At 72.8% G+C, this 52,483-nt stretch carries 45 protein-coding genes; 30 read left to right on the top strand and 15 right to left on the bottom strand.

The window, feature by feature from the left end; genetic code table 11:
* Positions 1–269, bottom strand: a 269-nt coding sequence (locus ABD331_RS49120; RefSeq protein ID WP_344492062.1) for a hypothetical protein, incomplete at its 3' end; no start/stop codon positions are given.
* On the opposite strand from ABD331_RS49120, the gene ABD331_RS49115 reads away from it, so the two are divergent.
* The gene (locus ABD331_RS49115) at positions 268–1,284 is read left to right on the top strand and encodes a MerR family transcriptional regulator (protein WP_344492059.1); all 1,017 of its coding nucleotides are present in this window, start codon (positions 268–270) and stop codon (positions 1,282–1,284) included. The genes ABD331_RS49120 and ABD331_RS49115 overlap by 2 nt on opposite strands.
* Before the next feature lie 170 nt (positions 1,285–1,454).
* Here the strand turns inward: ABD331_RS49115 and ABD331_RS49110 are convergent, their stop codons facing one another.
* Entirely contained in the window at positions 1,455–2,216 is a 762-nt protein-coding gene (locus ABD331_RS49110; protein ID WP_344492056.1) for a DUF7910 domain-containing protein, read from the bottom strand.
* A 188-nt stretch (positions 2,217–2,404) separates the two neighbouring features.
* On the opposite strand from ABD331_RS49110, the gene ABD331_RS49105 reads away from it, so the two are divergent.
* The 11 genes from ABD331_RS49105 (at position 2,405) to ABD331_RS49055 (ending at position 18,780) form a co-directional block, all read left to right on the top strand.
* Positions 2,405–3,910: an ROK family protein gene (locus ABD331_RS49105; RefSeq protein ID WP_344492053.1), complete on the top strand. Its 1,506-nt coding sequence runs from the start codon at positions 2,405–2,407 to the stop codon at positions 3,908–3,910.
* Between the two features lie 85 nt (positions 3,911–3,995).
* A complete protein-coding gene (locus tag ABD331_RS49100) occupies positions 3,996–4,937 on the top strand; it encodes a carbohydrate ABC transporter permease (protein WP_344492050.1) in 942 nt (313 codons plus the stop codon).
* Positions 4,930–5,736 carry a carbohydrate ABC transporter permease gene (locus tag ABD331_RS49095; protein WP_344492048.1) on the top strand — a complete coding sequence of 269 codons (807 nt, stop codon included), beginning with the start codon at positions 4,930–4,932 and terminating at the stop codon, positions 5,734–5,736. The genes ABD331_RS49100 and ABD331_RS49095 overlap by 8 nt, the downstream gene beginning before the upstream one ends.
* A 13-nt stretch (positions 5,737–5,749) precedes the next feature.
* Positions 5,750–7,015, top strand: coding sequence for an ABC transporter substrate-binding protein (locus ABD331_RS49090; RefSeq protein ID WP_344492045.1), 1,266 nt, complete (start codon positions 5,750–5,752; stop codon positions 7,013–7,015).
* Between the two features lie 35 nt (positions 7,016–7,050).
* A complete protein-coding gene (locus tag ABD331_RS49085; protein WP_344492042.1) occupies positions 7,051–8,238 on the top strand; it encodes a glycoside hydrolase family 15 protein in 1,188 nt (395 codons plus the stop codon).
* Entirely contained in the window at positions 8,235–10,556 is a 2,322-nt protein-coding gene (locus ABD331_RS49080) for a glycoside hydrolase family 31 protein (protein WP_344492039.1), read from the top strand. Before ABD331_RS49085 ends, ABD331_RS49080 begins: the two co-directional genes overlap by 4 nt.
* A 32-nt stretch (positions 10,557–10,588) precedes the next feature.
* Positions 10,589–13,861, top strand: coding sequence for a TIM-barrel domain-containing protein (locus ABD331_RS49075; RefSeq protein WP_344492036.1), 3,273 nt, complete (start codon positions 10,589–10,591; stop codon positions 13,859–13,861).
* On the top strand, positions 13,858–16,689 hold the full coding sequence (locus ABD331_RS49070) for a TIM-barrel domain-containing protein (RefSeq protein WP_344492033.1): 2,832 nt from the start codon (positions 13,858–13,860) through the stop codon (positions 16,687–16,689). The genes ABD331_RS49075 and ABD331_RS49070 overlap by 4 nt, the downstream gene beginning before the upstream one ends.
* Positions 16,690–16,780: 91 nt before the next feature.
* On the top strand, positions 16,781–17,179 hold the full coding sequence (locus ABD331_RS49065) for a hypothetical protein (protein WP_344492030.1): 399 nt from the start codon (positions 16,781–16,783) through the stop codon (positions 17,177–17,179).
* Positions 17,180–17,265: 86 nt separating this feature from the next.
* Positions 17,266–17,916, top strand: coding sequence for a GNAT family N-acetyltransferase (locus tag ABD331_RS49060; RefSeq protein WP_344492027.1), 651 nt, complete (start codon positions 17,266–17,268; stop codon positions 17,914–17,916).
* Between the two features lie 18 nt (positions 17,917–17,934).
* Positions 17,935–18,780 (top strand): hypothetical protein, encoded by an 846-nt coding sequence (locus tag ABD331_RS49055; protein ID WP_344492024.1) that lies wholly within the window; start codon positions 17,935–17,937, stop codon positions 18,778–18,780.
* On the opposite strand, the gene ABD331_RS49050 is transcribed toward ABD331_RS49055, so the two are convergent.
* Positions 18,749–19,921: an MFS transporter gene (locus tag ABD331_RS49050; RefSeq protein ID WP_344492021.1), complete on the bottom strand. Its 1,173-nt coding sequence runs from the start codon at positions 19,919–19,921 to the stop codon at positions 18,749–18,751. The two genes, ABD331_RS49055 and ABD331_RS49050, sit on opposite strands and share 32 nt — an antisense overlap.
* 91 nt (positions 19,922–20,012) lie before the next feature.
* Between ABD331_RS49050 and ABD331_RS49045 the strand changes: the two genes are divergently transcribed.
* Complete coding sequence (locus tag ABD331_RS49045; RefSeq protein WP_344492018.1) at positions 20,013–20,471, top strand: winged helix-turn-helix transcriptional regulator; 459 nt, start codon at positions 20,013–20,015, stop codon at positions 20,469–20,471.
* On the opposite strand, the gene ABD331_RS49040 is transcribed toward ABD331_RS49045, so the two are convergent.
* Complete coding sequence (locus tag ABD331_RS49040; RefSeq protein ID WP_344492015.1) at positions 20,445–21,455, bottom strand: helix-turn-helix domain-containing protein; 1,011 nt, start codon at positions 21,453–21,455, stop codon at positions 20,445–20,447. The two genes, ABD331_RS49045 and ABD331_RS49040, sit on opposite strands and share 27 nt — an antisense overlap.
* A 117-nt stretch (positions 21,456–21,572) precedes the next feature.
* Here ABD331_RS49040 and ABD331_RS49035 point away from each other — a divergent pair, with 117 nt between their 5' ends.
* Positions 21,573–22,007 carry a nuclear transport factor 2 family protein gene (locus tag ABD331_RS49035; protein WP_344492011.1) on the top strand — a complete coding sequence of 145 codons (435 nt, stop codon included), beginning with the start codon at positions 21,573–21,575 and terminating at the stop codon, positions 22,005–22,007.
* Between the two features lie 27 nt (positions 22,008–22,034).
* Positions 22,035–22,670 carry a LysE family translocator gene (locus ABD331_RS49030; RefSeq protein WP_344492267.1) on the top strand — a complete coding sequence of 212 codons (636 nt, stop codon included), beginning with the start codon at positions 22,035–22,037 and terminating at the stop codon, positions 22,668–22,670.
* On the opposite strand, the gene ABD331_RS49025 is transcribed toward ABD331_RS49030, so the two are convergent.
* Complete coding sequence (locus tag ABD331_RS49025) at positions 22,671–23,213, bottom strand: SMI1/KNR4 family protein (RefSeq protein ID WP_344492008.1); 543 nt, start codon at positions 23,211–23,213, stop codon at positions 22,671–22,673. It abuts the gene before it with no gap.
* Positions 23,214–23,332: 119 nt separating this feature from the next.
* Between ABD331_RS49025 and ABD331_RS49020 the strand changes: the two genes are divergently transcribed.
* From ABD331_RS49020 to ABD331_RS49010, 3 genes are all read left to right on the top strand, one after another.
* Complete coding sequence (locus ABD331_RS49020) at positions 23,333–24,157, top strand: alpha/beta fold hydrolase (RefSeq protein ID WP_344492005.1); 825 nt, start codon at positions 23,333–23,335, stop codon at positions 24,155–24,157.
* Positions 24,158–24,185: 28 nt separating this feature from the next.
* Complete coding sequence (locus ABD331_RS49015) at positions 24,186–24,743, top strand: TetR/AcrR family transcriptional regulator (RefSeq protein WP_344492002.1); 558 nt, start codon at positions 24,186–24,188, stop codon at positions 24,741–24,743.
* Between the two features lie 69 nt (positions 24,744–24,812).
* The gene (locus ABD331_RS49010) at positions 24,813–25,886 is read left to right on the top strand and encodes a serine hydrolase domain-containing protein (protein WP_344491999.1); all 1,074 of its coding nucleotides are present in this window, start codon (positions 24,813–24,815) and stop codon (positions 25,884–25,886) included.
* Here the strand turns inward: ABD331_RS49010 and ABD331_RS49005 are convergent.
* A complete protein-coding gene (locus tag ABD331_RS49005; protein WP_344491996.1) occupies positions 25,883–26,848 on the bottom strand; it encodes a threonine ammonia-lyase in 966 nt (321 codons plus the stop codon). The genes ABD331_RS49010 and ABD331_RS49005 overlap by 4 nt on opposite strands.
* A gap of 94 nt (positions 26,849–26,942) precedes the next feature.
* Positions 26,943–28,151 (bottom strand): cytochrome P450, encoded by a 1,209-nt coding sequence (locus ABD331_RS49000; RefSeq protein WP_344491993.1) that lies wholly within the window; start codon positions 28,149–28,151, stop codon positions 26,943–26,945.
* Between the two features lie 187 nt (positions 28,152–28,338).
* Between ABD331_RS49000 and ABD331_RS48995 the strand changes: the two genes are divergently transcribed.
* Entirely contained in the window at positions 28,339–28,698 is a 360-nt protein-coding gene (locus ABD331_RS48995; RefSeq protein ID WP_344491990.1) for a YybH family protein, read from the top strand.
* Between the two features lie 32 nt (positions 28,699–28,730).
* On the opposite strand, the gene ABD331_RS48990 is transcribed toward ABD331_RS48995, so the two are convergent.
* On the bottom strand, positions 28,731–31,877 hold the full coding sequence (locus ABD331_RS48990) for an AfsR/SARP family transcriptional regulator (RefSeq protein ID WP_344491987.1): 3,147 nt from the start codon (positions 31,875–31,877) through the stop codon (positions 28,731–28,733).
* Between the two features lie 259 nt (positions 31,878–32,136).
* Here ABD331_RS48990 and ABD331_RS48985 point away from each other — a divergent pair, with 259 nt between their 5' ends.
* Together ABD331_RS48985 and ABD331_RS48980 are read left to right on the top strand one after the other, a co-directional pair.
* A complete protein-coding gene (locus ABD331_RS48985; protein ID WP_344491984.1) occupies positions 32,137–33,099 on the top strand; it encodes a hypothetical protein in 963 nt (320 codons plus the stop codon).
* A gap of 91 nt (positions 33,100–33,190) precedes the next feature.
* The gene (locus ABD331_RS48980) at positions 33,191–33,649 is read left to right on the top strand and encodes a hypothetical protein (RefSeq protein ID WP_344491981.1); all 459 of its coding nucleotides are present in this window, start codon (positions 33,191–33,193) and stop codon (positions 33,647–33,649) included.
* Position 33,650: 1 nt separating this feature from the next.
* Here the strand turns inward: ABD331_RS48980 and ABD331_RS48975 are convergent, their stop codons facing one another.
* Both ABD331_RS48975 and ABD331_RS48970 read right to left on the bottom strand, forming a co-directional pair.
* Positions 33,651–34,007 (bottom strand): ArsR/SmtB family transcription factor, encoded by a 357-nt coding sequence (locus ABD331_RS48975; RefSeq protein WP_344491978.1) that lies wholly within the window; start codon positions 34,005–34,007, stop codon positions 33,651–33,653.
* A 65-nt stretch (positions 34,008–34,072) separates the two neighbouring features.
* Positions 34,073–34,993 carry a S66 peptidase family protein gene (locus ABD331_RS48970; protein WP_344491974.1) on the bottom strand — a complete coding sequence of 307 codons (921 nt, stop codon included), beginning with the start codon at positions 34,991–34,993 and terminating at the stop codon, positions 34,073–34,075.
* Positions 34,994–35,142: 149 nt separating this feature from the next.
* On the opposite strand from ABD331_RS48970, the gene ABD331_RS48965 reads away from it, so the two are divergent.
* Complete coding sequence (locus ABD331_RS48965; protein ID WP_344491971.1) at positions 35,143–37,125, top strand: hypothetical protein; 1,983 nt, start codon at positions 35,143–35,145, stop codon at positions 37,123–37,125.
* 6 nt (positions 37,126–37,131) lie between these two features.
* On the opposite strand, the gene ABD331_RS48960 is transcribed toward ABD331_RS48965, so the two are convergent.
* On the bottom strand, positions 37,132–38,520 hold the full coding sequence (locus ABD331_RS48960; RefSeq protein ID WP_344491968.1) for a cytochrome P450: 1,389 nt from the start codon (positions 38,518–38,520) through the stop codon (positions 37,132–37,134).
* Positions 38,521–38,685: 165 nt separating this feature from the next.
* On the opposite strand from ABD331_RS48960, the gene ABD331_RS48955 reads away from it, so the two are divergent.
* Together ABD331_RS48955 and ABD331_RS48950 are read left to right on the top strand one after the other, a co-directional pair.
* Complete coding sequence (locus ABD331_RS48955; protein WP_344491965.1) at positions 38,686–40,575, top strand: S9 family peptidase; 1,890 nt, start codon at positions 38,686–38,688, stop codon at positions 40,573–40,575.
* A 22-nt stretch (positions 40,576–40,597) separates the two neighbouring features.
* A complete protein-coding gene (locus ABD331_RS48950) occupies positions 40,598–41,137 on the top strand; it encodes an LOG family protein (RefSeq protein ID WP_344491962.1) in 540 nt (179 codons plus the stop codon).
* On the opposite strand, the gene ABD331_RS48945 is transcribed toward ABD331_RS48950, so the two are convergent.
* The 3 genes from ABD331_RS48945 to ABD331_RS48935 all read right to left on the bottom strand — a co-directional run bounded on the left by ABD331_RS48945 (position 41,107) and on the right by ABD331_RS48935 (position 43,809).
* Positions 41,107–42,045, bottom strand: a complete 939-nt coding sequence (locus ABD331_RS48945; protein WP_344491959.1) for an LLM class flavin-dependent oxidoreductase — start codon at positions 42,043–42,045, stop codon at positions 41,107–41,109. The two genes, ABD331_RS48950 and ABD331_RS48945, sit on opposite strands and share 31 nt — an antisense overlap.
* Before the next feature lie 71 nt (positions 42,046–42,116).
* Positions 42,117–42,569 carry a MarR family winged helix-turn-helix transcriptional regulator gene (locus ABD331_RS48940; RefSeq protein WP_344491956.1) on the bottom strand — a complete coding sequence of 151 codons (453 nt, stop codon included), beginning with the start codon at positions 42,567–42,569 and terminating at the stop codon, positions 42,117–42,119.
* A 31-nt stretch (positions 42,570–42,600) separates the two neighbouring features.
* Complete coding sequence (locus ABD331_RS48935) at positions 42,601–43,809, bottom strand: erythromycin esterase family protein (RefSeq protein ID WP_344491952.1); 1,209 nt, start codon at positions 43,807–43,809, stop codon at positions 42,601–42,603.
* A gap of 368 nt (positions 43,810–44,177) precedes the next feature.
* On the opposite strand from ABD331_RS48935, the gene ABD331_RS48930 reads away from it, so the two are divergent.
* Positions 44,178–44,885: a hypothetical protein gene (locus tag ABD331_RS48930; protein ID WP_344491949.1), complete on the top strand. Its 708-nt coding sequence runs from the start codon at positions 44,178–44,180 to the stop codon at positions 44,883–44,885.
* Positions 44,886–44,906: 21 nt separating this feature from the next.
* Here ABD331_RS48930 and ABD331_RS48925 read toward each other — a convergent pair whose 3' ends face one another.
* On the bottom strand, positions 44,907–45,695 hold the full coding sequence (locus ABD331_RS48925) for an IclR family transcriptional regulator (RefSeq protein WP_344491946.1): 789 nt from the start codon (positions 45,693–45,695) through the stop codon (positions 44,907–44,909).
* A gap of 106 nt (positions 45,696–45,801) precedes the next feature.
* On the opposite strand from ABD331_RS48925, the gene ABD331_RS48920 reads away from it, so the two are divergent.
* From ABD331_RS48920 to ABD331_RS48900, 5 genes are read left to right on the top strand one after another with little or no spacing between them, the layout of a single operon-like run.
* Positions 45,802–47,043: a flavin reductase gene (locus tag ABD331_RS48920; RefSeq protein WP_344491943.1), complete on the top strand. Its 1,242-nt coding sequence runs from the start codon at positions 45,802–45,804 to the stop codon at positions 47,041–47,043.
* Positions 47,044–47,063: 20 nt separating this feature from the next.
* Positions 47,064–48,341, top strand: coding sequence for an acyl-CoA dehydrogenase family protein (locus ABD331_RS48915; protein ID WP_344491940.1), 1,278 nt, complete (start codon positions 47,064–47,066; stop codon positions 48,339–48,341).
* Positions 48,338–49,717 carry an aldehyde dehydrogenase family protein gene (locus ABD331_RS48910; protein WP_344491937.1) on the top strand — a complete coding sequence of 460 codons (1,380 nt, stop codon included), beginning with the start codon at positions 48,338–48,340 and terminating at the stop codon, positions 49,715–49,717. The genes ABD331_RS48915 and ABD331_RS48910 overlap by 4 nt, the downstream gene beginning before the upstream one ends.
* A gap of 49 nt (positions 49,718–49,766) precedes the next feature.
* A complete protein-coding gene (locus ABD331_RS48905) occupies positions 49,767–51,002 on the top strand; it encodes an FAD-dependent oxidoreductase (protein WP_344491934.1) in 1,236 nt (411 codons plus the stop codon).
* Positions 50,999–52,405 carry an aldehyde dehydrogenase family protein gene (locus tag ABD331_RS48900; RefSeq protein WP_344491931.1) on the top strand — a complete coding sequence of 469 codons (1,407 nt, stop codon included), beginning with the start codon at positions 50,999–51,001 and terminating at the stop codon, positions 52,403–52,405. Before ABD331_RS48905 ends, ABD331_RS48900 begins: the two co-directional genes overlap by 4 nt.
* The last annotated feature ends 78 nt before the right edge of the window (positions 52,406–52,483 follow it).

Genomic DNA, 52,483 nt, shown 5'->3' with positions numbered 1-52,483 from the left:
GACAGCGCGGACAGCGCGGACAGCGCGGACAGCGCGGACAGCGCGGACAGCGCGGACAGCGCGGACAGCGCGGACAGCGCGGACAGCGCGGACAGCGCGGACAGCGCGGACAGCGCGGACAGCGCGGACAGCGCGGGCGGCGCGGGCGGCGCGGGCGGCGCGGGCGGCGGATTTAGGAACGCCGGTCGAGGTACTGGACCGGCGATCGAGTCGCCGGAACGCCGATCGGCTTGCGTCTCAAGCGGCTTGAGGTACAAAGGTGGCGCCATGACCGACGACGAGCTGTACCCCATCGGTGACGCGGCCCGCCGCAGCGGCCTGAGCGTGAGCGCCGTCCGCTTCTACGCCGACATCGGCCTGGTCGCGCCCACGGCGCTGAACGAGGCCGGTCACCGCCTGTACGACATTCACGCCATCGCCCGGCTGGAGCTCGTCCGGACCCTGCGCGAGCTGGACGCCGACCTGGACGAGATCCGCCGCCTGCTCGACGGCGGCACCACCCTGCACGACCTGCTCACCACCCATCTGCGGGTCGTCGAACGCCAGGAGCGCACCCTGCGGGCCAGGCGCGCGGTGCTGACCGCCCTGATCAGGCAGGGCGGCACGGCCGCGCAGGCCGGCCTGATGCACAGGCTCGTCTCGATGACGGACGAGGAACGCGAGCGGATCATCGACGACTTCTGGAACGACGTCGGCGCGAACCTGGACGTCCCCGAGGGCTTCGTCGACCGGTTGCGGACGATGCGTCCGGTCCTGCCCGCCGACCCCACGGCCGCGCAACTCGAGGCCTGGATCGACCTGGCCGACCTGGTGTCGGACCCGGCGTTCCGCGACGCGGTCCGCACCTACCTGCGCGACACCTACGCCCCGCCGGAGACCAGGCCGCTGGCGACGGCGCCGTTCCAGGAGTTCATCCACGTGAGCGGGGCGCCGCTCATGGAGGAGCTGCTGGCCGCCTGCCGCGCCGGGGAGTCGCCCAGGTCGCCGCGCGCGCAGCGGGCCGTCACCCGCTTCATGGAGGCGGCCACCGCGCTGTCCGGCACGCCGCTCACCGACGAGGTGCGCGACCGGATGGCGGACGGGTACCGGCAGATTCCCGACATCGTCCGACGGATGGCCGAGGAGGACGCCTCCTCTGGGAGCTTGGTGTACGACGACACCCACGGCCGGTACGTGTCGCTGGTGGCGCGGATCAACGGGGTCGCGGTCGAGGAGGGCCCCGATTCCGTCCCCTATGCCTGGATCGCTGAGGCGATGCGCGCCGAGGAGCCGCCGTCGCCGTAGCGGACGGGCCGGGACGTCGTCGTCCCGGCCCGCGATGACCGGTCAGGCATCGGCGACAGGCGACCGGTCAGGCTCCGGTGTCAGGCGATGACCCCGGGAAGCGGCACCGCGTCAGGGGTTCGCCCAGGGGTGGCCCTTGGTCGAGGGTTCACCCAGGGGCGGCCCTTCGGTCAGGGGATCACGCAGGGGCGGCCTTGGCCGTCCACCCCGCTGGACTCCCTGAGGTTCACCGCCGACCCCAGCGGCACCGTCGTGCCGGCGCTGGGGGTCGAGAACAGCACGGTGCCGAACACGTCCTTGCAGGTGTTGTCGAACGTGACCGCGCCGACCGTCAGGCCGGCCGCCACGATCGCCTGCTGGGCGCTGGCGTCGTCGAAGCTCTGGACGTTCGGCACGGTCGTGAGGCCGCACTGGACGCGGAAGATCTCCCACGCCTGGACCAGGGTCGCGTCGCTGTGGATGACGTCGGTGATCCGGCCGCCGCCGCCGACAGCGGTGAGGAAGCGGCCGTTGACGGTCTGGATGGCGAACCCGTCCCCGCCCTGCCGGATCAGCGCGAACTTCTCCCACGCCTGCAGCACGGTCGCGTTGGTGTGGACGACGTCGGTGGTGCGCCCGCCGCCGCCGACGGCGGTGAGGAAGTGCCCGGTCACCGTCTTGATGCCGAAGTGCACGCCGTCGCCCGCATCTACCAGCGTGAACCGCTCCCAGGACCGGGCCACGGTGGCGTCGGAGTGGATGACGTCGGTGGTACGGCCGCCGCCGCCCACCGCCGTCAGGAAGTTGCCGGTGTTGAACGTCTTGAAGGTGCAGGTGGTCGGCGTCGCGAACGGCAGCGCCATGGCCGCCGAGGCGGGCTGCGTCAGCCCCGCAAGGCCGGCGGCGGCGAGCACCGTGGCCGCGATGACGCCGAACACGCGTCTGAGATTCATCGTTGTTGTCTCCTGCCCTCGGCTCCTCTGGTGGGAGTCCTTGTCTGCAGGGCGTTCCACGGGCGTTCCGGCTGATGGAACGGGTCAGCGCGCCGCGGGTTTCAGGAAGGTTTCGGACCCTTGACAGGACGATGGCCGCGCCTCAGTATCTTCACCACTAACTTTATTCCTAAAGAAAGTCCTCTCACATGGCAGGCACGGACCGCGGCGACCTCACCAGGACGGCGATCCTCGCCCTCCTGGGCACGGTCGGCCCGCTGAGCCGCAGCGAGATAGCCCGCGAGCTCGACCTCAGCCCCGCCACCGTCACGCAGCTCACCAAGGAGCTCATCGGGCACGGGATGCTGGAGGAGCTGGACCTCAAGCCGTCGCGCGGCGGCCGCCCCGCCCAGCGGCTCGGGCTGGTCGGCAGCGCCGGGCGGGCGCTCGGCGTGAAGGTGACGGCCGACCACCTGGTGCTGGTGGACGTACGGCTCGACGGTGAGGTCCTCGGCTCCTGGGAACGGCCCCACGACCCGGCGGCGCCCGACGCGCTGGAGCAACTCGCGGACGCGGTCGAGTCCGTGGTCCGCGAGATCTCCGGGGTGCCGCCGCTGCTCGGCGTCGGGGTGGGGGTGCCGGGCAGCGTGGACGACCAGGCCGTCGGCACCGTCAACGCGCCGACGCTCGGCTGGCAGGCCATGCCGGTAGGCGAACGGCTGCGCCGCCGGCTCAACCTGCCCGTCCTGGTCGAGAACGACGTCAACGCGCTGGCGGCGGCCGAGCGGTTGTACGGGCGGGGGCGTACGCACAGCGACTTCCTCGTGGTGACGATCGGGCGCGGTGTCGGTGCGGCGATCGTCGCCGACGGGCGGGTGTATCGGGGGGCTCGGGGTGGTGCGGGCGAGTTCGGGCACCTTCCGGTGGATCCCGCGGGGCCTGCCTGCGGGTGCGGTGCCAGGGGGTGCCTGGAGGCGTTCGTCGGCTCGGCGGGGCTGCTCGCCGCCGCCCACGCGAGGCGAAGCGCGGCCCAGGGCGACTGCCGTACGGACGCGAGCCGGTCGGACGCGAGTTGGTCGGACGCGAGCCGGGCGGACGCGAGCCAGGTGGAGGAGGAGCGGGCGCACGTGGACGCGCGTGACTCCGGCGCACGTGACTCCGGCGGGCGCGGCTCGGACGGGCGCGATCTCGACGCGCGCAGCTCGAGCGCACGCGACACGGGCGGGCGCGGCTCGAACGGGCGCGATCTCGACGCACGTGACATGGGTGCGCGTGACACGGGGGCGCGTGACACGGGGGCGCGTGACACGGGAGCACGTGATTTCGACGGGCGTGACCCGCTCGGCGCGGTGGCTGCGCTTGGCCGGGCCGCCGCCGGGGGCGAGGTGGCCGCGCGGGAGGTGTTCGCCGAGGCAGGGGCGATCCTGGGCCGCGCCACCGCAGGCCTGATCAACGTGGTGGACCCCGAGGTCGTGGTGGTGCTGGGCGAGGGGACGGCCGACTGGCCGCTGTGGCGGGCGGGCTTCGAGCCGGCCCTGCGCGCCCAGCTCTACCCGGGCCGGCGAGACATCTCGGTAGAGGTGGAGAGCTGGGACGACACGAGCTGGGCGCAGGGGGCGGCGGCTCTCGTGCTGGCCACCCCGTTCGACTCCGCCGGCGCGGCGGGCGAGCAGGGCCGCCTGGTCCGCGCCCGCCTGATCGGAGCCTCCTCATGAACGCCCCGCCCGACCGGAGCCGCAGCATGAGCACCGGCCTGCTCCACGCGCCGCCGCTCGCGGCGCCGCCGAAAGGAGCGGCGGCATGAGCGTCCGTCAGGCCTTGCCCGAGGCACCACCGAAGCCACCCCTCGCCCACGCCCGCCCGAAAAAGCGAGGACGCTGGCGTTACGCGGGCACGGTGGCGTTGTTCCTGCTGCCCAGCCTGATCCCCCTGACCCTCTACACGCTGATCCCGATGGTCGGCTCGTTCTGGACCAGCCTCCACGAGTGGGACCTCATCACCGACATGCGCTGGGTGGGCCTCGGCAACTACGCCGAGCTGATCGCCGACCCCGACACCCGCGCCGCGTTCGGCCACACCCTGTACTTCATTGCCGGCTACCTCCCCCTGGTCTACCTGGGCGGGCTCGGCCTGGCGGTGCTGCTGAACCGGGTGATGCCCGCGCGCGGCCTGCTGCGCGGCATCTACTTCCTGCCGGTGATCACGAGCTGGGTGGTCGTGGCGCTGATGTGGAAGTGGCTGCTCAACCCGGCCAGCGGCATCGTCAACTGGGCGCTGGGCCTGGTGGGCGTGAGCGGTCCTGGCTGGTGGACGGATCCGGACTGGGCGATGCCGTCGATCATCCTCGCCTCGGCCTGGAAGGACCTGGGCTTCGTGATGATCATCCTGCTGGCGGGGCTGCAGGCGATCCCCCGGGAGTACCAGGAGGCCGCGATGGTGGACGGGGCGACGGCCTGGCGCAGGTTCCGGCACATCACGCTGCCGCTGCTGTCCCCCTCGACGTTCTTCGTGGTGGTGATCTCGCTGATCAACGGCTTCCAGGTGTTCGACCAGGTGCAGATCATGACGGGCGGCGGGCCGGGCGGCGCGACGCAGGTGGTGGTCTCGCAGATCTACGACCTGACCTTCCGCTACGGCCGGGCCGGCGCCGCCTCGGCGTTGTCGTGGCTGCTGTTCGCGCTCGTGCTGCTGGTCACGATCGTGCAGATCCGCGGCCAGAGGAGGTGGGTGACCTATGGCTAAGGCCCTGAGATATCTGCTGGTGGGGCTGGGCGCGCTGGTCATGTTGTTCCCGTTCGCCTGGGCGGTGATCACCTCGATCACGCCGAGCGACGCCGTGCTGGCCGTGCCGCCCGACTTCACCCCTGAGGGCGCGAGCCTGGACGCGTACGGGCGGCTGCTGGAGACGCTGCCGTTCTGGCGGATCGTGCTGAACAGTGCCTGGATCGGCGCGGCCTCCACCACGTTGCAACTGGTCACCAGCGCGATGGCGGCCTACGCGTTCGCCAGGCTGCCCTTCCCCGGCCGGGGCGCGCTGTTCGCGGTGTACCTGGCGACGCTGATGATGCCGCTGCCGGTGCTGGTCGTGCCGCTGTTCATCGAGATGCGCGCGTTCAACCTGGTGGACACCTACTTCGCGCTGCTGGCGCCGACGATCGCCTCGGCGTTCGGCGTGTTCCTGCTGCGGCAGGCCGTCAATCAGGTGCCCAGGGAGTTCGACGAGGCGGCGGTGCTCGACGGCGCCGGACATTTCCGCATCTTTCTGTACGTGGTGCTGCCGCTGATCCGCCCGGCCCTGGCCACGTTCGCCATCTTCGGCTTCATGGCGAGCTGGAACAGCTACCTCTGGCCGCTGATCATCATCAAGTCGCCGGAGTTCATGACCCTGCCGCTGGGTCTGGCGACCCTGCACGGCCAGTTCACCACGCAGTGGGACGTGGTGATGGCGGGCTCGGTCGTCAGCGTCGTCCCGATCCTCATCCTGTACGTCTTCGCGCAGAAGCACGTCATCGCCAGCGTCGCGCAGAGCGGGCTCAAGTAGAAGGAATCCCCCCATGTCACGACACATCAAGATCGTCGGTGCCATCGCAGCCGCCGCGCTGCTCGCCACCGCCTGCTCGCAGGGATCGGCCACCCGCGGCACCACCGCCGAGGCGGGCGGCAAGGTGACGCTGCGGTACTTCACCTTCTCCGCCGCGCCCGACCACGTGAAGGACCTCGACACGATCGAGAAGGCCTTCGAGAAGGAGAACCCGAACGTGGACGTGGTCGTCGAGACCGCCCCGTTCGACCAGTACTTCACCAAGCTGCAGACCAGCATCGCCGGCGGCACCGCGCCCGACACCTTCGAGCTCAACTACGAGAACTTCGTCACCTACGCCAGCGCGGGCTCCCTGCTCGACCTCGGCACGGTGGCGGGCGACGTGGACACCTCGGTGTACGCGCAGTCCTCGCTCGACGCCTTCAAGCGGGACGGCAAGCAGTACGCCCTGCCCGCCTCCTTCTCCACGGTCGTGCTCTTCTACAACAAGGACCTGTTCGACAAGGCCGGGGTGCCCGCGCCGACGGCCGACTGGACGTGGCAGGACGAGCAGGCCGCCGCCGAGAAGCTGACCGACAAGAAGAAGGGCGTCTACGGCGACTTCCAGCCGGTGCAGTTCTTCGAGTTCTACAAGACGCTGGAGCAGGCGGGCGGCGAGTTCCTGTCGGCCGACGGCAAGAAGTCGGCGTTCAACAGCCCGCAGGGCGTCAAGGCGGCCACCTGGCTGGTGTCCAAGGTGGGCAAGACGATGCCGACCGAGGCCGAGATCGGCGGCACGGCCGACTACGACACCAACCTGTTCAAGTCCGGCAAGCTCGCCATGTGGCACAACGGCATCTGGCAGTTCGCCGGGCTGAAGGACGTGCCGTTCGAGTGGGACGTCGTCGTCGAGCCCGGCGACTCGGCCAAGGCCAGCGCGGTCTTCCACAACGCGGTGGCGGCCTCATCGGGCACCAAGCACGGCAAGGAGGCCTGGGCGTGGGCCCGGTTCCTGTCGGCGTCCGACACCGCGGCGACCACCCGCATCCAGTCGTCGTGGGAGCTGCCGCCGGTCTCCGACCAGCAGGTGCTGTCCGGCTACCTCAAGGACCCGGAGCCGGCCAACCGGCAGGCGGTCTTCGACTCGCTCAAGTCGATCGCGCTGCCTCCGGTGATCAAGCGCCAGCAGGAGATGCAGGACGCGGTGACCAAGGAGCTCAGTGAGGCCGCGGCCGGGCGCAAGAGCGTGCAGGACGCGCTCACGGCCGCCGCCGCCGAGGTCGACGCGCTGCTCGGCTAGCCGTTCCCCGTTTCTACGTACTCAGGAGAGATTCGTTGTCCCTCGTCGCGCACAGCCTCGACGTGATCAAGAGTTTGCAGGCGCCGTCAGGGGCCTACCCGGCCTCGCCCACCTTCTCCGCCTACCGCGGCTACTCCTGGCTGCGGGACGGCGCGTTCATCGCCGAGGGGGTGAGCAGGCACGGCGACGTGGCCGGCGCGGACGCCTTCCACGCCTGGTGCGCCCGGGTGGTCGGCGACCGCGCCGGGCAGGTGGACCTGCTGGTGTCCCGCGCGGGGCGCGGCGAGGTGGTCACGGCGGCCGAGATGTTGCCGACCCGGTTCACGCTGGACGGGGTGGACGGCGACGACGACTGGTGGGACTTCCAGCTCGACGGGTACGGCACGTGGCTGTGGGCGCTGCGCGAGCACGTCGCCCGGCACGGCAGGGCGGTGCCCGGCGTGGAGAAGGGCGTCAGGACGGCGGCCCGGTACCTGACCGCGTTCTGGCACGTGCCCTGCTACGACTGGTGGGAGGAGCACGTCGAGCACCGGCACGTGGCGACGCTCGGCTCGATCCACGCGGGCCTGCGGGCCGCCGTCGCGCTCGGCGTGCTGAGCGCCACGGAGTCGGCGGCGGCGGCCGAGGCGGCCGAAGGCATCGCCGCGCTCGTCGCGAGGGAAGGCGTCAGAAAGCCGGGCGCGAGCGGACCGGGCGGCACGAACGCACCGGGCGCGAGCGGGCCGGGCGCAGGCGAGCCGGGCGCAGGCGAGCCGGGCGGGCCGGGCGCGGGCGGGCCGGGGTATCTGCGGAAGTGGCTCGGCAGTGACGCGGTGGACGGCAGCCTGCTGGCCTGCGTCGAGCCGTTCGGCCTGTACCCCGCCGGCCACCCGGTCGGGGAGGCGACGGTCGCCGAGGTGGAGCGGCAACTGGCCCGCGACGGCGGCGTCCACCGCTACCTCGCCGACACCTTCTACGGCGGCGGCCGGTGGCTGCTGCTGGCCGGTTTCCTCGGCTGGAACCACGCCCGCGCCGGACGGCGGGAGGAGGCCGCACGCTACCTGGAGTGGATGGCGGCGCAGGCGACCCCCGACGGCGACCTGCCCGAGCAGGTGTCGGACCTGCTGCTGGCCCCTGACCGGCGGCAGGAGTGGCTGGATCGCTGGGGCCCGGTGGCCACGCCGCTGTTGTGGTCGCACGGCATGTACCTGATCCTCGCCGACGAGCTGGGGGTGACCGCGTGATCCGGCACAGGCCCCACGGCTCGGGGCATCCCTACGCGGACACGGAGGACCAGCGCGTCCCGGCCAGGCCGCTCGACGGTGAGAGCGTGGAGCTGCGGGTGCGCGCCTCGGCGGAGGTCGTCTCCGTCGTGTGCGACTGGTCAGCGGACGGCGCCGCCCCCATCGAGCTGCCCCTGACCAGACAGGGCGGGCAGGACGAGCAGGGCGAGCAGCACGCGCAGGGCGAGCAGCACGAGCAGGGCGAGCAGCACGGGCAGGGCGAGCAGCACGGGCAGGGCGAGCAGCACGGGCAGGGCGGGCAGAGCGCGGGATCGGTGGACGGCGGGCACCTGGCCGCCGCCCAGGCGCGGGCCGCCCGAGCCGCCGCCGGTTCCTGGGCCGTCCGCACCCCGGCCCTCCAGGCGGGTGCCCGCTACGCCTACCGCTTCCGCTCGACGACGACCGGCGGCGTCACCCGTACGAGCAGGTGGTTCGAGGTGACGGCGGCGAGCTGGTCGGACGCGGGCGGCAAGCTGGAGATCGCGGGCGCCGACCGGATCGTGCCGGGCAGCGTGCGCTGGCTCGCCGACGGCGACGGCCCGCTGCGGGTGCGGTTCGAGCTGGCGCTGGAGCCGCGGGAGCACGTGGTGGGCTTCGGCGAGCGGTTCGACGCCGTGGACCAGCGGGGCCGGAGCCTGGACGCGGTGGTGTTCGAGCAGTACAAGGCGCAGGGGCGGCACGGGCGCACGTACCTGCCGATGCCGTACGCGATGGTGGTGGGCGGCGCGGCGAGCTGGGGCTGGCATGTGCGCACGTCGCGGCGCACCTGGTACGACGTGGGCGCGTCGCGGCCCGGCAGGGTCGTGGTGGAGGCGGAGACCGGCCGGGACGGCGAGCTGGGGGTGCGCTTCTACGACGGCGAGCGCCCGGCGGACGTGCTGGGCGCGTTCCTCGACGAGGTGGGCCGCCCGGCCGAGCTGCCGGACTGGGTGTTCCGGCTGTGGGCCAGCGGCAACGAGTGGAACACCCAGGAGCGGGTGCTGGCCGAGCTGGACCGGCATCGCGAGCACGGCATCCCGGTGGGCGCGCTGGTCATCGAGGCGTGGAGCGACGAGACGACGTTCACGGCGTTCCGCGGCGCGGAGTACGAGCCGTCGCCGGACCCGCACCGGCTGGCCGACTACACCTTCCCCGCCGACGGGCCGTGGCCCGACCCGAAGGGCCTGGTGGACGAGCTGCACCGCAGGGGCGTCAAGGTGCTGCTGTGGCAGATCCCGCTGCAGAAGATGCGCCCCCACCCGCGCCACCAGGCCGCGGTGGACGCCCGGCAGCTCGTCGAGCGCGGCTACGGCGTGCGCGAGGCGGACGGCCGCCCCTACCGCAACCGGGGCTGGTGGTTCCCGCTGGCGCTGATGCCCGACCTGTCCTCTCAGGAGGTGCGCGACTGGTGGACGGCCAAGCGCCGCTACCTGGTCGAGGAGGTCGGCGTGGACGGCTTCAAGACCGACGGCGGCGAGCACGCCTGGGGCCACGACCTGCGTTACGCCGACGGGCGCGACGGCGCGGCCGGCAACGGGCTGTTCCCGGTGCACTACGCGCGGGCGTTCGGCGATCTGCTGTGTGACTGCGGGAAGGCGCCGGTGACGTTCAGCAGGGCCGGGTTCGCGGGGTCGCAGCCGCACGGCGCGTTCTGGGCGGGCGATGAGGACTCGACGTGGGAGGCGTTCCGCTCCTCGATCCGGGCCGGGATCACGGCGTCGGCCTGCGGGATCGTCTACTGGGGCTGGGACCTGGCGGGCTTCTCCGGGCCGGTGCCGGACGCCGAGCTGTACCTGCGGGCGGCGGGCGCGTCGGCGTTCATGCCGATCATGCAGTACCACTCCGAGTTCAACCACCACCGCACCCCGATCAGGGACCGCACGCCGTGGAACGTGGCCGCGCAGACCGGGGACGAGCGGGTGATCCCGGTGTTCCGGCGGCTGGCCGAGCTGCGGGAGCGGCTGGTGCCGTACCTGGCGGAGCAGGCGCGGGCGGCGACGGCGGGCGGCGCGCCGCTGATGCGCGGCCTGTTCTTCGACCACCCGCACGACCCGCAGGTGTGGCGGCATCCGCTGCAGTACCAGCTCGGTGACGCGCTGCTGGTCGCGCCCGTGACGGAGCCCGGTATCAGCGAGACGTCCGTCTACCTCCCTCACAGGGAGGGCGGCTGGGTCGACGTCTGGACCGGGCGCGAGCTGCCCGGCGGGCGGAGCGTGAGCCTGCCCGCGCCCCTCGACCGCCCGCCCGTGCTGTGCGCGGCGGAGCACTGGAGCCGATTGTCCCCGTTGTTCGCCGCTTGAGATGTTCGCCGCTTGAGAGGAGCACACCCCCCATGAGCCGGTTACGGTCGGCCGCCGTCGTCACGGCGCTCGTCCTGCTCGCGTCCCTGGTCACCGCACCCGCCTACGCCCTGGACGGCGTCCACCACAACCCGACCGGAATCGACGACCTCTACTCCAGCGAGCCCACGGAACGGACCCCGCGCGACCCGATGGCCGGCGAGCCGGTCCAGGTCAACGCGACGACCTGGCCGATCGAGCCGGGTCAGAGCGTCTGGGTCACCTGGACGAAGAACGGGGCGGCGCAGACCCCGGTGGGCGCCGCCTGGGACCACAACAGCGGCAACAACAGCTACTGGAAGATCAACCTGGGCACGTTCGCCAGGGGCGACAAGATCTCCTACACGGTCAACGCCGACGTGAACGGCGCCGGCCAGCGGAGCACCGGCCCGTTCGCGTTCACCGTCACCTCGTGGAGCACGGTGACGAACGTGACGGGGTTCGTGAACAACGGCACGTCGGTGGATGTCACGACCGGTGACAGCGCGGGGAGCTTCACGCCGAAGATCCGCTTCGCGTTCCCCGCGCTCGACCGGTTCCGCACCCAGATCGCCCCCAGCGGGTCGGGCCTGAACATCTCCGGCGTCTCCGGCTACACGGTGACGGACTCCGCGAGCACGCTGACGATCTCCACCGCCTCGCTCGTGCTGAAGATCCAGAAGGCGCCGTACCGGCTGTCGGTCTTCAAGGGCGACGGCACGACGCTGATCACCCGCCAGTACGACCCCGCGACCTTCCGCAACATCGGCTGGGCCAGCGACGGCGCCACCACCGTCACGAAGATCGAGGACCACTTCCTGTCGCCGCCGGGCGAGCGCTTCGAGGGCTTCGGCGAGCGTTACGACCGCCTGGACCAGCGCGGCACCGACGTGCACAACTACGTCTACAACCAGTACCGCGACCAGGGGGCCACCCGCCGCACGTACCTGAGCGTGCCGTTCTTCCTCAACTCGGCCGGGTACGGCGTGCACGTCACCGGCACCCGCTACGCGATCTTCAACCTGAGTACGCACCTGAGCGACCTGGCCGGCTTCACCGTGGACACCGGCGGCGCGCTCAACTCGACGCTCGACTACCACTTCTTCGCCGGCTCCCCCGCCGAGATCGTGGACGACTACACGGCCGTCACCGGCCGGCCGCAGCTTCCGCCCAAGTGGGCGTTCGGGGTGTGGATGTCGGCCAACGAGTGGAACACCCAGGCCGAGGTGAGCGCCGAATTGGCGAACGCGGGCACGTACCAGATCCCGCACACCGCGATGGTGCTGGAGCAGTGGAGCGACGAGGCCACCTTCTACGTCTGGCACGGCGCCACGTACACGGCCAAACCGGGCAGCGGCAAGCTGGCCTACGGCGACCTGACGTTCCCGGCGGGCACCGCCTGGCAGAACCCGAAGGCCATGGTCGCCGACGCCCACAGCAAGGGCATCAAGATGATCCTCTGGCAGATCCCGGTGCTGAAGGAGAACTTCGACAGCAACCCGTCCACCCCGCCGCAGCAGCACCTCAACGACAAGGCGTACGCGCAGGCGCAGGGCTACCTCGCCAGGAACGCCACCAACAGCCCCTACCGGATCCCGGCCGGGCAGTGGTTCGGCGACAGCACGATCCCCGACTTCACCAGCTCGGCGGCCACCGCCTGGTGGATGAGCAAGCGCGACTACCTCATCGACGAGGTCGGCGTGGACGGCTTCAAGACCGACGGCAGCGAGGCCGTCTTCGGCAGGGGCGTGCAGTTCGCCGACGGCCGCAAGGGCGACGAGATGCACAACGCCTACCCCAACAGCTACACCGGCGCCTACAACGCCTACGTCAAGGGCAAGAAGCCCGACGGGACGATCTTCAGCAGGGCGGGCACGACCGGCGCCCAGACCAAGTCGATCTTCTGGGCCGGTGACCAGAACTCCAGCTTCTCCGCCTTCCAGGAGGCGGTGCGGGCGCAGCTCAGCGCGGGGCAGTCGGGCGTGCCGTACACGGCGTGGGACCTGGCCGGCTTCACCGGCGACTTCCCGAGCGCCGAGCTGTATCTGCGCTCGGCCGCGCAGGCCACGTTCTCGCCGATCATGCAGTACCACTCGGAGAAGGCCAACCCGGGCGTCTCGGAGGCCCGCACCCCGTGGAACGTGCAGGCCCGCACCGGTGATACGAGCGTGGTGCCCGCCTTCCGCAAGTTCGCCAACGTGCGGATGAACCTCATCCCGTACCTCTACACCGAGGCCAGGGCCGCCTCGACGACGGGCGTGCCGATGATGCGGGCCATGAGCTTCGCCTTCCCCGGCGACGCGGCGGCTGCCGGGCACGACCAGCAGTACCTGTTCGGCTCGCAGCTCCTGGTGGCGCCGATCACCACGCAGGGCGCCACGTCGAAGAACGTCTACCTGCCCGCGGGCGAGTGGTACGACCTGTGGAACGGCGGCCGCTTCACCGGGCCAGGCACCAAGACCTACGCCGCCGGCCTGGACACCATCCCCGTCTACGCCAGGCCGGGCGCGATCATCCCGCTCAACCTCAACGCCGACTACCAGCTCGGCGGCCAGATCGGCAACAGCGTCGACACCTACACGAACCTGACCTTCCGCGTCTACCCGGCGGGCTCCACGTCGTACGCCTACTTCGAGGACTCCGCGAACGCCACCCGCACGATCACCTCGGCCGAGAACTGGGCCGCGCACACCGTGGCCGTCACCGTGCCCGCGCTCACCACGACCAGCACGCTGCAGGTGGCGAGCACGAAGCCGGCGTCGGTGACGGGGGCGACCGCGCGGGCGAGCCTGGCCGACCTGAAGGCCGCCGCCGAGGGCTGGTGGTGGGACCCGGTCCAGCAGCTCACCCACGTGAAGCTGGCCGCCGCCGCGTCCGGCCGCACCGTCACGCTGAACGGCGTGGACAAGGCGGCCTACGAGTCCGAGTTCGCCACCGGCACCGGCACCTCCGTCAACACCGACCACGCCGGCTACACCGGCACCGGCTTCACCGACGGCTTCGCCACCTCCGGCGACGCGGTGACGTTCAACGTCAGGGCGGACGCGGCGGGCGGCCACCAGCTCAAGTTCCGCTACTCCACCACGGTGGCCGCCACCAGGACCGTCTACGTGGACGGCGTCGCCGCGGGCACGTTCCCGCTGCCCGCCCTGCCGAACTGGGACACCTGGGGCACGGCCACGCTGAGCACCTCGCTCACCGCGGGCGCGCACACCGTGCGGATCGCCTACGACGCCTCGAACACCGGTGGGATCAACCTCGACAACCTGGTGGTGGCCCGGCCATGACGAAACGCGCGATGATCCTCCTTGCTGCCCTGCTGCTGCCCCTGCTGGTGGCGCTGCCCGCGCAGGCGGCGGTCCAGCGGGTGCAGTTCACCAGCGGCTCCACCTACCTGATCGTGGAGTTCCTGGACGACGACCTGGTGCACTTCGAGCTGGCCAACGGCACGTCGCCGGGCACCGGCTCGCCGCTGTTCACCACGCCGCAGATCGCCAAGACCGACTATCCGGGGCCGTCCAGCTTCAGCCAGTCGGGCGGCACGCTCACCACGGCGGGGATGAAGGTCGAGGTGACGGCCGGCACGCTGTGCGTGAAGGTGTCCGACCCCGTCCGGCTGCTGTACGAGGCGTGCCCGCGCAACCTGGCCCAGGCGTGGAAGGGGCTGACGGTCAGCAAGGCGTCGGCGCAGCACGCGTACGGGCTGGGTGAGCAGTTCTTCACCGGCGGCAGCGCGGACGGCGACTGGGTCGGCCGCACCCGCACCCCCGGCGGCCCGTACGGCAACGCGATGGCCTACGACGCCGACAACGGCCCGGTCGGCAACGCCCAGATCCCCGTCCTGTTCGCGGTCGGCGCCTCGAACCTGAACTACGGGCTGCTGCTCGACCAGGTCTACAAGCAGGAGTGGAACCTGACCGGCGACCCGTGGACGATCGACACCTGGGGCGACCAGCTCAGGTGGTACACGATGACCGGGCCCGACCTGCCCGACCTGCGCAAGGACTACATGGAGCTGACGGGCCGCCCGCCGGTGCCGCCGAAGAAGGCGTTCGGCCTGTGGGTGTCGGAGTTCGGCTACGACAACTGGGCCGAGATCGACAACCGGCTGTCCGGGCTGCGCGCCGCCGCGTTCCCGGTGGACGGCTTCGTCCTCGATTTGCCCTGGTTCGGCGGGGTGAGCGCCGGCTCCGACAACACCAGGATGGGCACCCTGGCCTGGGACACCGCCGCCTTCCCCAACCCGTCGGCCGCCATCGCCGACTACCAGGCGAACAAGGGCGTCGGGCTGATGACGATCGAGGAGTCCTACGTCGGCAAGAACCTGCCCGAGCACGCCGACCTCGCCTCGCGCGGCTATCTCGTGCGGGCCGGGTGCGCGGCGTGCGCGCCGGCGTACCTGACCGTCAACGACTGGTGGGGACGCGGCGGCATGATCGACTGGACGCAGAACGCGGCGGGCGACTACTGGCACACGCTCAAGCGCCAGCCGCTCATCGACGCCGGCGTGCAGGGTCACTGGCTCGACCTCGGCGAGCCCGAGATGTACGACGCGGGCGACTGGACCGCCGGCGTGCTGCCCGGCAAGCACGCCCACGCCGACTACCACAACGTCTACAACCTCAAGTGGGCCGAGAGCATCGCCCGCGGTTACGCGTCGGGGACGAAGCGCCCGTTCATGCTGGCCCGCTCCGGCGCGGCGGGCATGCAGCGGCACGGCGTGGCCATGTGGTCGGCCGACATCGGCTCCAAGCTGACCGCGCTCGCCCAGCAGCAGAACGCCCAGTTGCACATGTCGATGTCGGGCATCGACTACTACGGCTCCGACATCGGCGGCTTCCGCAGGGAGATGCTCAACTCCGACCTGAACGAGCTGTACACGCAGTGGTTCGCCAACGGCGCCTGGTTCGAGGTGCCCGTGCGCCCGCACACCGAGAACCTGTGCAACTGCGCGCAGACCTCCCCCGACAAGGTCGGCCACACCGCCAGCAACCTGGCCAACCTCCGGCAGCGCTACGAGCTGACCCCCTACTACTACTCGCTCGCTCACCGCGCCTACCTGCACGGCGAGCCCGTCGTGCCGCCGCCCGCGTACTACTACCAGAACGACCAGAACCTGCGCGAAGCCGGCCACGAGAAGCTGATCGGCCGTGACCTGCTCGTCGCCGTCGTGGCCGGCGCGGGCGAGCGCGAGCGGGACGTCTACCTGCCCGCCGGCATCTGGTACGACTACGCCTCCGGCGAGAAGCTGACCAGCACCGGCCAGTGGTTCACCGACCGGCCGCTGTGGGTGAACGGCGCGTTCCGGCTGCCGGCCTTCGCGCGGGCGGGCGCGATCCTGCCGAAGATGCACGTGGACGACAAGACGATGAACGTGACGGGCAAGCGCACCGACGCCACCACCAGGAACGAGCTCATCGCCCGCGTGTACCCCGGCGCGACGGCGACCAGCTTCACCCTGTACGAGGACGACGGCGCCTCCACCGCCTACCGGACGGGCGCCGTCCGCACCACCCAGATCAGCCAGCAGCTCACGGGCAGCTCGGCGACCGTCACGGTGGCCGCCGCCGGCGGCACCTACACGGGCGCTCCCGGCAGCAGGCAGAACGTCGTCGAGCTCGTCACCGACACCCAGGCGTCGGCCGTCACCCTCAACGGCAGCCCGCTGACCCAGCACGCCGGCAAGTCCGCCTTCGACGCGGCCACCAGCGGCTGGTACAACGCCGGCGGCAACCTGGTCGTCGCCAAGTCGGCCGCCACGTCCGTCACCACGGCCAAGTCGTTCGTGTTCACGCTCGGCCAGACGCCGGTGTCGGCCACCTTCACCTGCCACAACGGCACCACCACGCCCGGCCAGTCGGTCTACGCGGTCGGTAGCGCGCCGCAGCTCGGTGCCTGGTCGGTGGCCAGCGCCGTCAAGCTGTCGCCGACCGCCTACCCGACGTGGACGGGCACGATCGGCAAGCTCCCGCCCGGCGCCTCGGTCGAGTGGAAGTGCGTCAAACGGCAGGAGGCCGGCTTCCCCGACACGGCCGACCAGTGGCAGCCGGGCGGCAACAACGTCCTCACGACGCCGGCGAGCGGGAGCGCCGGCACCACCACCGGCACCTTCTGACCCAACGGACGCAAGCCGCGTGCAAGAGATCGTCAAGCCGCTCTTCCTACCGTCCTGGCAACGCAACTGGATCATGCCAGGGGGAGAAAGCATGAGACTGTCACTCAAGACCATGGGGACGCTGGCGCTCGGGGGCGCGCTGGCGGCGTCCCTGCTGAGCGCTCCGGCCGCGTCGGCTGCTCCGGCCGCGGCGCTACCGGGCTGCCCGGCGCCGCGGACGGCCAACGTCGACCACGGCACGGGCGTCATGAAGGGCACCTTCAACCTCAAGACCGCCCCGTACGCCGCGTGCGGCAACGTCGCCAGGCTCCGTGCGGGGCAGGTCCTCTACTTCCACTGCTGGACCCTGAACAGGTACGGCAAGCACTGGGTGTACGCCCGGGTCAAGGGCACCAGGACGTACGGGTGGATGAGCCTGGACAACCTGCGCTCGGTGAAGAACAGCCGCCCGACCTTCTGCCCGGGTGAGGACCACCGCTCCGAGGGCTGACCGGCCTGAGAAACGGCGGTACCGGCTCGCTGGTGCCGCCGTTTCCTCATGTCAGGCCGGGACCGGTCTGCGTCTACGGTCTGAGTGTGCTCACCTTGCCGGACATCCTCGCCGACGCGGAACGCGGACACCTGCCCGAGCCTGGCGCCGGGCCCACGATCGTCCCGCAGCCCTCCCCTCGTGACGCGGGGGTCATCGCCTTCACCGCGCACAACGTCATCTGCGCCGACGTCGACGAGGGCTGGATCAGGTCCCGCCTCCCCGACGACGGCGACCTGTCGGCGCCGCTCAACCCGCCCTTCCTCCGGGCCCTGGAGGAACGCACGGGACGCCGGGTCGGCAACCTCGATCTGCTCGCCCTGGCCGAGCCCTGCGCCGGTGACCCGCCGATCGACCTGGCGGAGATCACGGACGCGGCGCATCCGCGCGTCCTGCGCGCCCACCGCTACCGCGACGACGTGCGCGTCTGGACCTGCCCGGGAGGGCTGCTGGTGCTGGGGCGGGGCGTCGCCGGCCGGTGGGAGGTCGCGATCGAGGTGGACGCGGGCCATCGGGGGGCCGGGCTGGGGCGGGCGCTGGCGCGTGCGGCCAGGCAGCTCGCCGCGCGCCCGCTGTGGGCGCAGATCGCGCCGGGGAACGCGGCGAGCGTCCGGGCGTTCCTCGCCGCCGGGTACGTGCCGGTGGGCGCGGAGGCGCTGCTCGTTCCGGACGTGGGGGGAAGCGACAGCCGCGGCTGATCATGGCATCGTGGGCGCATGGAAAAGGATCTCGTCCGTGGCGCGGCCGTCGGCCTGGCGGCGGGCCTCGTGCTGGCGCATCCGGTCGCGGAGACGTACCGTCCGGACGCGCTGGACTACGTGGCGCACATCAACGTGGTCCTGGCCGTGAGCGTGGTCGTCCCCGCCGGTTGGTTGCTCGCCCGCCTGCTGAGGATCACCCATCCCGTACGCGCCGCGCTCCTGGCCCCGCTTCTGTTACTGGTCGCCAAGAACGCGGCCGACCTCACCGTGACGAGCCCTTCCCCGGAGCTGGTCGCCTTCGCGTTCACCGCGCTGGCGGTCTTCAGCTACGCGACCGCCGCGGCGCTGACGGCCACGACGTCGCGCCTGCCCCGGGGCGTCGCGGCCGCCGCCGTGTCCGTGTGCGTGATCGCGTCCGCCACGGTCCAGCAGCAGCGGGACGAGGCCATGGACCGGCGGTTCCGCGAGGAGCTGACCGCCCTCTACGCCGCGTCCCTCCCCCTGGTGGTGCCGGAGGAGGTGCCCGGCCGCACGCTCGCGCACGTGTGGACGATCTCCGACGAGGTTCTGGCCCTGGACTACGCCGTGAACCGCGCGAGCGAGCCCGACGTGTTCGTGCAGATCTCGACCGGGGACCCGGCGGCGAGCTGCGCGGAGTGGGTGCGGGAGAGCGCGGACGGCTGCGAGCGCCTGGCGGCGGATCGATGGCTGGTCACCATGGGCGCCAGGATGGTGCTGTTCACCACCTCGGGGAAGCACCTCGTCGAGGTGGACTCGGCCGCCCTGACCCGCGACGACCTCCTCACCGCGGGCGGCGCGCTGCGCCCGGTCACCGCGGGATACCTGGCCGCCCTGTCCTGACCCGCGTCACGACGGCGACGAGCAGCCCGAGCGCGCCGTACGCCGCGCCGAGCAGGCTGGTGGCCGCCCATCCGGCGGTGGCGTAGGCCCAGGTGGTGGTGATCGCGCCGAGCGCGGAGCCGAGCGAGTAGAACGCCATGTACGCGCCGATGACGCTGCTGCTGCGGCCGGGCCTGGCGGTGGTGAGCAGGTGCTGGCTGCTGACGTGGACGGCCTGCACGGCGAAGTCGAGGACGATCACCCCGGCGGCCAGCAGCCACAACGACCACCCCGCCTGAGCGAGGAGCAGCCACGAAGCCGTGAGCAGGGCCAGCGCCCATCCGGTCACCGGGAACGCCCACCCCCGATCGGCCCACCGGCCCGCCCGGGCCGCGCCCAGCGCTCCCGCGAGCCCGGCGAGTCCGAACAGCCCGATCTCGGTGCTGCCGAAGTGCCACGGTGCCGCTCCGAGCGGGAGCGCGAGCCCGCTCCACAACGTCCCGAAGGAGGCGAACAGGAAGAACGCGACCAGCCCCCGGCCGAGAAGGAGCCGGTCACCGGCGATCAGGCGGCCCAGTGACGACAGCAGTTCCCCGTACCTGGCCCGGGGGCGGTGCGGGTCGGCGGCGAGGGTGTGCCGGGCGGCGAGCGCGAGCAGCGCGCAGAGCCCGGCGATGACCAGGTAGACCGCCCGCCACCCGGCCAGCTCGCCCAGCGTGCCGGCGACGATGCGCACGCCGAGGATGCCCACGACGACGCCGGAGGTGACCGTCCCGATGTTGCGGCCCCGTTCGCCTGGCGGTGAGACGGCGGCGACGTAGGCCACCGCGATCTGCACGACCACCGCGGACAGCCCCGCCACCGCCATCCCGGCGATCGCCACGCCACCCTGACCCGCGGTGGCGGCGACGACCGCGCCCGCTCCGGTGAGCAGCAGGTGGACCGTGATGAGCCTGCGCCGGTCGAACAGGTCGCCGAGCGGGACGAGCAGCACCAGCCCCGCCAGATAGCCGATCTGCCCGGCGGCGACCAGCCGGCCCAGCGCCGCCCGTCCGAGCCCGAGGTCCTGGCCCGCGGCCTCCAGGACGGGCTGGATGCCGTAGACGGCCGACACCGCCACCGCGCACACCATCGCGAGCACGGCCCGCTGCCTTCCGGTCATCCCTGACACCCTCCGATAGGTTTCGATTCGCAACCTAATCGACGCTAGGGCATAATGGTTTCAGTTTGCAACTCACCTTGAAGGGGGCCTGGTGGACGTCACGCTCGCCGAGGGAAGCGCCTGGACCGACCCGGCCTGCCCGGTGGCGCGAGCCGTCGATCTGGTGGGCGACCGGTGGAGCCTGCTGATCATCCGCGACGCGATGGACGGGGCGACCACGTTCACCGAGTTCCGCCGGCGGCTCGGGATCGCCCGCAACATCCTCACCGACCGGCTGCGCAGGCTCGTCGAGCAGGGCATCCTCGACAGGATCGCCGACGACGGCGACGGCAGGCGGCACGCCTACCGGCTCACCGCGGCCGGGCAGGACCTGTTCACGGCCGTCGTGGCGCTGCGGCAGTGGGGCGAGCGGCACGCCTTCGCCCCTGGCGAGCCGCACTCCGTCCTGCTCGACGGTCAGGGCAGGGAGGTCGCCGAGCTGCACCCGCTCGGCCAGGACGGCACGCCGCTGTCCGCCGGCGCGTCACACGTCCGCAAGATCGAGAGCTGAGAGGCTCCGCAGCAACGCAGCGCCGGGCCGCGGGAACGTCCTGCTGAGCCCTGCAGGGCCGAGGCCGGGCACGGGCGTGCCGAACCGGCGGGCCAGGTCGCCCATGACGGCCCGCGCCGCGGCGGCGTCCGGCACCCCGGAACGCACCACGTCGTGGACGCGGGCCTCGAACGGATCCCACGCCCCGTACGGCGCCCCCGGCTCGTCGAGCGCGAAGATCCGGCGGGCCCGGCCGACGTGGTGTATCAGGCCGTCGAGCCGCGGCAGATGCGCGACGAGCAGCAGCTCCGTCGCGGAACGGCGGCTGATCTCGATCATCCCGGGGTCGCCGTCGACCAGGATGGTGCGCCGGTACGTGCCGCCGTCCACCGCCTCGACGGCCGGCGTCGCGCGGGCGGACAGGTGCCGCAGGGCGTCCGCGAAGTCGAGCGTCCCGTCGTGGGCTAGCCTGACGGCCAGCCCGCCGTCTGCCCGCAGCCGGTCGGCGGCCCGCCGACGCGCCCGCAGCTCGCGCGGCGTGGCACGGAACACCTCGGCCAGGACGCGGTTGAGCTGCCGCACGCTGCCGAACCCCGCCGCGAACGCGATGTCGGCCACCCGCAGATCGGTGTCGTCGAGCAGCCGGCGGGCGAAGTGCGCGCGCCGCGATCGGGCGAGCTGGTCGGCCGTCACCCCGGCGTACTGGAGGAAGACGCGCCGCAGGTGCCGCGGCGACACGCCGAGCCGGTCGGCGAGGCTGCCCTCGGTCGCGTCGTCCAGCGCGCCGCCCGCGATCAGCCGCACGCCCCGGCACACCAGCTCCGGCATGCCGTCGGCCGCCGCGAGGTCGCGCCGGTACGGGCGGCAGCGGTGGCAGGCGCGGAACCCGGCCGCCTCCGCGGCGGCGGCGAAGGGGAAGCGGGTGGTGTTCGCGGGGAGGGGGCGGGCCGGGCAGTCGTCGCGGCAGTAGATGCCGGTGGTGCGGACGGCGCCGACTGCGTTCATCGCTCCAGCATGGCACCGGGCGGGGTGCGGGGCCGAGTTTGACCGAATATGGCCAGATTCGGCGGCAGGGGGGCCGTGAGAATCGGGGCGTCCATCATCCGCAGGAAGGTCGCCGCGATGAGCTCCGTATCGAACAAGCAACTCGTCATCGACGCGTGGAAGGTCTTCGCCACCCGCGACGCCGCCCAGGTGCGCGCCGTCTTCGCGCCCGACGCGGAATGGCTCGCCCCGGCGGGCAACGCCACGTCGCTCGCCCTCGACGGGACACACCACCTCATCGGCCGGGAGCGGATCGTGCGCTTCCTGAGCGAAGAGTTCTCGACGGTGTTCGTCGATGACGTGTCGCTGCGGTTCGGCGGCTTCCACGCCGATGGGGACGTGGTGGTGGTCGAGATGCGGTTGCTGGCGACGCTGAGCCATGGTGGGCCTTACGACAACGAGTACTGTTTCGTGTTCGAGCTGGAGTCCGGGTTGATCAAGCGGGTCCGCGAGTACATGGACACGCAGCGGGGTGCGGCGTGGTTCCGTTCGCCCGCTCCGGCTCGACGATGAGTTCCTCCTGGAGGAGGTGACGTGGCGATGCTGAGCGGCATGATCGCCTTCGCGATCGCTTCTCTGCTGGTGTCCATGATGCCGGGCCCCACCACGGTGGTGATCCTGCGGCAGACCATCCGCGCGGGCCGTCCGGCGGGGGTGGCGACCGTGCTGGGCAACGAGACCGGCTGGCTGGTGTGGTGCCTGGCCGCCGCGTTCGGCCTGTCGGCGCTGCTGCTCGTCTCCGAGGTCGCCTTCGACGTGATGCGGATCGCCGGCGCGATCGTGCTGGTCTGGTTCGGCGGGCGGATGTTGTGGCAGGCGCGCCGCGGCTCCGGGGGCGGCTCCGTCGAGGACGTGGCCGCGCCCGCCATGCCCTCGCTGTGGAGCTGCTACCGGTCCGGCCTGCTGACCAACCTGGCCAACCCGAAGGCCGGGGTGTTCGCGCTGTCGTTCCTGCCGCAGTTCGTGCCCGAGGGCGCTCCGGCGTTGCCGATGCTGCTGCTCCTGGCCGTGGCCTCGGCCGTCATCGACCTGGCGTGGTACTTGGGGGTGGTGCGGCTGGTCGGCGCGGCCGAACGGTTCCTGCGGCGGCCCGCCGTGCGGCGCTGCCTGGAGTACGTGTCGGGAACGCTGCTGATCGGCCTGGCGGTCCGGCTCGCCCTGACGAGCAAGCCCTGATCAGCGGCACATCCCGTCGATGAGGTCGGAGAAGTGCGGGAACTCCTCCTGCGCGGCGGCCACGATCTCGGCGGGCGGACGGCCGCGGCCGGGCGCGTACCGCTCGGCGATCGCGCGGAAGGCCTCGTTCGGCTCCGCCGACGCGCCGGGGTCGTTGGCCGCCTCGCCGGGGCCCAGACCGGCGGCGAACAGCCACAGGAGGTCGCCGAGGTCCCGGGCGATCACGTCGCGCTCCCCCTCGGAGCCGATGTGCACCACGGGCTGGCCGGTGATCTCCGCGCCCGGTCTCGTCAGCCAGAAGCCGGTGTAGTCGCCCGCCCCGGTGGTGCCGAAGAAGCGGAACTCCCCGCCGTCCACCCCGGGGTTGCCGGTCCACAGGCGCCACCACCACGCCGTCCGGTCGGGGGCCTCGAACTGGGGGTAGAGCTGGAAGTCGCAGCCACGGTCCTCGTCCGTCTCCTCGTCGTACTCCCACTCGAAGCCGATCCCGGCCACTTCGGCGAGGGCCGCGGGGAGTGCGAGGTCTGCAGTCGTGTCCGCCACGACGAAGAGATTAGCGCCTGCGGCGGGTTCCTTCCGGCGTGAGGGTGAAGGCGCTACGTTTGACTTCACAGGCTAATGGCATTAGCCTCAGGGCTACTGAATTGAGCCTGGAGGTAGAGATGACCGAGTTTCTCACCGTCGACGGTGGACGGCTGGCGTACGACGTGACAGGGCAAGGCCCCCTGATCGTGCTGGCCCACGGCATGGGCAACGGCCGCAGCGCCTTTCGCCACCTGACCCCCCTGCTGACCGACGCCGGCTACCGCGTCGCCGCCCTGGACATCCGCGGCCACGGCGAGTCGAGCACCGGCTGGCCCTCCTACACGCGCACCGACGTGGCCGGCGACCTCGCCGCGCTGATCCGGCACCTGGGCGGGCCGGCCGTGGTGGTGGGTCACTCGTTCTCCGGCGGGGCCGCGACCATCGTGGCGGCGCGGCACCCCGAGCTGGTCAGCGCCATCGTGGAGCTGGGCCCGTTCACGCGGGCGCAGAAGATCGACGTGGGCGGGCTGCTGAGCAACTCCCGGCACCGCAAGGGGATGCTGCGGCTGATGGGCGCCGCGATCTTCAAGAGCACCGGCCTGTGGAAGAGCTACCTGGACGTCGCCTACCCCGGCGTCAAGCCCGCCGACTACACCGCGTACGTCACCGCCCTCGAAGCCGACCTGCGCCGGCCCGGCCGGATGGCCGTGGTGGCCACGATGGGGCAGTCGGCGCCGGCCGACGCGGGCGAGCACCTGGCGGGCGTCCGCTCCCCCGCGCTGATCGTGATGGGCGCGCAGGACCCCGACTGGGCCGACCCCGAGGCCGAGGCGAACGGCATCGTGGCGGGCATGGCGCCCGGCGTGGGCAGCGTCGTCATGATCGAGGGGGCGGGTCACTACCCGCACGCGCAGTACCCCGCCGAGGTCGCGCGGGCGATCCTCGGGTTCCTGAAGAAGTGACCGGCGAGAGACGAGAAGGGGGCTGTGGATGGCCAGAGCGGCGTTGTCCCGTGAAGCCGTGGTGGAGATCGCGCTCGGGCTGGTGGACGAGGAGGGGGAGCCGGGGCTGACGCTGTCGGCGGTGGCCGCGCGGGCGGGCGTGGCCACCCCGTCCCTCTACAAACACGTGCGCAACCTCGCCGAGCTGCGCGAGCTGCTCTCCGTGCGGATCATGAGCGAGATGGCGGACGAGACGAGCGCCGCCGTGCTCGGCAGGTCGGGCGGCGAGGCGGTCCGGGCGCTGATGGAGAGCTGGCGCGGGTACGTCCTGCGCCACCCGCGCCGCTACTCGGCCCTGCTGCAGACGCCCGATCCCGGCCTGGCGCAGGCGCAGGCGCGGCTGGTGGGCATCGTGCTGGCGGCGCTGCGGGCGTACGGGATGAGCGACGCGGAGGCGATCCACGCGGCGCGCTGCATCCGGGCGGCGATGCACGGGTTCTCGGTGCTGGAGGCCGGCGGCGGGTTCGGGCTGCCGGAGGACGTGGACGAGTCGTACGACCTGCTGATCGACGTGGTGACCTCGGGGCTGGGCAAGGGGTCACGGTAGGGAACACCCCACCCCGGGAGGCTGGCAGGCGTGACTGATCTCGGGTGATCTTCACGCCACAGTGGAGTCATGTCGAAACTGCTCGCCGCCGCCGTCGCCGGCGTTCTGATCCTCGCCCCTGTGGCTCCCGCTCTCGCCGCCGCCTCCTCGCCGCGGTCCGCTCTCGACCTGCTCGTCGAGGAGGACGGCATGGCGGGTGCGCTGAGCCAGGTGCGTGCCGTGGACGGCACGAGCGTGACCCTGCGTGCCGGCACCGCGCGGCGGGGCACCGGCAGGCCGATGGCCGGCCCCGAGGGCCGCTTCCGGATCGCCAGCATGAGCAAGCCGATCATCGCCGTGACCGTGCTGCGGCTGGCCGAGCAGAGGAAGCTCGACCTGGCCGCGCCGGTGGAGCGGTATCTGCCCGGCGTGCTGCGCGGCACGGGGGACGGTGCGGCGATCGACGGGCGCAGGATCACGGTGCGGATGTTGCTGCAGCAGACCAGCGGCCTGCCCGAGTTCCTCGACGCGATCGAGTGGAAGGAGCCGTTCCCGAACTTCCTGCGGGTGGCGCTGTCGCGCGAGCCCACGGCGCGCGGCTCGTTCGCCTATGCCAACACGAACTACCTGGTTCTCGGCATGGTCGTGACCGAGGTGACCGGCAAGGACTTCCGGCGGGCGAGCCGGGAGCTGGTGCTGGAGCCGTACGGGATGCGGGACACGTACTGGCCGGTCAAGGGCGACTACGGCATCCGCGGCCCGCACGCCCACACCTACGGGGTGCATCCGGCGCGCCCGCAGGACGGCGAGGTGGATCTGACCGACCGGCTGCCCACGTACGCGTTCGGGCCCAGCGGCGGCCTGGTCTCCAGCCCGCGCGACCTCAACCGGTTCTGGAGCAGAGCCCCGCTGGGCGCGTTGACGGCCGAGACGGTGCCGGTCGAGGAGGAGGGCTGGCCGGCGGGCGCCCGGTACGGCTACGGGGTGGCGCGGATGGAGTCGGGCTGCGGCCAGGTGTACTTCGGCGCCGGTGACATGCCGGGGGCCGCGGTGTTCAGCGGCAGGAACCGGGCCGGGCGCGCGGCGACCGTGTACGTCACGGGCGTCCCGCGGAACCGGCAGCACCTGATCGGGGCCTTCATCGCGGCCATGTGCGGTCGCTAGCCGACCCACCGGTGGTAGGCGTCCACGTCGACGTTGCTGCCGCAGACGACGGTGACGACGTTCCGTCCGGCGAACCGGTCGCGGTCCTCCAGGATCGCCGCGACGCCCAGCGCGGCCGACGGCTCGACGACGAGGCCGGCGTGGCCGAGGAGCAGCCGCATCCCGGCGATGATCGACTCCTCGCGGACGAGGACGGCGTCGTCGGCGACCAGGAGCAGGTCGTCGAGCACGGCCGGGATGGGGCGGCGGCCCGCGACGCCGTCGGCGATGGTGTCGGTGGAGTCGGTGGTGACGACCTGCCGCTTGTGGAAGGAGTACGTCATCGCCGGCGCGCCCAGCGGCTGCACGCAGATCACCTCGACGCCCGGCGCGAGGTCCTTCATGACGTGCCCGATGCCGGTGGCCATCGCCCCGCCGCCGAGAGCGATCAGGACGGTGTCGAACGGCGTCTTCGCCAGGCTTTCGACCAGTTCGAGGCCGATGGTGGCGGCGCCCTCGCAGGTCTCGAGGTCCAGGCTGTCCTCGACCAGCCGGATGCCGTCGCGGCGGGCGATCTCCGACGCCCGGTCGCGGGCCTGGTCGAAGTCGCCGTCCACCAGCTCCAGCCGGGCGCCGAACGCGCGGATGCGGTCGAGCTTGGCCACGGGCGCGAAGCGGGACGCCACGACGGTGACGTCGAGCCCGCGTCCGCGGCCCGACCAGGCGAGGGCCTGGCCGAGGTTGCCCGCGCTGGCGCACACGGCGGCTCGCGAGCCGCTCGCGGCCAGTTCGCTAGCGATCACCTCGGTGCCCCGGCCCTTGAAGCTGCGGACCGGGTTCGCCGTTTCGAGCTTGACGCTCACGGCGCACCCCAGCTCGGGGTCCAGCGTCTCGCAGCGGTACAGGGGGGAGTCGAGGAAGAGGGGGTCGATCGACCGGCGGGCCGCCCGGATCCGCTCGGTGTCGAGACGCGTCTGCTGCACGGCACCAGACCCTAACAGCCCCGCCCGCGCCTCGAACGTCCGAGGCGACCGGCGCCTGACCGCCGCGCCCGCACCGCTCCAGGTGACCGTCGCATCAGGCGTCCCAGGTGACCGGCAGGCTCTTGACCCCGTAGACGTCCGCGGTCTCCGGCCGCAGCGCCACCTGCTCGGCCGGCACGGCCAGGCGCAGCGTGGGGAAGCGGGCGAGCAGCGCGGTGAACGCGACGCGCATCTCGACGCGGGCGAGCTGCTGGCCCAGGCACTGGTGGATGCCGTGCCCGAACGCCAGGTGGCCGCCCTCCTGCCGGCTCAGGTCGAGCACGTGCGGGTCGGCGTGACGCCCGGGGTCGCGGTTGGCGGTGTTGTACGACAGGATGACCGTCGTCCCCGCCTTGATCGTCTGGCCGCCCAGCTCGACGTCCTCCAGCGCGATCCGCTGGGACTGCTTGACGACGGTGAGGTAGCGCAGCAGCTCCTCCACGGCCGGCTCGGCGAGCCCGGGGTCGGCGCGCAGCGCGGCGAGCTGCTCCGGGTTGCGCAGCAGCGCGAACGTGCCCAGCGCCAGCATGTTCGTGGTGGTGTCGAGCCCGGCCGCCAGCAGGATGAGGCTGACGCCCCGCAGCTCCTCGTCGGTCAGGTCGCTGTCGGTGAGGTCGCTGAGCACGTCGTCGGTGGGGTCGGCGCGCTTGGCGGCGACGAGCCGGCCGAGGTAGGTCTGCACCGCGGTGTAGGCGGCGTACAGCTCCTCGTCGCTGGTCTCGCCGCTCATGAACTTGTCGACGTTCTCCTGGAAGGAGTCGCGGTCCTCGTACGGCACGCCGAGCAGCTCGCAGATGACGATGGCGGGGATGGGCTTGGCGAACGCGGTCACCAGGTCGGCTCCGGGCCCGGCCTTGTCCATGGCGTCCAGGCATTCGGCGGTGATCTGCTCCACGCGCTCGGTGAGCAGCCGCATCCGCCGCACGGTGAACTTGCCGACCAGCGGCTTGCGGTAGCGGCTGTGCTGGGGGTCGTCCATGAGCAGGAACTCGCCGGGCGCGGCGGGCGGCACCTCGATGTCGCCGTAGTCGACCAGCGGGTGCTGCTTCATCAGCTCCTTGCGCGAGCTGAACCGCGGGTCGGCCAGCACCGCCCGCACCAGGTCGAAGCCGGTGACGAGCCAGCCCTGGTGCCCGCTGGGGAAGGGGAAGCGGCTGATGGGGCCGTGCTCGCGCGCCTCGACGAGCTCCTTGGGCGGGTCGAACGGGCATCCTGCGGCCCGCTCGGCCGGCATCGTCGTCAGGGTGTAGGGGGATTCAGTCATGGTGGTCCTCGTCCGGCGAAGTCAGGTGCTGCTCAGCCTTCCTGACGGCGCTGACATGAGGCCGTCATCGCGCTGACACGACATCCATAACCGAGGCTTATGGATGCGATCACAACTAGCTGTTGGACTTCTAGATCCGTTCTCGGCAGGCTGGAGACGACCCCAACACGACATTGGAGAAACCACCATGAGCGAGAAGGCCATGCGGCCGGAGGACATCACCCGGCTGTTCGTCGAACGTTCCAACGCCGGGGACGCGGCCGGGGTGGCCGCGCTCTACGAGGAGGACGCGGTGCTCGCCTACCCGCCGGGCAGCCGGACCGTGGGCCGGGCCGCCATCCAGGCGCTCTGGGAGAAGGTGCTGGCCAACCGGCCGCGCTTCGAGGCCGAGGAGCCGCTGCCGACCCTGGTCAGCGGCGACCTCGCGCTCACCTCGACCCCGCCGAGAGACGGGGCCGGGGCCAGGGCGCAGGTCGTGCGCCGCCAGCCGGACGGGAGCTGGCTGCGCGTCCTCGACCAGCCCGAGTTCGTCACCCCGCCCCGCTGACCCTTAGATAGTCACCCCGGGCGGCTGACCCCTCAGCCCGCCGCGAGCGTGGTCTCGGCCAGTTCGCGCCAGTCCCGCTCCCGGCCGGCCCGCACCGCCTCGGCGTACGCGCTCTCGCCGAGGCGGCCACGCGCCTCCTCGGCGATCCTGGCGGCGTCCGGCTGCGAGCGGTCCACGGTGCCGCGCACGCCCTCGCTCGCCGCGAGCAGCCGTACGGCCTGCTCGTCCTCTCCCCTGCGCAGGGCCAGGTCCGCGATCCCGATCAGCATCTCGGCGATCAGCGGCGGGAACGCGTGGTCCACGACGGTCTCGAACGCCGCCGCCCGGTGGGCGCGCGACTCCTCCAGGTCGTCGGTGAGGTAGCCGTACAGGTTCAGGGCTCCGGCGCCGACCCCCTCGCCCAGCTCCGTGTGGACCAGGATGCCCTGCACGGTCGCCAGGTGCTGCCGCGCCTGCTCCGGCTCGCCACGCCAGCGCGCCAGGTGCGCCTTGGCCATCTCCAGCTGGGCGAGCGCGTCCGGCCAGGTGATCCCGCCCGCGCCCAGTTGCGCCCCCTCCAGTGCGGACGCGCTGGAGCGCTCGTCGCCCAGCAGCCAGTAGAGCTGGGCCTGCCGCGCCCGCAGGACCACCACTTCCTCGGTCGCGCCCAGCTCGCTCAGCGCCACCACCGCCTCGTCGTAGAAGGCGCAGGCGCGGGAGAACTCGCCGCGCATGGCGAGCCGGTCGGCCAGGAACATCAGCGCCAGCGAGATCCCCCACCGGTCGCCCAGCGTCCTGAACTCGGCGAGGGCGATCTCGGCGTCGGTGTCGACGTCGGTCTCGTCGCCGCTGAGCGACAGCCGCAGCCGGCCGCGGGCGAGCCGCGCCTGCGCCCGCACCCACGGGTCGTCGGCGGCGATGAGCGGTTCGAAGGCGGGCAGGAACTCCGTCGGCCCCTGCAACATCCGCTCCAGCGGCACGACGAACCCGAGCAGCGGGCCGCTGGACCCGCCACTGCGCTGGATGTAGCGGTGCGCCTCCTGGATCCACTCGCGCGCTGTGAACTGGTCGCCGTACCCGGACGTCACGAACACCGTCACGATCGTGTACGCCAGCGCCCGCACCTCGTCGGGCACCTCGCCCTCCAGCGAGGCCGCCGCGATGCTCAGCTCCGTGCCCTCGGCCCTGTCGCCGCCGAGGTACCAGGACCAGCCGGCCGCGCCGACCAGCCGCATCGCCTCCAGGGCCCATCCCTCGGCGATCGCGCCGCGCAGCGCCACCACGATGTTGTCGTGCTCGGCCGCGAGCCTGGCCATCCACTCCAGTTGCTCGGCCCGCCGCAGGTGCGGCTCGGCCGTCTCCGACAGCTCGGTGAAGTACGCCAGGTGCGCCCGCCGCGCCGGCTCGCTCTCGCCCGCCTCGGCGAGCCGGTCCGCCGCGTACTCCCTGATGGTGTCGAGCATCCGGTAACGCGGCGCGCCCGCGCCGTCCTCCAGCAGCAGCGACTTCTCGATCAGCGCGGTCAGCACGTCGAGGACGAGCTCCCCGGCGAACACCTCGCCCCCGCACACCCGCTCGGCCGCCTCCAGGCTGGCCCCGCCGGAGAACACCGACAGCCGCCGCAGCACGCCGCGCTCGGCCTCGCTCAACAGGTCCCAGCTCCAGTCGACGACCGCGCGCAGCGTCTTGTGCCGGGGCAGCGCCGTACGGCTGCCGCTGGTCAGCAGGCGGAAGCGGTCGTCGAGCCGGCGCGCGAGCTGATCCACCGACATGGTGCGCAGCCGCGCGGCGGCCAGCTCGATGGCCAGCGGGATCCCGTCGAGCGCGGCGCAGATCCGCGCCATGGCCGCCAGGGTCGCGGGGTCGGAGCCGATGTCCTTGCGCACCAGCTCGGCCCGGTCGCGCAGCAGCCGCACCGCGGGCGAGGCCAGCACGTCGGCGGGCGCGGCGCCCTTCTCCGGCAGCGCCAGCGGCTCGACCTGCCACAACACCTCGCCGGTGATGCCCAGCGGCTCCCTGCTCGTGGCCAGGATGCGCAGCCTGCGGCACTCGCCCAGCAGCCGGTCCGTGAACTCCGCCGCCGCCTCGATGACGTGCTCGCAGTTGTCCAGCACCAGCAGGATCGCGCGCTCCCGCACCGCGGCGATCAGCCGGTCCATCGTGTCGCCGCCGCGCGCGTTGCCGAGCAGCCCCTGGTCGCGCAGGCCGATCGCGGTCAGCGCCGCCTGCGCCAGCTCGCCACCGGCCCGTACCGAGGCCAGCTCCACCAGCCACGCGCCGTCCGGCAGCTCGCCGAGCATGGTCCGCGCCGTCTCGGCGGCGAGCCTGGTCTTGCCGGAACCGCCCGGCCCCGTCAGCGTGACCAGGCGGTGCTTGACGGCCAGCCCGGCGACCGTGGAGACGTCCTCCTCCTTGCCGACGAAGCTCGTCAGCTCGGCGCGCAGGTTCGTCCTGCCGCTGTCCGCGCGCTCGCCCAGCTCGCCGCGGAGCAACGCGGTGTGCAGCGCCGACAGCTCCGCCGACGGGTCGGCGCCCAGCTCGTCGGCCAGCCGCTCCCTGGTGCGCTGGTACAGCGTCAGCGCCTCGTTGCCGCGCCCGGCCTCGGCCAGCGCCCGCATCAGCGCGGCCACGAAGCCTTCCCGCAGCGGGTACGTCGCCACCAGCTCCGTCAGCTCGGAGACCATCTCCGAGCCGCGTCCGAGACGGATGTCGGCGTCCACCCGGTCGCTGAGCGCGGCGACGTGCAGCTCGTTGAGCCGCGCGACCACGGCGTCGAACGCCTCGCTGTCGCGCAGCGCGATGTCCGCCATGGCCGGGCCGCGCCACAGCGCCAGCGCCGGCCGCAGCAGCTCCGCCCGCGCCGCCGGCTCCGCCGCCCGGGCCTGGCTGACGAGCTGCTCGAAGCGGCACACGTCCACGTCATCGGCGGCGACCGCCAGCCGGTACCCGCCGGACTCCGCCTCGATCACGCCGTCCGGCAGCACCCTGCGCAGCCGCGACACCAGCGCTTGCAGGGCGTTCACCTCGTCCGAGGGCGGCTGCTCGCCCCAGATCCAGTCGACCAGCCTCGACCGCGTGACGATCCGCCCAGGCTCGAGAGCCAGCACGGCCAGCAGGGCCCGCAGCCGCGCCCCGGGAACCTCAACCGGGGCCCCGTCACCGTTCCGGACCTCGAACGGCCCAAGCAATCCAACTCGCACGACGGCAATTGTGCCGAAGTATGGCGACGCCGACGAATCGGCTGGCCGGTGCGGTCAGCGTGCCGCGTACCGGAGGCCGTGATGCCCAGGCCCGCCACCGGCTCGCGCAGGCTCTGCCACACCTGCGGAGGCTCTGCCACAACGCCCGCGCCCACAGCCCGCCGATCAGCACCGTCATCGGCGCGCCCATGCCGAACGGGCCGGATTCCCGGTCGTGCGGCAGCGTCAGCCGGCGCGGCGGCGCGTGTAGGTTGTGGTGATGTCCACGCTGGGGGTCTTACCAGGCCGGTCGCGGATGGCCGCCGGCGTCGTCACCGCCGTCCTGCTGGCCGTCCTGACCGGCTCCGCCGGCGGGCTGACGGGTGCCCGCCCGTACGACCTCGGCTGCCCCGCCTGGACGCAGCGGCAGCGCGGCCTCGACGGCACGCGGGCGCAGGACCGCGAGCGGGCCTTCCTCTGCCTGGTACGGGACGCGGGCGGGCCGATGTTCCCCGCGGGCGAGCCCGACCGGGCCCTCCTGGCGCGCGGCAGGGCCCTGTGCGCCCAGCCGGGCTGGCGCAGAGCCGACGAGTGGCTGCGCAGCGGGGACTTCACGATCAACCTGCACGGCCTGGACAGCGCGCTGGTGTTCCTGTGCCCCGACGAGGTCGGCGGCGCGGACCTGCGCCCCTCGGACGAGCGGCTGGCCGCCGACGAGGCGGACTATGTCGCCGCGAGCAACGCCGCCTGCCGCGACCCGTGGCCCCGGGTGCGGGCCCGCGAGCAGGGGACGGCCGCGTACTTCACCTCGGAGAGCGGCGGCTACCACCTCGCCGACGACCGGGACCCGGACAACGAGGACGGCGTCGACCACGACCACGACGGGCTGCTGGCGGCCGAGGAGACCGGGGTGGCCGTCCGGACGATCACCGGACGGGGCCTCTGCGTGACCGTCAAGGCGTTCGGCGAGGCTCCGCCGCTTCGGCTCAAGGGGTGGCAGGAGGTGGCCGAGGTGGGCGTCGCCAGCCGCAGCGGCCGGCTGACGGTGCCGGTGTTGCGGCCGGGCGGCGAGGTAGGGGCCGGGCAGGCGCTGCCGAACCTGGCGATCGACGGGCGAGGACACTACCGGGTGCGCGTGTACGCGCGGGCCGATGAGGACAGCGTCGGCCTGCTGCCCGCCGAGTGGCATCTGATCGTGGTCTATCCCGGGCGCTCCAAGAAAGAGGTCGTCCACCGATCATGAGGGCTGCAGCCGCCGTGCAAGCGGCGCCTGATCCACTACCGCCGTAAGCACGGGCCAGGCGGCCCGCCACTCAGCGGGAGGAAAAGCAAGGATGGGATCGACCGTCTTCGGGACGCTCGCCGTGATCGCGTCGATCGTCGGCGTGGTGCTGTTCGTCAGGTTGCGGCGCAAGCCGGAGACGCGGGCCGGGGCGTACGTCAGCGCCACGTTCCTGTTCCTCGGCGCGGGGGTGCTCACGATGGGGTCCCTCTCGTTCGCGAGCCTGGAGTCGGCCGCGCTGCGGACGTTCACCGCGCAGGAGCGGGCGGCGGCGGTGCCGTGCGACGCGACGGTCCTGGGGGCCGAGCAGACGTCGAACAAGCAGAACGGCCGCTACATCTGGCTGCTGCGGCTGCGCGTCACCCCTCAGTCGGGCAGCCCGTACGACATCGAGCGCACCACCCGGCTCACCTCGTCCATGGGGGAACGCCTGGAGAAGGGCGGCGTGGTGCTGCCCTGCCTGGTGGCGCGCGCCGACCACACGCGCATCGAGATCGCGGCACTGGCCTGACTCAGGTCGCGGCCGTGACCTGGCCGTTCTCGCGGACGCAGGCGTCGATGACGGCCGCGAGCAGCCCGGGGAAGCGGCCGTCGAGATCACCGGGCCGCAAGCTGTTGATCTTGGTGGTGCCCTCGTAGCGCTGCCGGATGATGCCCGCCTCCCGCAGCACGTTGAAGTGATGGGTGGCCGTCGATCGGGAGACGGGCAGGTCGAAGGTCCCGCAACTGAGGTCGCGCCCCGCGACGGCGAGCTGAGCGATCATCGAGCGGCGCACGGGGTCGGCGACCGCTTCGAGGAACTGCTGCAGGGTGACCTCGGCGGCCGGGGGGTTGTCCACGGTGCGCGGGCTGGTCTTCGGGCGGGCCACGCGGCTCTCCTCCTCGGGCGGTCAGGGCTGGCACGCCATGCTACGACGGCCGTCGCGGGCCTGCGTCACCTCGCGGGCGGCTGCAGGACGAGCGTGCCGCTGCCGGTGTCGAGCTCGGCCGTCGTGCCGAGGGGGACGGCGTGCGGGTCGGCTCCGTGGCCGAGCTCCAGGCCGCCGAGCACGGGGACGCCCAGCGGAACCAGCCGGTCGCGCAGCACGTCGATGAGGTTCCAGCCCCGGTCCGTGTAGTCCTCGAACCCGGGGAAGCGGCCCAGCGCGACCCCGCGCAGCCCTTCGAGCGCCCCTGACCGGATGAGCTGGGTGAGCTGCCGGTCGATCTGGCCGATCCCGACGGTGCGTTCGGCCTCGATCAGCAGGATCGCCCCGTCCAGGCGGGGCAGCCCCGCGCCCGCCATCCCGGCCATCGAGCCGAGGTGCCCGCCCATGAGGTAGCCGGTGGCGCGGCCCGGCACCTCGGCGGCCACCGACATGAGGTGCGGGTTGCGGCGCCGCACCGAGGGTTCTGTGCTGGTGAGCAGGTGCTTGACGGTGGCGACGGCGTTCTCGCCGACCAGGCAGCCGTGGATGACGGGCACCCGGCAGCCGTGCCAGATGGCCAGGTGCAGGTACGTGATGTCGCTGAAGCCGACGAGCGGCTTGGGGTCGGCGCGGATGGCGTCGAGGTCCAGCCCGTCGATGATCCGGTAGGCGCCCGCGCCGCCCCTGGTGGTGACGACGGCCCGGATCTCGGGGTCGGCGAAGGCGGCGTTGAGGTCGGCGAGCCGGTCCGCGTCGTGCCCCGCCATGTAGCCCCGCTGGTCCAGGACGTGCGCGCCGACCTTCACCGCCAGCCCCAAGCCTCGCAGGACTCCGATGAGGTCCGCCACCGAGGCGGCGTCGGGGAAGCTGGCCGGGGAGACGATGCCGACGTGGTCGCCGGCCCGCAGCCGGGGCCAGGTGGTTCCGGGAGTGTTCGATGCGGTCAACGTGGCTCCTGTTCCGTGTCGGAGGACAGCAGTGTGCAACGATCGCGCGGCGGGTGTGGCGCGTCACCGGCCGCTGGACGCTTGCGCGGCCGGGGGTGGCCCTGGAGCATCTCCTTGCCGACGCGCGCCGACGTCCCGGGAGTGCCCCTGTGATCACCGACGATCTCTTCGAGCCGGAACTCGTCCTCTGGGAGGCCTTTCCGGCAGCGCGCCCCGTGGACCTGCCCGGCGCCCCCGTCCGGGCGGAGACCATCGCGCGCCTGCTGCTCGGCGCCCAGGAGCGCGTGCCGGGGCGGACGCCCGGCGTGCACCTGTCAGGAGCCAGGATCACCGGCAGGCTGGACCTGTCGCACGCCGAGGTGCAGCATCCGCTGATCCTGAACGGGTGCGAGTTCGAGGAGGCGCCCGTGCTGACCGGGGCCCGCACCGGGCCGGTCGAGCTCACCGGCTCGCGGCTGCCCGGTCTGCGGGCCGCCGACGCGGTGGTCGGCGGGGGCCTGCGGCTGGAGGGGTGCGTGTTCGACGGCCCGGTCCTGCTCGGCGGCGCGCACGTGGCCGGGACGCTGGACCTGGGCGGCGCGGCGATCCACGCGGATCCGGGCCTGAGCGCCGACGGCCTCGTCGTGGACAGGGACCTGCTGTGCGCGAACGCCGTCGTCCACGGGGAGTTACGCGTCGCGGGCGCCAGGATCGGCGGAACGCTGACCCTCGACGGCGCGCGGGCCGGGCTGCCGGGCGGCCGGGCCCTCACCGCCGAGGGGATCGTCGTGGACGGCGGGCTGCTGTGCCGTGACGGCTTCCGCTCGTACGGCGAGCTGAACGTGCAGGACGCCCGGGTGGGACGCGGATGCGCGTTCAGCGGAGCCCGGCTGTCGAACCCCGGCGGCGTGGCCATGAACGGGGAGCGGCTCACCGTCGAGGGCGCCCTGCTGCTGAACGACGGCTTCACCGCCGAGGGCGAGGTCCTCCTGCGCGCCGCCCACGTGTCCGGGCAGCTCTCCCTGGCCCAGGCGAGCCTCGCCGGCCCGACGGGACGCGCGCTCAACGCGCCGCTGATGGAGATCGGCAGCGGGCTGCGCGCCACCCCGGCCTTCACGGCGGCGGGAGAGGTGTTCCTCGACTCCACACAGGTGCGCGGATCCGTCAACTTCGACGGCGGGAGGCTCTCCAGCCCGGGGGCGACGGCGCTGTCCCTGCGGCGGCTGGGCGTCACCGGCAGGCTGAGCTGCGGCGAGGGCTTCACCGCCGACGGCGAGGTCCTGCTCGTCACCGCCAAGGTCGAGGGCAGCATGGAGTTCCATGGGGCCACGATCCGCAACCCCGCCGGGCGGGCGCTGACGCTGTGGGAGGTGGTCGTGGGCGGCGGGGTCGACTGCTGCGAGGGGTTCACGGCCGAGGGGGCCGTCTCGATCAGGAACGCCCGGATCGCCGCCACGCTCTGCTTCGCCGAGACCACCGTCGACGGCGACCTCCACCTGCGTGGCGTCGAGGCGGCGACGCTGAGGATCGGGCCGGAGACGGTGCTGCTGCGCGCCGCCGACCTGCGGCACACCCGGGTCGGGGTGCTCGACGACGTCCCGGACAGGTGGCCGGCCGACCTGCGGATGAACGGCTTCACCTACGACAGCCTGGAGACGCCCCTGCCCGTCCAGGATCGGCTCGGCTGGCTGGGCGGGCAGGCCTACCAGCCGCAGCCGTACGAGCAACTGGCCGCCGTCTACCGCAGGCACGGGCACGACGAGGCCGCCCGTGACGTGCTGCTGGCCAAGCAGCGCAGGCTGCGGGCGGGGCAGCGGCTCGGGGCGCGGGTGTGGGGGCACCTTCAGGACTGGACCGTCGGGTACGGCTACCGGCCGCTGCGGGCGGCGCTGTGGCTGGCGGCCCTGCTCGTCGTGGGCACGCTGGTGTTCGGCCTCCAGCAGCCGCCCGCGCTCAAGCCCGGTGAGGCGCCCGCCTTCAACGCGTTCCTCTACACGCTGGATCTGCTGCTGCCGATCATCGGCTTCGGGCAGGAGGGCGCGTTCGGGCCTCGTGGGTGGCAGCAGTGGTTCGCCGCGGCGCTGATCGCGGCGGGGTGGATCCTCGCGACGACCATCCTGGCCGGTCTCACCCGCGCCCTGTCCCGCCAGTGACCCGGGTCATCGTTGGCGGCGCAGCCCCCGCAGGAAGGACCAGAGCGGGGATCGGGCCGGCTTGCCCGCGGCCTCGTCCGAGACAGGCGGCTGCGGGGCGGGCGTCTCGTCGGGGCCGCGCCGCGCCGGCGCCGGCGCCTGGGCCAGCTCGTACTGGACGGGCAGCGACCGCAGCGCCCGCATGAACGGCGAGGGCCGCCACGGCAACTGGTCGGCCGGGAGCGCCAGCTTCACCTTGGACAGCCGCTTGAACAGCCGGTGCACGGCGATGACGGTGATCCGGGTGGCCAGGAGCTGCCCGAGGCAGTTGTGCGGCCCCGCGCCCCACGCGAGGTGGGCCCGGGTGGTGCGGATGGCGTGCCAGTCGATCGCGCCGGCGAAGCGCGGGTCCTGGTGGGCGGCGGCGACGGAGAGCATCACGGGGTCGCCGGCGGCGATGGTGTAGTTGCCGAGCTTCACGTCCGTCAGCGCGTACCGGAAGGTGAGGTTGGCCATCGGCGGGTTGAGCAGGGCGACCCTGTTGACCGTCTCGTCGATGGCCCCCACCGACAGGCTCTCGCGCACGTCGGGGTTGGCGGCGACCTCGACGACCACGTTGCAGACCAGGCTGGCGGTGAAGTCGAGCAGGCCGGGCAGCATGAGCAGCTCGCGGGCCAGCTCGTCCTGGGTGATGTCCGGCTTGGCGTCGATCATGTGGGACGGCAGGTCGTCGCCCGGCGTCCGGCGCTTGGCCTCGGCCAGCTCGGTCATGGCGGCGTACAGGCGCTCGAAGGCCGCGGCGGCGTCCGGGCCTGCGTCGATCATGCGCCAGATGTCCATGACGACGTCCTCGCCGCGGGCGGCGGGGAAGCCGAGCATGCGGTTGGCGACCATGAGCGGGAGCGGGCGCGCGTACTGGGCGGCCAGGTCGGCCACGCCCGTGGCGCCGCCTTCGGCCAGCACGGCGATGAGGTCGTCGGCGTACTGCGCGACGGCCTGCTCCAGTTGCTGCGCCTGGGGGTGGCCGTGGTTCTGGAACGGGGCCAGCGCGGCCGTCCAGGCGTTGCGCAGCTCGCGCTGGGCGGCGCCTTCCTGGAACGTCGAGTTGTTGACCGCGAAGACGGGGTGCAGAGGCCAGTCGGCCGGGACGCGGCCCGTCGCGTGGGCCTTCCACCGGTCCAGGCGCTTGCTCCAGACGCCCCCAGAGTTCTGCAGGACGCGGAGCACCTCCTCGTACCCCAGGACGAACCAGACCGGCACCCCGAGAAGGTCGACCGGCGCGACGGGCCCGTAGATCTTGCGCAGTCTCTCGTGCACCTGCGCGGGGTTCGCGTCGTAGTCCCTGGTCAGCAGTGGCTCGGCGGACGCCGGTGCCGGGGAGGCGGGGGGCTGCTGGGGCCACGGGCCTTGGGTCACGTGCTGAACTACCTCTCTGCTCGCTGCTCCGCCGTCACCTCGTCATGGATCATGAACGAGTGACACGCTCTGGGAGCTTACGGCTGTTTCACGCAAAAGGTGTGCAGCACCACGAATTGTAACCATAGGCGGCGTGATCTCGGCGGCGCGGTTAGGGTCGAGCGCATGAAACCTGAGGAGATCCCCCTCTTGCATGCTCTCGGCACGCCGACGATCTCGCCCGACGGGAAGCATGCGATCGTCGCCGTCACCAGACCCGATCTCGACGCCGACGAGTACCGGGGCGGCCTGTGGCTGGTTGCGTCGGACGGCTCCGCCGAGCCGCGCCGCCTGACGGGAGGCCCGAACGACGCCGACCCCGCCTACTCTCCCGACGGCGCGTGGCTGGCCTTCGTCCGGGGCGGCGACGGCGCCAAGCCGCAGCTCTACGTGATGCCGACCGGCGGCGGCGAGCCGCGCAAGGTGACCGGCCAGCCGCTCGGCGTCGGCTCCCCCGCGTGGAGCCCCGACTCGCGGCGGCTGGCGTTCGTCGCGCGCGTGCCCGAGGAGGGCAGGTACGGCGACGGCGACCCCGGCAAGGAACGGCCGCGCCGCATCACCGGCTTGCAGTTCCGGCGCGACAACCTGGGCTTCTTCATCGACCGGCGCGCGCACGTCTTCGTCGTGGACCCGTTCGCCGACGACCCCTCCCCCGCCCAGGTGACCGAGGGGGACTTCGACCACGGCGAGGTGACCTGGAGTCCGGACGGCTCGCTGCTGGCGTTCGTGGCCGCCCGCCACGACGAGCGCGACAGCACGCTCACCAGCGACGTGTGGGTGAGCGCCCCCGACGGCTCGGGCCTGCGCCGGGTGACCGCCACCGACCTCGCCGTGGCCGCGCCGCGCTTCACCCCGGACGGCGACGCCGTGTGCTTCCTCGGCTCGGACACCGGCTCCGACGGCCGCAAGCTGGTCTGCCGCAACCTGGGGCTCTGGCTGGCGCCGCTCGGCGGGGGCGCGGCGCGCCGCCTCACTGACGAGGAGCGCTTCCACGTCGCCGAGAGCTCCTACGCCCCCACGGCCGGCGGCGTGCTCGTCACCGTGGAGAACCGGGGGGCCAAGGACCTGCTGCGGGTGCCGTACGCGGGCACGGAGCCGGACGTCCTGATCGGCGGCCCGCGCGAGGTCACCGCCGTCGCGCACGCGGCGGGCGTCACCGTCGCGACCGTCGCGGACGCCCGCACGCCCGGCGAGCTGGTCGCGCTGCGCGAGGACGGCGAGACCGCCCTCACCTCCTTCGGCCGCGACCTGGACGTGCTGCCCATCGAGGAGGTCACCGGCACGGCCCCCGACGGCTACCCGGTGCACGGCTGGATCGTCCGCCCGGCGGGCGAGGGCCCGCACCCGGTGCTGCTGATGATCCACGGCGGCCCCTTCACGCAGTACGGCTGGCACGTCTTCGACGAGGCGCAGGTCTACGCCTCGGCCGGGTACGCGGTCGTCATGGGCAACCCGCGCGGTTCGTCCGGCTACGGCCAGGCGCACGGCCGGCACATCCTCGGCGACGTCGGCCGCCTGTCGGCCGTGGACCTGCTGACGCTGCTGGACGCCGCGCTGGCCACCGGCGGCCTGGACGCCTCCCGCGCCGGCGTGCTGGGCGGCTCGCACGGCGGCTTCATGACCACGTGGCTGGCCGCTCACCACGGCGAGCGGTTCAGGGCGGCGATCAGCGAGCGCGCGCTCAACGCGATCGACAGCTTCCACGGCAGCAGCGACATCGGCTGGTCGTTCACCCGCGACCTGTACGGCGAGGACCCGGCGAGCTGGGTGGAGCAGGCCCCGCTCACGCACGCCGACAAGATCGAGATCCCGTTCCTGATCATCCACTCGGAGCACGACTGGCGGTGCCCGGTGGAGCAGGCGCAGCGGCTGTTCGTCAAGCTGCGGCTGCGCGGGGTGGAGACCGAGATGCTGCTGTTCCCCGGGGAGGGCCACGAGCTGTCCCGCTCCGGCCTGCCCAGCCACCGGGTCGCCCGCTTCGAGGCCGTCCTCGACTGGTGGGGCCGCCACCTCTGACCCCGTCCTCTACGGTGGTCCCATGAACATCTGCGTCTTCCTGTCGGCCGCCGACCTGCCCGAGACCTACACCCGTCCCGCCCGCGAGTTCGCCGAGCTGATCGGCAAGGGCGGGCACACGCTGGTCTGGGGAGGCTCCGACGTGGGCCTGATGAAGGTGATGGCCGACGGGGTGCACGCGGCAGGCGGGCGGCTGATGGGCGTCTCGGTGGACTTCCTGGTGCACAAGGTGCGCCGCGGCGTGGACGACATGGTCGTCGCGGGGGACCTCGCCGAGCGCAAGAGGCTGCTGCTGGAGAAGGCCGACGCGGTGGTCATCATGGTGGGGGGCACGGGCACCCTGGACGAGGCCACCGAGATCCTGGAGCTGAAGAAGCACGGGCGGACGGACAAGCCCGTGGTGCTGTTGAACACGGCGGGGTTCTACGACGGGCTCAAGGAGCAGTTCCGGCGGATGGAGGACGAGGGGTTCCTGCCTCGTCCCCTTACCGACCTGGTGTTCTTCGCCGAGGAGCCCGTGGGGGCGATGGCTTATCTGGAGGAGTCGCTCGGCATGCGCTGAGCCTCCGCCGTGACCGCCTCGCGGACGGCGGGGGCGATCTCCTGGCCCCAGCGGGCCAGCGTGGTCGCGTCCACGGCGCCGTGACCGGCGGCGAAGAGCGTGAAGCCCGACGCGCCGTGCTCCACCACCGCCGAGGTCAGCTCCTCGACCCACTGCCCGGCGGAGCCGCCGACCCACCGCCCCGCACCGTCGCGGGTGGCGGGCAGCGGCCGGTCGGTGATCCGCCCGGGCAGGTTGAAGACGGTGCGGATCTCGCGCGGATCGCGCCCCACCGACGCCGCCGCCTCGTCGATGACCGGCCGGGAGGAACGGTAGCGCTCGCTGAGCCAGTCGGCCGCGTGGCCCGGGATCCAGCCGTCGGCCACCCGGCCGGTGGCGGCCAGGGACTTGGGCCCGACCGAGCCGGTCCACACGGGCGGCGCGGCGACGGGCGCGGGCTCGATCTGGTGCACCTGGTAGTGGACGCCCTCGAACGTGACCGGAGGCCCACCGCCGGACAGCAGCTTGACCAGGACGATCGCCTCCTCGAAGGCGTCAACGGCGTCGCCGGGGGCCAGCTTCTGCACGCCCATGTCGGCGATGCGGTCCCACAGCCCGCCCGCGCCCATGCCGAGCACGACCCTGCCCTGCGACAGGGCCGACAAGGAGGTCACGGTCCTGGCCAGCATGGCGGGCGGCCGGGTCGGCAGGTTCGTCACGTTGGCGAAGCCGGTCAGGCGATTCGTCCGCCCGAGGACGAAGCCGAGCGCGGCGTAGGCGTCCAGGCGCCCGCCGATGTAGGGGTGGTCGGACAGGGTGAACAGGTCCAGCCCGTCACGGTCGGCCTGCTGGGTGAGGCGCAACAACTCGGGTATGTCGTCGAGCCCCGGGTGCGTGCCGAATCCGAAGACGACATCAGGTGCGGACATTGCTCCGCCTTTCACAAAAGGGTCGCAGTTCGTGTTACGAACCATATTAGTTCGTGACACGAACTGCAACCTCAGCGTTCCACGAACACCATGGGCACCTGGTTGTCCGCCACCACGCGGCCGAGCAGACCGGCCAGCGCGTCACGCTCCTCCGGGGCGAACCCCGCCATCAGCTCATCGACCCGGCGGCACGTCCGCGCGTAGAACTCATCGGCCAGCTTGGCCCCCCGCCGGGTCAGCCCCACCCGGACCGCGCGGGAGTCGTGCGGGTCAGGGCTGCGCTCCACCAGGCCGTTGCGCTCACTGCGGTCCACCAGGCCGGTCAGGCTCGACTTGGCCAGGCCCAGCACCGCGCCCAGCTCGCCCATGCCGTACGACTGCGCCATCAGGACGCACAACAACTGGCCCTGCTGCTGGGTCAGGCCGAACTCGCGGGCGGAGGCCTCGTACACGGCGTTCACCAGGAACGTGGACCGCACCAGCGCGACCACCGCGCCGATCGGGCCGTCGGCTTGCTCATTCACCGCCCAAGAATAGCAAAATTCGCGGCGCGAACTAACGTTGGCCCGCCTTGGGCCCGGGGTGGACGAGGGTGCTGTCGGCGATGTGCAGGACGGCGTCCGCGCCGTCGAGGGTCGCGGCGTCGAGCGGGAAGTAGCCGTACTGCTGCGGCCCCGTGCCGGTGCGGACGCGGGCGGTGCCGGGCAGGTCGGCCGCTGTGAACCCCCAGGTGGTGACCCGCGCCTGGAGGAGCCCTTCGAACGTGTCCGGCTCGGGCTCCGTGACGCCGATGGGCTCGCTCCGGCCCAGGCTTCCGGCGATGAAGGCGTACCGGTCGCCCAGCAGATGACCGGCCAGAGCGCCCGCGCCGATCCAGCGGAGGTCCAGGTCGGCTGCGCTCATGGTGGTGATGGACTTCTGCAGATGCGCGTTGTGCGCGTGGACCAGGGTCCGGCCGCGACCGGCCTCTGTGGTGCGGATGTCGAGGAGGTTCTGGGCCATGAGCGCGTCCCGGGTGGCCGACAGGCGGGTGATTCGCTCGTTCCGTTCGAGGGGCACTGCGGCCTGCTTGTGGTAGCGGAGCAGGCCGAGGCCGGCCATGAGGTACGTCCTGGCCCTGAGCCATGCGGCGCGTGAGGTCGCTTGCGGCTCGGCGCGTGAGGTCGCATCCGGCTCGGCGCGTGAGGGCGCTTGCGGCTCGTGGGTGTGCAGGGCGGTGAGCAGGTCTGCGGCGATGGCGCGCAGGCGTCGGGCCTCGGGGCTGTCGCCGGGCGACATGGCCGGGTCCATGATCGCCTCGGTACGGCTCCAGCGTTCGTCGTCGCCCGCGACGCCCGCGATGTCGAGGTCGAGCCCCAGGTGGTCGCGGGCGTGTTCGAGGTAGCGCCGCGGGCTGGGCGCGTTGAAGTTCTCCGTGGACGCGTCGAAACCGTGCAGAGCCAGCCGCTGCTCCGGCGGCCGGTTCCGGTTGTACTCGCGCATCCAGATGAGGAGCTCCCTGTTGGTCTCCTTGGCGCCCCAGCCGTGGGAGAAGCCCTCGTTCAGCGCGGTGTCGAGGTCGCCGACGCCCTCCCGTACGTAGTCGTCGGCGGTGAGCGCGGCCACGCGGTCGATCTCGAGGGCGATCGACCGGAAGCCACGCTCGGCCAGCCGGGCGAACAGCTCGTTGCGGAGCCGTCCGAAGGCGGGCACCGTGTGGGTCGGCTCACCGACCGCCAGCAGGTCGCATGACGGGGTGATGAAGTCGCTGATGTCCTGACTCATGTGTGTAAATCGTATCGCTGAAACGTCGATGGAGACTTCGGCAGCGGCATGCCTGGTGGCGGGCGGAGAAGTCTCAAACGAGCAGGCCTCCCGCCGACATGAGGCGGGCGGAGCCGGAGCGGGCGCGTGCAGCACTTTCGGGCCCCCTCGGAGGTCCTGCAGCCGGGGGTCCATACCGAACACGGCGTCGCGAGATTTGACGTGCTCGTTGTCATGCGCGCGCAGAGCATCGACGTCCATGGGACGGATCGCCTCTCGGGCCGCGACCCTCGAGCGCGGCGCGGGCGCGGCAGCCCTCGCCGTCTAGCTCCCCATGTTTCGTATCGTGTAACGTCGTTTCCAATGTCCGGCGCAGGGAAGGGACGTTCATGGGGCCTCATCCGCACGGCTGGTGGATCGTCCTGCACCTGGTGCTGTTCGTCTTCTGGCTCGGCGGCGACCTGGGCGTGTTCTACTCCAGCAGGTTCGTCCTCGATCCGGCGTCCACACCCCAGGCGCGAACCACCGCGTTGCGGATCATGAGCGGCCTCGACCTCGGGCCTAAGATCTGCCTGGTGCTCTTCCTGCCCAGCGGGGTCACGCTGATGGCGCTGGAGCCGCACGGGGCCGAGCTGTTCGGGGTGCGGCTGTTCCCGCTCTGGTCGGTGGTGCTGGTGTGGGTGTTCGCGCTGGGGTGGCTGGCGCTGACGGTGGCCGATCATCGTACGCACGGGCGGTTCCCGGTGGTGCGGCGGGCCGACTGGGCGATCCGGCTGGGGCTCGTCGCCGTGATCGCCTGCTCCGCCGTCTACACGCTGGTCGCCTCGCGGCCGTTCGGGGTCGAGACCAACCCTCGGTGGCTGGGCGCCAAGCTGCTGCTGTACGCGCTGACCATCGCGGCCGGGCTGGGCATCCGGCTCAAGTTGCGCGCGTTCGGGCCCGCGTTCGCGGCGTTGCACACGTCCGGGTCGACGCCCGAGGTGGAGCGTACATTGCGCGGCTCCGTGGACGGCTGTCTACCGTATGTGTGGACGATCTGGGCCGGGGTGCTGGGGGCCGCCGTGCTGGGAGTGCTGAAACCGGGCGCGACACTCTGACCCGTATCGGCGGGTGCGGGGTCAGCCGTGGTAGCCGAGCCGGGCCGACAGGCGGGCCGCCGTTTCCAGGAGGGGCTGTGCCACCTGCTGCATGTGCGGCTTGAAGCGGGTGGCGGGCCCCGCGACGCTCACGGCCGCGATCACCAGCCCGTCGTGGTCGAAGATCGGCGCGGCGACGGACGCGGCCCCCTCCTGACGCTCGCCGAGCGAGGTGGCGTACCCCCGGCGCCGGACGGTGGCGAGCTCGGCGCGCAGCTTGTCGGGCTCGGTGATGGTCTTCGGGGTGAGGGCGTCGAGCGGGTGCCTGACCAGGTACGCCTCCACCTCCTCCGGCCGGAGGAAGGCGAGGATCGCCTTGGAGGAGCTGCCCGCGTGCAGCGGGTAGGGGATGCCGAGCGAGACCTCCATGCGCAGCTCCTGGGCGGGCACGGCCTGGTCGACGTACAGGCGGGTGTCGCCGCGCCGTACGGACAGGGTGACCGTCTCGGCCGTCTGCTGCGACAGGCGGCGCAGCTCGGGGCCGGCCATGGCGCGCAGGTCGGTGCGGGCCATGTAGGCGCGGCCGAGCGCGATGGCGGCGTGCCCGAGTGAGTAGCGCCTGGTGACGGGGTCGAGCGCGATGAGCTCGCGGCTGCGCAGGGCGGTGAGGATGCGGTGCACGGCCGCCTTGGTCAGGTCGAGCTCGGTGGCGATCTCGGTGACGCCCAGGTCGGGGCGGCTGCTGCGGCCGAACAGCAGCAGGACGTCCATCGCCCGCTCCACCGACGCGATGGAACGGCTCTGGCTCTCGGTCTCGGCTTGAGCGCTCACACGCGCAGTGTATTTCGGTGCGGGAAACGGTGTCACATTGACACTCAAGAGCCGACTCGTTACCTTCAGCGTTACAGCGTTTCCCATGTTGAAACAGCGAGGAGCAGTGGCGACTGACGGCGAGGCCTTCCGCGCGGTCATGGCGCAGTGGCCGAGCGGCGTGGTGATCGTGACCACCGGGGGCGGGGGCCGCTGGCACGGGATGACGGCCAGCGCCTTCTCCAGCGTGAGCCTCGACCCGCCGATGGTGCTGGTCTGCCTCGCGCGCGGCACCCGTACGCACGACCTCGTGAGCGGGCACGGCGCGTTCGCGGTGAGCATCCTCGGCAAGGACCAGGCGGTGCTCGGGAGCCGGTTCGCGGGGCCGGACGCCGACCGGTTCTCCGGGGCGGCCTGGCAGGCGGGGCGGACGGGGTCGCCTGTGCTGGCCGACGCCGTGGGGTGGCTGGACTGCCGGGTGGCGCACGCGTACCCGGGAGGGGATCACACGATCTTCGTCGGGACGGTGCTCGCCGCCGCGACGCCACGGCAGGTGCCGCCTGTGCTGTTTCATTCGCGGGCGTGGAGTCAACTCGCCGATCCGCTGCCGGAGCGGATCTCGGTCGCCGACACCGGGCTGGTCGCCGTGCTGCGGGCGCGGGGGTTCGCCGGGGGGCGGGTGGCGGCGCTGGCGCGGGGGTTGCGGTGCGCAGGGGTGCGGGTGCGGGTCTTCGACGGGTACGGGGACGCGCTGCGAGCCGGGGATCTCGACCCTGCGACGGCGTCCGGGCTGGTCGTCCAGGCCGGGCAGGTCGCGGACGTCGTGGCGGCCGGGGCGGGGGTGGTGGAGTTCCGCGCCTACGAGGCGGGTGCGGAGACAGGCGTGCTGGTGGGGGCGGCGCGGAGGGCGGGGTTGACGGTGGTGGCGCGGTTGCCTGACGCGTTCGCCACCGGCGGTGAGCGGCGCGTCGTGGCGGAGGTCGCCCGCCTGGCCGCGCTCGGCTGCGACGAGATCGCCCTGGAGGAGGGCAGGTCGCCCGCCACCCCCCTCCGGCTGCGGAAACTCCTGCAGGAGGCGGCCACCGTCGCGGGAGGCGCCGCGCTGAGGGTGGCGCTCAGGGAGCGGCACGGCATCGGCCTGGTGAACGCGCTGGTGGCGATGAAGAGCGGGGTGTGGCGGTTCGACGCCACGCTGGGCGGCGTGGACGGCGCGCTGCCCGCCGAGGACGTCCTGTTCCTGGCCGGGGAGCTGGAGGTGACCAGCACCGCGGACCGGGCCGCGCTGGTCGCGGGCGCGGCGGAGCTGGAGCGCTCCTGGGGCTCGGTGCTGCCGGGACGGACCTATCGATTCGCGGACCAAGCACACTGACGCACTGCGAAGGGGCGAACGTGACCGACACGCTGACGGGCGAACGGCTCGTCGACGACATGACCGAGGCCGAGCGCGACAGGGCGCGGCGCGTGGAGTCGGTGCTTCCCGCGCTGCGCGCCGCCGCCGCCAAGGCCGACGAACAGGCCCGCTTCCCGGTCGAGCACGTGGCGCTGCTGCGGGAGGCCGGGCTGCTCGGGCTGGTGGTGCCGCGCGAGTACGGCGGGCTCGGCGGGACGCTGCGCGACCTGGCGGCGGCCACGTACGCGATGGGCACCGCCTGCCCCTCGACCGCGCTGGCGTACTTCTTCCACAACACCAGCGCCTCGCGCGGCCTGCTGCCGCTGGAGGCGATCGAGGCGGGCCTGTTCACCGGCGAGGAGGTCCCGGTCGTGCGGGCCTTCGCCGGGAAGCTGCTGACCAGGATGGCCTCCGGCGCGTGGCTGGCGAACTTCGCCTCCGAGTCGGTCAAGAGCTCCGGCGCCAACATCACGATCGCCACCACCGCCCGCCGCGCTGAGGGAGGCTGGATCCTGGACGGCGAGAAGTCGTTCGGCTGCGCGACCGGGGTGGCCGACTACTACCTGACCACGGCCAAGCTGGAGGGGCACGAGACGGCCGACGGCCTGGTGACGTTCTTCGTGCCGCGTGACGCGCCCGGCGTCTCCGTCCGGGCGCCGTGGGACGGGCTCGGCATGCGCGCCACCGCGAACAACGGCATCCGGCTGGACGAGGTGTTCGTGCCCGACGGCGAGGCGCTCACGATCCCTGGCGCGTTCACCCGGATGTTGCGGATGAGCCGCGGCAGTTTCGTCGGCAACCAGCTCGCCATCGCGGCCGTCTACACCGGCTGCGCGCAGAACGTCTACGACGTGGTGATCGAGCAGCTCACCAGGAAGACGTTCGCCGACACCGGGCGGCCGATCGCCTCCTCCCCCATGCACCAGCAGCTCATCGGCGAGATGACCGTCCAGTTGGAGACCGCCTACCTGTGGTTGCGCAGGCAACTGCTGCTGGAGACGTCCGAGCCGCCGCCGCGTCCGAAGGCGGAGGTGTTCCGGCAGTGGCGTCTTGGCAAGGGGTCGGTGACGGAGTGCTGCTTCCAGGTGGCGCTGGGCGCGTTCAAGGCGTCCGGGACGTCGGGGGCGATGATGGGCGGCGTCGTCGGGCGGGCGCTGCGCGACCTGGCGATGGGGCTGGTGATGACCTTCCCGGCCGAACGCGGCCGGCTGGAGGTCGCCCAGCTCGTCACCCAGGACAAGGAGAACGAGCTGTTCGCCGTGGCGGACCGGTCATGATCCGCGACCTGGTGGACGGGGTGTGGGCGGACTGTACGGACGATCTCGGGTTCGACCTGGAGGACCCCGCCACGGGAGAGCCCAGGGGGCGGGCGCTGGGCTCGTCCGGGGAGCGGGTCGAGCGGGCGCTCGCGGCGGCGGCGCGCGTCCCGCTGCCGTGGGCGGCGGCCGGGCGGCGGGCCGAGCTGCTGGAGGCGGCGGCGGACGCGCTGGCCGGGCGGGTCGCGGAGATCGCCCGCCTGGAGTCGTACGCCACCGGGGTGCCCATCCGGCAGGCCACGGGGCTGGGCATGATCGTGCACGGGTCGTTCGCGCTCGCCGCCGCGCAGGTGCGGGCCGGGCTGCTGCTGTCGGTCAGGGACGGGGTGGAGGTGCACCGGCTGCCGTGGGGGCCCGCGCTCTGCCTCGTCCCGTGGAACGCGCCCGCGCCGATGGCCGCGCACAAGGCCGCCAGCGCGCTCGCCGCCGGCTGCCCGGTGATCGTCAAGGTCAGCGAGTACGCCCCCGACGGCACCCAGCTGCTGGCCGAGGTGCTGCACGAGGTGCTGCCGCCCGGCGTCTTCCAGCTCGTCCACGGCGGCCCGCGCACCGGCGCGCTGCTCGCCGCGGACCCGCGGATCGCCGCCGTGTCGTTCACCGGCGGCCTCGCGGGCGGCCGGTCGGTCGCCGCCGCGTGCGCGGCCGGCCTGCGCCCCGCCCAGCTCGAACTGGGCGGCAACAACCCGCTGATCGTCATGCCGGACGCGGAGACCGGGGCCGCCGCCGACGCCGCCGCCCGGCTGCTCACCACGCTCAACGGGCAGTGGTGCCGGGCGCTGGGGCGGCTCGTCGTGCCGCGCGAACGGCTCGGCGACCTGGTGGCGGCCACCGGGGAGCGGCTGACCGCCCTGCGGGCCGGGGATCCGCTGGCGGAGGAGACGGAGTTCGGGCCGCTCGTGCACTCCAGGCAGGTGCGTCGGGTGCGGGAGGCCGTGGCCGGTGCGGGAGGGCGCGCGGTCTCCTACGGAACGGTGCCGGACAAGGGGAACTTCCTGGCGCCGACGCTGATCACCGGGGCCGACCTGGCCGATGAGGTGTTCGGGCCGGTCGCCGCCGTGGTGCCGTACGACACCGTGGAGGAGGCGGTGGCGGTGGCCAACGCGACGCCGTACGGGCTGGAGGGGTATGTGGTGGGCGGGGACGAGGAGCGGGCGCTCGCGGTCGCCCGGCAGGTCAGGGCCGGTGAGGTGAAGGTCAACGGGGCCAGTGTGATGAGCCTGCACCTGTTCACGCCGCGGCCCGCCTGGGGGTTGTCGGGGGTGGGTGAGGAGGGGACGGCGGAGAGCGTCCTGTTCTTCACGGGGGCTCGGGTGGTCGGAGTGGAGCGGACCTCGTGAGGCGGGTGGGCGTGGGCGTGGTGGGGTGCGCGGCGGTCGGGGCGGGGTTGTGAGGCGGGTGCTCGTGGCCGGGGCCGGGCCCGTGGGGCTGGCGGCGGCGCTGACGCTGGCGCGGGGCGGGGTGCCGGTGACCGTGCTGGAGGCCGGGGACGGGCTGGCGGCGGAGTCGCGGGCGTCCACGTTCCATCCGCCGACGCTGGAGATGCTGGCCTCGCTCGGCGTGCTGGACGAGCTGATGGCGCGCGGCCTGGTCGCCCGCACCTTCCAGTACCGCGACCGCCGCGGCGGCCCCATCGCCACCCTCGACCTGGCCGTGCTGGCCGGGGACACGCCGTACCCGTTCCGCGTGCAGTGCGAGCAGAGCAAGCTCACCCCGATCCTGCGTGAGCACGTCGAGCGGCTCGGCGGTGAGGTGCTGTTCAGGCAGGAGGTCGCGCGGGTCGACGCCGAGGGCGACGGGGTGCGGGTGACGACCGGGCGCGGCGGGAGCTTCGCGGGCGACTGGCTGATCGGCGCCGACGGCGCGCACTCCGCCGTGCGGCGCTCCCTCGGCATCCCCTTCGAGGGGCTCACCTATCCCGAGCGTTTCCTGGTCGCGTCCGTCCGCGAGGACCTGGAGGCGATGCTGCCTGGCCTCGCGCCGATCAACTACGTGTTCGATCCGGACGAGTGGCTCGTCCTCCTGCGCACCCCCGACCACTGGCGGGTGCTGCTGCCCACGCCGGACGGCAGCGCCGACGAGCGGGAGCTGGCCCGGCTTCCCGGACGGCTGCGCGCGGTCGCCGACCCCGGCCGGGACTGGGACGTCGCGCACGCCTCGCTGTACCGGGTGCACCAGCGGGTGGCGGCGCGGTTCATGGACGGGCGGGTGTTGCTGGCGGGTGACGCGGCGCACGTGAACAATCCGCTGGGCGGGCTCGGCATGAACAGCGGCATCCACGACGCGGTGCTGATGGCGTCCTCGCTGGTGAACGGGGCCGCGACGGACAACCGTCCGGCCATCGGCGCGCCGGACGGCGCGGTGAGCGACGCGCTTGTCGATGCGGCGGGCGGCGGGGCGGGCGGCGATGCGGCCCTCGGGGCGGTGGCCGGGTTGGGCGTCGGGGCGGTGGCTGGGCGGAGGCGGGAGGTGGCGCTGGGGCATGTGCAGGCGATCAGCCACGGCAACTGGGCGAGGATGCGCTCCCCCGGCAGGCACGACGAGCTGCGCGCCCTGGCGGCCGACCCGGCGGCGGCGCGGGCGTACCTGCTGCGCGCCTGCCTGATCTCGTCCCTGCGGCCATGATCACCAAGGAGAACCCGGCGCGGACCACCGAGGTGGTGGGCGTGCTGCCGATCACCGGCCCCGCCGGGGTCGACGCGGCCGTCAGGCGGGCCGAGGCCGCGCGCCGCGACTGGTCGGCGCACCCGATCACCGGCCGCATCGCGGCGCTGCGGCGTGGTGCGGCGGCGATCGCGGGCCGGGCGGAGGAGCTGGCGGTGCTGCTGGCCAGGGAGTCGGGCAAGCCGCTGGCCGACTGCCGGGGTGAGATCGGGTTCGCGCTGGCGTACCTGGAGTGGGTGTGCGAGCGGGCGCCGGACGTGCTGGCGGAGCAGGTGGCCGACGACGGGGCGGGGCGGCTGGTGACGCGGCGCAGACCGTACGGCGTGGTGGCCTGCGTGACCCCGTGGAACGCCCCCGTGATCCTCACCATGACCAAGCTGGCCCCCGCGCTCGCGGCCGGGAACACCTCCGTCGTCAAGCCGTCGCCGCTCGCCCCGCTGACGGCCGGCGAGGTGGCCGCGGCGCTACCGCACGTCGAGGTCGTGCACGGCGGCGCGGAGACCGGGCAGGCGCTCGTCACCCATCCCCTCGTCCGCAAGGTGGCCTTCACCGGCGGCGACGCGGCGGGCCGGGCGATCGCGGCGGCGGCCGGGGCGATGCTGACGCCGTCGGTGCTGGAGCTGGGCGGCAACGATCCCGCCGTGCTCCTGCCGGACTTCGCGCTGACGCCGGACGACTACGAGCGGCTGGTGATGGCCTCGTTCGCGACCAGCGGGCAGGTGTGCATGGCGGCCAAGCGGCTGTACGTGCCGCGGCGGCGGGCCGGGGAGTTCATGGAGGCGTACGTGGCGGCTGCCGAGCGGATCCTCCTGGTGGGCGACCCGCTCGCGCCCGGTGTCACCATGGGGCCGGTGATCTCCGGCGAGGCCGCCGCCAGGGTTCGGGAGCTGGCCTGGGGGCGAGGGATGGCGGTGCCGCTGGGGCGGGCCACCGGGGACCTCAGTGCCGGATATTTCGTGACTCCTGTGCTGGTGGCCGAGCTGGCGGATGACGATCCGCTGGTGGTCACGGAGCAGTTCGGGCCCGCCGTGCCGCTGCTGGTGTACGACGGCGAGGAGGAGGTCGTGAGCCGGGCCAACGCCAGCGAGCTGGGGCTGGGCGCGTCGGTGTGGTCGGGGGACGAGGAGCGGGCGTTCGCCGTGGCGGGGCGGCTGGAGGCGGGGTTCGTCTTCGTCAACACGCACAACAGGACCGGGATGTCGCTGCGCGCGCCGTTCGGCGGGGTCAAGCGGAGCGGGTACGGGCGGGAGTACGGGGAGGAGGGGTTGCTGGAGTACGTGCAGACGGCGGTGACGCATGCGCCGGCGGCCTTTCGTCCCGGGGGTTCCGGGATGTCCGCCACCGCCTACCCGGATCGCACCTGAGCCACCCCGCCGCCGGTGGGTCGCCGCTGGGCCGCCACCGCGCCGCCGCCGGGCCGCCGCGGGGCCGCCGCCGGGCCG

It is taken from the genome of Nonomuraea monospora, assembly GCF_039531895.1.
GTDB lineage: Bacteria > Actinomycetota > Actinomycetes > Streptosporangiales > Streptosporangiaceae > Nonomuraea > Nonomuraea monospora.
Note: the sequence above shows the minus strand (reverse complement) of the source record. Positions and strands in the feature narration are given on the sequence as shown.

Coding starts and splice junctions, on each gene's coding strand:
- ABD331_RS49115 (WP_344492059.1), top strand. CDS start 268: ATGACCGACGACGAGCTGTACCCCATCGGTGACGCGGCCCGCCGCAGC.
- ABD331_RS49110 (WP_344492056.1), bottom strand. CDS start 2,216: ATGAATCTCAGACGCGTGTTCGGCGTCATCGCGGCCACGGTGCTCGCC.
- ABD331_RS49105 (WP_344492053.1), top strand. CDS start 2,405: ATGGCAGGCACGGACCGCGGCGACCTCACCAGGACGGCGATCCTCGCC.
- ABD331_RS49100 (WP_344492050.1), top strand. CDS start 3,996: ATGAGCGTCCGTCAGGCCTTGCCCGAGGCACCACCGAAGCCACCCCTC.
- ABD331_RS49095 (WP_344492048.1), top strand. CDS start 4,930: ATGGCTAAGGCCCTGAGATATCTGCTGGTGGGGCTGGGCGCGCTGGTC.
- ABD331_RS49090 (WP_344492045.1), top strand. CDS start 5,750: ATGTCACGACACATCAAGATCGTCGGTGCCATCGCAGCCGCCGCGCTG.
- ABD331_RS49075 (WP_344492036.1), top strand. CDS start 10,589: ATGAGCCGGTTACGGTCGGCCGCCGTCGTCACGGCGCTCGTCCTGCTC.
- ABD331_RS49070 (WP_344492033.1), top strand. CDS start 13,858: ATGACGAAACGCGCGATGATCCTCCTTGCTGCCCTGCTGCTGCCCCTG.
- ABD331_RS49065 (WP_344492030.1), top strand. CDS start 16,781: ATGAGACTGTCACTCAAGACCATGGGGACGCTGGCGCTCGGGGGCGCG.
- ABD331_RS49055 (WP_344492024.1), top strand. CDS start 17,935: ATGGAAAAGGATCTCGTCCGTGGCGCGGCCGTCGGCCTGGCGGCGGGC.
- ABD331_RS49050 (WP_344492021.1), bottom strand. CDS start 19,921: ATGACCGGAAGGCAGCGGGCCGTGCTCGCGATGGTGTGCGCGGTGGCG.
- ABD331_RS49040 (WP_344492015.1), bottom strand. CDS start 21,455: ATGAACGCAGTCGGCGCCGTCCGCACCACCGGCATCTACTGCCGCGAC.
- ABD331_RS49035 (WP_344492011.1), top strand. CDS start 21,573: ATGAGCTCCGTATCGAACAAGCAACTCGTCATCGACGCGTGGAAGGTC.
- ABD331_RS49030 (WP_344492267.1), top strand. CDS start 22,035: ATGCTGAGCGGCATGATCGCCTTCGCGATCGCTTCTCTGCTGGTGTCC.
- ABD331_RS49020 (WP_344492005.1), top strand. CDS start 23,333: ATGACCGAGTTTCTCACCGTCGACGGTGGACGGCTGGCGTACGACGTG.
- ABD331_RS49015 (WP_344492002.1), top strand. CDS start 24,186: ATGGCCAGAGCGGCGTTGTCCCGTGAAGCCGTGGTGGAGATCGCGCTC.
- ABD331_RS49010 (WP_344491999.1), top strand. CDS start 24,813: ATGTCGAAACTGCTCGCCGCCGCCGTCGCCGGCGTTCTGATCCTCGCC.
- ABD331_RS49000 (WP_344491993.1), bottom strand. CDS start 28,151: ATGACTGAATCCCCCTACACCCTGACGACGATGCCGGCCGAGCGGGCC.
- ABD331_RS48995 (WP_344491990.1), top strand. CDS start 28,339: ATGAGCGAGAAGGCCATGCGGCCGGAGGACATCACCCGGCTGTTCGTC.
- ABD331_RS48985 (WP_344491984.1), top strand. CDS start 32,137: ATGTCCACGCTGGGGGTCTTACCAGGCCGGTCGCGGATGGCCGCCGGC.
- ABD331_RS48980 (WP_344491981.1), top strand. CDS start 33,191: ATGGGATCGACCGTCTTCGGGACGCTCGCCGTGATCGCGTCGATCGTC.
- ABD331_RS48955 (WP_344491965.1), top strand. CDS start 38,686: ATGAAACCTGAGGAGATCCCCCTCTTGCATGCTCTCGGCACGCCGACG.
- ABD331_RS48950 (WP_344491962.1), top strand. CDS start 40,598: ATGAACATCTGCGTCTTCCTGTCGGCCGCCGACCTGCCCGAGACCTAC.
- ABD331_RS48945 (WP_344491959.1), bottom strand. CDS start 42,045: ATGTCCGCACCTGATGTCGTCTTCGGATTCGGCACGCACCCGGGGCTC.
- ABD331_RS48935 (WP_344491952.1), bottom strand. CDS start 43,809: ATGAGTCAGGACATCAGCGACTTCATCACCCCGTCATGCGACCTGCTG.
- ABD331_RS48930 (WP_344491949.1), top strand. CDS start 44,178: ATGGGGCCTCATCCGCACGGCTGGTGGATCGTCCTGCACCTGGTGCTG.
- ABD331_RS48910 (WP_344491937.1), top strand. CDS start 48,338: ATGATCCGCGACCTGGTGGACGGGGTGTGGGCGGACTGTACGGACGAT.
- ABD331_RS48900 (WP_344491931.1), top strand. CDS start 50,999: ATGATCACCAAGGAGAACCCGGCGCGGACCACCGAGGTGGTGGGCGTG.